The 56,416-nt window shown below is 71.2% G+C and carries 48 protein-coding genes (2 of these 48 cut by a window edge); 13 read left to right on the forward strand and 35 right to left on the reverse strand.

The annotated features are described in order from the left end of the window. The 8 genes from ACZ4UU_RS20435 to ACZ4UU_RS20470 all read right to left on the reverse strand — a co-directional run. Nucleotides 1-371, reverse strand: the start of a protein-coding gene (locus tag ACZ4UU_RS20435; RefSeq protein ID WP_471904814.1) for a GMC oxidoreductase. The gene continues 1,447 nt to the left of window position 1, outside the view; the window shows 371 of its 1,818 coding nt (coding positions 1-371); it begins with the start codon at nt 369-371; the stop codon falls past the left edge of the window. A gap of 48 nt (nt 372-419) precedes the next feature. Next, a complete protein-coding gene (locus ACZ4UU_RS20440; RefSeq protein ID WP_471904815.1) occupies nt 420-2,033 on the reverse strand; it encodes a succinic semialdehyde dehydrogenase in 1,614 nt (537 codons plus the stop codon). 132 nt (nt 2,034-2,165) lie between these two features. Beyond that, a complete protein-coding gene (locus tag ACZ4UU_RS20445) occupies nt 2,166-3,956 on the reverse strand; it encodes a serine/threonine-protein kinase (protein WP_471904816.1) in 1,791 nt (596 codons plus the stop codon). Nucleotides 3,957-3,994: 38 nt separating this feature from the next. Further along, on the reverse strand, nt 3,995-5,653 hold the full coding sequence (locus ACZ4UU_RS20450; protein WP_471904817.1) for a serine/threonine-protein kinase: 1,659 nt from the start codon (nt 5,651-5,653) through the stop codon (nt 3,995-3,997). A 92-nt stretch (nt 5,654-5,745) separates the two neighbouring features. Then, entirely contained in the window at nt 5,746-6,882 is a 1,137-nt protein-coding gene (locus ACZ4UU_RS20455) for a serine/threonine-protein kinase (protein WP_471905088.1), read from the reverse strand. A 97-nt stretch (nt 6,883-6,979) separates the two neighbouring features. Continuing rightward, entirely contained in the window at nt 6,980-8,704 is a 1,725-nt protein-coding gene (locus ACZ4UU_RS20460; protein WP_471904818.1) for a serine/threonine-protein kinase, read from the reverse strand. Between the two features lie 162 nt (nt 8,705-8,866). Next, nucleotides 8,867-11,494, reverse strand: a complete 2,628-nt coding sequence (locus tag ACZ4UU_RS20465) for a protein kinase (RefSeq protein WP_471904819.1) — start codon at nt 11,492-11,494, stop codon at nt 8,867-8,869. Nucleotides 11,495-11,679: 185 nt separating this feature from the next. Next, nucleotides 11,680-13,821 (reverse strand): serine/threonine-protein kinase, encoded by a 2,142-nt coding sequence (locus tag ACZ4UU_RS20470; RefSeq protein ID WP_471904820.1) that lies wholly within the window; start codon nt 13,819-13,821, stop codon nt 11,680-11,682. 210 nt (nt 13,822-14,031) lie between these two features. Here ACZ4UU_RS20470 and ACZ4UU_RS20475 point away from each other — a divergent pair, with 210 nt between their 5' ends. Then, a complete protein-coding gene (locus ACZ4UU_RS20475; protein ID WP_471905089.1) occupies nt 14,032-15,117 on the forward strand; it encodes a serine hydrolase domain-containing protein in 1,086 nt (361 codons plus the stop codon). Nucleotides 15,118-15,184: 67 nt separating this feature from the next. On the opposite strand, the gene ACZ4UU_RS20480 is transcribed toward ACZ4UU_RS20475, so the two are convergent. Further along, nucleotides 15,185-16,891 carry a glycerol-3-phosphate dehydrogenase/oxidase gene (locus ACZ4UU_RS20480; protein WP_471904821.1) on the reverse strand — a complete coding sequence of 569 codons (1,707 nt, stop codon included), beginning with the start codon at nt 16,889-16,891 and terminating at the stop codon, nt 15,185-15,187. Between the two features lie 263 nt (nt 16,892-17,154). Here ACZ4UU_RS20480 and ACZ4UU_RS20485 point away from each other — a divergent pair, with 263 nt between their 5' ends. Next, a complete protein-coding gene (locus ACZ4UU_RS20485) occupies nt 17,155-18,363 on the forward strand; it encodes a nucleotide sugar dehydrogenase (protein WP_471904822.1) in 1,209 nt (402 codons plus the stop codon). Nucleotides 18,364-19,084: 721 nt separating this feature from the next. Here ACZ4UU_RS20485 and ACZ4UU_RS20490 read toward each other — a convergent pair. The 4 genes from ACZ4UU_RS20490 to ACZ4UU_RS20505 form a co-directional block, all read right to left on the reverse strand. Then, nucleotides 19,085-20,209, reverse strand: a complete 1,125-nt coding sequence (locus tag ACZ4UU_RS20490; RefSeq protein ID WP_471904823.1) for a GuaB3 family IMP dehydrogenase-related protein — start codon at nt 20,207-20,209, stop codon at nt 19,085-19,087. Nucleotides 20,210-20,327: 118 nt separating this feature from the next. Beyond that, nucleotides 20,328-21,830 (reverse strand): IMP dehydrogenase, encoded by a 1,503-nt coding sequence (gene guaB / locus ACZ4UU_RS20495; RefSeq protein WP_471904824.1) that lies wholly within the window; start codon nt 21,828-21,830, stop codon nt 20,328-20,330. Nucleotides 21,831-21,970: 140 nt separating this feature from the next. Then, a complete protein-coding gene (locus ACZ4UU_RS20500) occupies nt 21,971-22,558 on the reverse strand; it encodes a sigma-70 family RNA polymerase sigma factor (protein WP_115906402.1) in 588 nt (195 codons plus the stop codon). Between the two features lie 331 nt (nt 22,559-22,889). Then, nucleotides 22,890-23,501 carry a response regulator transcription factor gene (locus ACZ4UU_RS20505; protein WP_003948568.1) on the reverse strand — a complete coding sequence of 204 codons (612 nt, stop codon included), beginning with the start codon at nt 23,499-23,501 and terminating at the stop codon, nt 22,890-22,892. 381 nt (nt 23,502-23,882) lie between these two features. On the opposite strand from ACZ4UU_RS20505, the gene ACZ4UU_RS20510 reads away from it, so the two are divergent. Beyond that, the gene (locus tag ACZ4UU_RS20510) at nt 23,883-24,215 is read left to right on the forward strand and encodes a WhiB family transcriptional regulator (RefSeq protein WP_471904825.1); all 333 of its coding nucleotides are present in this window, start codon (nt 23,883-23,885) and stop codon (nt 24,213-24,215) included. 104 nt (nt 24,216-24,319) lie between these two features. Here ACZ4UU_RS20510 and ACZ4UU_RS20515 read toward each other — a convergent pair whose 3' ends face one another. Then, nucleotides 24,320-25,225, reverse strand: a complete 906-nt coding sequence (locus ACZ4UU_RS20515) for a LysR family transcriptional regulator (RefSeq protein ID WP_471904826.1) — start codon at nt 25,223-25,225, stop codon at nt 24,320-24,322. Nucleotides 25,226-25,305: 80 nt separating this feature from the next. On the opposite strand from ACZ4UU_RS20515, the gene ACZ4UU_RS20520 reads away from it, so the two are divergent. The 4 genes from ACZ4UU_RS20520 (at nt 25,306) to ACZ4UU_RS20535 (ending at nt 29,443) form a co-directional block, all read left to right on the forward strand. Then, nucleotides 25,306-25,965 carry an MOSC domain-containing protein gene (locus ACZ4UU_RS20520; protein WP_471904827.1) on the forward strand — a complete coding sequence of 220 codons (660 nt, stop codon included), beginning with the start codon at nt 25,306-25,308 and terminating at the stop codon, nt 25,963-25,965. A 208-nt stretch (nt 25,966-26,173) separates the two neighbouring features. Beyond that, a complete protein-coding gene (locus tag ACZ4UU_RS20525; RefSeq protein WP_471904828.1) occupies nt 26,174-27,736 on the forward strand; it encodes a multicopper oxidase family protein in 1,563 nt (520 codons plus the stop codon). A gap of 9 nt (nt 27,737-27,745) precedes the next feature. Then, complete coding sequence (locus tag ACZ4UU_RS20530) at nt 27,746-28,519, forward strand: SDR family NAD(P)-dependent oxidoreductase (RefSeq protein WP_471904829.1); 774 nt, start codon at nt 27,746-27,748, stop codon at nt 28,517-28,519. Between the two features lie 231 nt (nt 28,520-28,750). Next, entirely contained in the window at nt 28,751-29,443 is a 693-nt protein-coding gene (locus tag ACZ4UU_RS20535; protein ID WP_471904830.1) for an ester cyclase, read from the forward strand. Between the two features lie 69 nt (nt 29,444-29,512). Here ACZ4UU_RS20535 and groL read toward each other — a convergent pair whose 3' ends face one another. The 4 genes from groL to ACZ4UU_RS20555 all read right to left on the reverse strand — a co-directional run bounded on the left by groL (nt 29,513) and on the right by ACZ4UU_RS20555 (nt 33,869). After that, entirely contained in the window at nt 29,513-31,141 is a 1,629-nt protein-coding gene (groL, locus tag ACZ4UU_RS20540) for a chaperonin GroEL (RefSeq protein WP_471904831.1), read from the reverse strand. Between the two features lie 132 nt (nt 31,142-31,273). Next, nucleotides 31,274-31,582, reverse strand: a complete 309-nt coding sequence (groES, locus tag ACZ4UU_RS20545) for a co-chaperone GroES (protein ID WP_003998759.1) — start codon at nt 31,580-31,582, stop codon at nt 31,274-31,276. Nucleotides 31,583-32,013: 431 nt separating this feature from the next. Continuing rightward, a complete protein-coding gene (locus tag ACZ4UU_RS20550) occupies nt 32,014-32,847 on the reverse strand; it encodes a polysaccharide deacetylase family protein (protein ID WP_471904832.1) in 834 nt (277 codons plus the stop codon). After that, entirely contained in the window at nt 32,844-33,869 is a 1,026-nt protein-coding gene (locus ACZ4UU_RS20555) for a polysaccharide deacetylase family protein (RefSeq protein ID WP_471904833.1), read from the reverse strand. The genes ACZ4UU_RS20550 and ACZ4UU_RS20555 overlap by 4 nt, the downstream gene beginning before the upstream one ends. 90 nt (nt 33,870-33,959) lie before the next feature. On the opposite strand from ACZ4UU_RS20555, the gene ACZ4UU_RS20560 reads away from it, so the two are divergent. Next, on the forward strand, nt 33,960-35,147 hold the full coding sequence (locus ACZ4UU_RS20560) for a THUMP-like domain-containing protein (protein WP_471904834.1): 1,188 nt from the start codon (nt 33,960-33,962) through the stop codon (nt 35,145-35,147). 45 nt (nt 35,148-35,192) lie between these two features. On the opposite strand, the gene ACZ4UU_RS20565 is transcribed toward ACZ4UU_RS20560, so the two are convergent. From ACZ4UU_RS20565 to ACZ4UU_RS20585, 5 genes are all read right to left on the reverse strand, one after another. Next, nucleotides 35,193-36,455 carry an RNA polymerase sigma factor gene (locus ACZ4UU_RS20565; RefSeq protein WP_471904835.1) on the reverse strand — a complete coding sequence of 421 codons (1,263 nt, stop codon included), beginning with the start codon at nt 36,453-36,455 and terminating at the stop codon, nt 35,193-35,195. A 47-nt stretch (nt 36,456-36,502) separates the two neighbouring features. After that, nucleotides 36,503-36,859 (reverse strand): YciI family protein, encoded by a 357-nt coding sequence (locus ACZ4UU_RS20570; RefSeq protein WP_471904836.1) that lies wholly within the window; start codon nt 36,857-36,859, stop codon nt 36,503-36,505. Nucleotides 36,860-36,970: 111 nt separating this feature from the next. Further along, nucleotides 36,971-38,044: an LCP family protein gene (locus tag ACZ4UU_RS20575; protein WP_471905090.1), complete on the reverse strand. Its 1,074-nt coding sequence runs from the start codon at nt 38,042-38,044 to the stop codon at nt 36,971-36,973. Nucleotides 38,045-38,121: 77 nt separating this feature from the next. Next, nucleotides 38,122-39,492 carry a glycoside hydrolase family 10 protein gene (locus ACZ4UU_RS20580; protein ID WP_471904837.1) on the reverse strand — a complete coding sequence of 457 codons (1,371 nt, stop codon included), beginning with the start codon at nt 39,490-39,492 and terminating at the stop codon, nt 38,122-38,124. An 81-nt stretch (nt 39,493-39,573) separates the two neighbouring features. Beyond that, nucleotides 39,574-40,662, reverse strand: coding sequence for a LacI family DNA-binding transcriptional regulator (locus tag ACZ4UU_RS20585; protein ID WP_471904838.1), 1,089 nt, complete (start codon nt 40,660-40,662; stop codon nt 39,574-39,576). Between the two features lie 122 nt (nt 40,663-40,784). Between ACZ4UU_RS20585 and ACZ4UU_RS20590 the strand changes: the two genes are divergently transcribed. Next, the gene (locus ACZ4UU_RS20590; protein ID WP_471904839.1) at nt 40,785-43,103 is read left to right on the forward strand and encodes a beta-xylosidase/alpha-l-arabinosidase; all 2,319 of its coding nucleotides are present in this window, start codon (nt 40,785-40,787) and stop codon (nt 43,101-43,103) included. A 25-nt stretch (nt 43,104-43,128) separates the two neighbouring features. On the opposite strand, the gene ACZ4UU_RS20595 is transcribed toward ACZ4UU_RS20590, so the two are convergent. The 4 genes from ACZ4UU_RS20595 to tsaB form a co-directional block, all read right to left on the reverse strand. Continuing rightward, the gene (locus tag ACZ4UU_RS20595; RefSeq protein ID WP_471904840.1) at nt 43,129-43,407 is read right to left on the reverse strand and encodes a hypothetical protein; all 279 of its coding nucleotides are present in this window, start codon (nt 43,405-43,407) and stop codon (nt 43,129-43,131) included. After that, the gene (gene tsaD / locus ACZ4UU_RS20600; protein ID WP_471904841.1) at nt 43,404-44,510 is read right to left on the reverse strand and encodes a tRNA (adenosine(37)-N6)-threonylcarbamoyltransferase complex transferase subunit TsaD; all 1,107 of its coding nucleotides are present in this window, start codon (nt 44,508-44,510) and stop codon (nt 43,404-43,406) included. Before tsaD ends, ACZ4UU_RS20595 begins: the two co-directional genes overlap by 4 nt. After that, nucleotides 44,503-45,000 (reverse strand): ribosomal protein S18-alanine N-acetyltransferase, encoded by a 498-nt coding sequence (gene rimI, locus ACZ4UU_RS20605; protein ID WP_471905091.1) that lies wholly within the window; start codon nt 44,998-45,000, stop codon nt 44,503-44,505. Before rimI ends, tsaD begins: the two co-directional genes overlap by 8 nt. Before the next feature lie 68 nt (nt 45,001-45,068). Beyond that, the gene (gene tsaB / locus ACZ4UU_RS20610) at nt 45,069-45,725 is read right to left on the reverse strand and encodes a tRNA (adenosine(37)-N6)-threonylcarbamoyltransferase complex dimerization subunit type 1 TsaB (RefSeq protein ID WP_471904842.1); all 657 of its coding nucleotides are present in this window, start codon (nt 45,723-45,725) and stop codon (nt 45,069-45,071) included. Nucleotides 45,726-45,837: 112 nt separating this feature from the next. Between tsaB and ACZ4UU_RS20615 the strand changes: the two genes are divergently transcribed. Continuing rightward, nucleotides 45,838-46,389 (forward strand): hypothetical protein, encoded by a 552-nt coding sequence (locus tag ACZ4UU_RS20615; protein WP_471905092.1) that lies wholly within the window; start codon nt 45,838-45,840, stop codon nt 46,387-46,389. A 400-nt stretch (nt 46,390-46,789) separates the two neighbouring features. On the opposite strand, the gene tsaE is transcribed toward ACZ4UU_RS20615, so the two are convergent. The 4 genes from tsaE to ACZ4UU_RS20635 form a co-directional block, all read right to left on the reverse strand. Beyond that, nucleotides 46,790-47,302: a tRNA (adenosine(37)-N6)-threonylcarbamoyltransferase complex ATPase subunit type 1 TsaE gene (gene tsaE / locus ACZ4UU_RS20620; RefSeq protein WP_471904843.1), complete on the reverse strand. Its 513-nt coding sequence runs from the start codon at nt 47,300-47,302 to the stop codon at nt 46,790-46,792. Beyond that, nucleotides 47,268-48,509, reverse strand: a complete 1,242-nt coding sequence (locus tag ACZ4UU_RS20625; RefSeq protein ID WP_471904844.1) for an alpha/beta fold hydrolase — start codon at nt 48,507-48,509, stop codon at nt 47,268-47,270. Before ACZ4UU_RS20625 ends, tsaE begins: the two co-directional genes overlap by 35 nt. 186 nt (nt 48,510-48,695) lie before the next feature. After that, complete coding sequence (gene alr / locus ACZ4UU_RS20630) at nt 48,696-49,862, reverse strand: alanine racemase (protein WP_471904845.1); 1,167 nt, start codon at nt 49,860-49,862, stop codon at nt 48,696-48,698. A 69-nt stretch (nt 49,863-49,931) separates the two neighbouring features. Then, the gene (locus ACZ4UU_RS20635; protein ID WP_471904846.1) at nt 49,932-50,822 is read right to left on the reverse strand and encodes a L,D-transpeptidase family protein; all 891 of its coding nucleotides are present in this window, start codon (nt 50,820-50,822) and stop codon (nt 49,932-49,934) included. 97 nt (nt 50,823-50,919) lie between these two features. Between ACZ4UU_RS20635 and ACZ4UU_RS20640 the strand changes: the two genes are divergently transcribed. Further along, on the forward strand, nt 50,920-51,291 hold the full coding sequence (locus tag ACZ4UU_RS20640) for a holo-ACP synthase (RefSeq protein ID WP_062721780.1): 372 nt from the start codon (nt 50,920-50,922) through the stop codon (nt 51,289-51,291). Nucleotides 51,292-51,316: 25 nt separating this feature from the next. On the opposite strand, the gene ACZ4UU_RS20645 is transcribed toward ACZ4UU_RS20640, so the two are convergent. Then, nucleotides 51,317-52,465 carry a hypothetical protein gene (locus ACZ4UU_RS20645; protein WP_471904847.1) on the reverse strand — a complete coding sequence of 383 codons (1,149 nt, stop codon included), beginning with the start codon at nt 52,463-52,465 and terminating at the stop codon, nt 51,317-51,319. Between the two features lie 190 nt (nt 52,466-52,655). Between ACZ4UU_RS20645 and ACZ4UU_RS20650 the strand changes: the two genes are divergently transcribed. Next, nucleotides 52,656-54,092, forward strand: coding sequence for an NAD(P)H-hydrate dehydratase (locus ACZ4UU_RS20650; protein ID WP_471904848.1), 1,437 nt, complete (start codon nt 52,656-52,658; stop codon nt 54,090-54,092). 47 nt (nt 54,093-54,139) lie between these two features. Here ACZ4UU_RS20650 and ACZ4UU_RS20655 read toward each other — a convergent pair whose 3' ends face one another. The 3 genes from ACZ4UU_RS20655 to ACZ4UU_RS20665 all read right to left on the reverse strand — a co-directional run bounded on the left by ACZ4UU_RS20655 (nt 54,140) and on the right by ACZ4UU_RS20665 (nt 56,018). After that, a complete protein-coding gene (locus ACZ4UU_RS20655) occupies nt 54,140-54,595 on the reverse strand; it encodes a hypothetical protein (RefSeq protein ID WP_471904849.1) in 456 nt (151 codons plus the stop codon). Nucleotides 54,596-54,597: 2 nt separating this feature from the next. Continuing rightward, nucleotides 54,598-55,503: a hypothetical protein gene (locus ACZ4UU_RS20660; protein ID WP_471905093.1), complete on the reverse strand. Its 906-nt coding sequence runs from the start codon at nt 55,501-55,503 to the stop codon at nt 54,598-54,600. A 104-nt stretch (nt 55,504-55,607) separates the two neighbouring features. Further along, complete coding sequence (locus ACZ4UU_RS20665) at nt 55,608-56,018, reverse strand: ATP-binding protein (RefSeq protein ID WP_471904850.1); 411 nt, start codon at nt 56,016-56,018, stop codon at nt 55,608-55,610. Nucleotides 56,019-56,219: 201 nt separating this feature from the next. Here ACZ4UU_RS20665 and ACZ4UU_RS20670 point away from each other — a divergent pair, with 201 nt between their 5' ends. Then, nucleotides 56,220-56,416, forward strand: partial view of a helix-turn-helix domain-containing protein gene (locus ACZ4UU_RS20670; protein WP_471904851.1) — the beginning only. It continues 658 nt past the right edge of the window; the window shows 197 of its 855 coding nt (coding positions 1-197); it begins with the start codon at nt 56,220-56,222; its stop codon lies off the right edge, out of view.

Here is a 56,416-nt window from a genome sequence, read left to right on the forward strand (position 1 = left end):
TCGGTGATGTCCCGCCACTGGGGGTCGTCGAAGAAGGCCTTCGGCGGTACGTAGAGGGTGTTGGCGTAGTTGAGGGAGCCGCCGCCGACGCCGGCGCCCGCGAGGACCATGACGTTGCCGAGCAGGTGGATGCGCTGGATGCCGTACATGCCGAACTTGGGGGCCCAGAGGTAGTTCTTGAGGTCCCAGGAGTTCTTGGGGAGGGTCTCGCGGGTCCAGCGGCGGCCTGCCTCCAGGACGCCGACCCGGTAGCCCTTCTCGGTCAGGCGGAGCGCCGTGACGGATCCGCCGAACCCCGACCCGACGACGATGACGTCATAGTCGTATCCGGAGCCGTCGTCCTGATTCTGGGCAGAGTTCTCCTGTGACACGTGCTCTCCTCGTCGAAAGCGGTGGTGCGGCGGCTCGAAAGCCGGGCTCTAGCGGAAACGGAACGCCTTCATCAGCCGGAGGCTGCGGCTCATGAACTGCGCGTACTTCTCGTCGTCCATCCCCAGCGACGGCGCCATCGGCAGCAGCCGCTGCTGGGCGACCGTCTGGGCCTCCGTGTACTTGAGGATGCCCTCGGAGCCGTGGCGGCGGCCGAGGCCGGAGTCCTTCATGCCGCCCATCGGCGACTGGACGCTGCCGTACGCGGGGGCGTAGCCCTCGTTGACGTTCACCGTGCCGGTGCGCAGGCGGGCGGCGACCGCGCGGCCGCGGCTGCCGTTCTTCGTCCAGACCGACGAGTTGAGGCCGTACGGCGTGGAGTTGGCGTGCTCGATCGCCTCGTCCTCGGTCTTGAAACGGTAGATGGAGACGACCGGGCCGAAGGTCTCCTCGGCGCAGACGCTCATCTCCGGCCCGACGCCGTCGAGAATGGTCGGCTCGAAGAAGTACGGGCCGATGTCGGGGCGGGCCACACCGCCCGCGACGAGCTTCGCGCCCTTCGCGACGGCCTCCTCCACATGCCGGGTCACCGTTTCCAGCTGGCGCTCGCCCACCAGGGAGCCCATGTCGGCGCCGTAGGCGAGGGACTTGCCGAGCCGCATCGCCTTGGTGCGGGCGGCGAAGCGCTCGACGAAGGCGTCCGCGATCGACTCGTGGACGTAGAGCCGCTCGATGGAGATGCAGAGCTGGCCGGCGGAGGAGAAGCAGGCGCGGACGGCGCCCGCGGCGGCCTTCTCGACGTCGGCGTCCGCCAGGACCAGCATGGCGTTCTTGCCGCCGAGTTCCAGGGAGACGCCGACCAGGCGGGCGGCGGCGCCCTGGGCGACCTGGCGGCCGGTGCGGGTGGAGCCGGTGAAGGAGACGTAGTCGGCGTGCTGGACGACCTCGGGGCCGACGACGGGGCCCTCACCGAGGACGACCTGGAAGACGTCGGCGGGCAGACCGGCCTCTATGAGCAGGTCACGGGCCCAGAGAGCGGTCAGGCAGGTCTCCGTGTCCGGCTTCATGACGACCGCGTTGCCCGTGACGAACGCCGGAAGCGCGTCGCCGACGGAGAGCTCCAGGGGGTAGTTCCAGGGGGCGATCTGGCCGACGACGCCGCGCGGGTGGCGCAGTTCGGTGACGCGGGTGAGCGTGGGCATGGCGCCCGCGTGCCGCTTGGCCTTGAGGTAGGCGGGGGCCTTACGGCCGTAGTGGCGGGCGGCGACGGCTACGGCCTGCACCTCCTCGTGGGCGTGCAGCCGGGCCTTGCCGGTCTCCAGCTGGATGAGGTCGAGGACCTCGGCCTGGCGTTCGAGCAGCAGGTCGTGGAAGCGGAGCAGGACGGCGGCACGCTGCCGTACCGGAACCTGCGCCCAGACGGCCTGGGCCAGGCGGGCCGCCTCGAAGGCCTGCCGCACGTCCTCGGGCGTCGATTCGGGCAGGTCGGCCAGCTTCTCGCCGGTGAACGGCGTGTGGTTGGCGGTGCGACCGGAGCCGACCACGCCCTTGGTGAGCTGGGCCACCAACTCGGGGGTGACCACGTCGGCTGCGGTACGGGCGCCCTCCGGAGCGGGGGCGAGGGGGTTCGTGCCGGTCTTGGCCGGGGCCTGCGCGTCCGTCATGAGGCGCAGGGTATGCCGGAGGCCGGACTTTGTGTACCCGTCGGTAATGGGGATTCACCGAGTGCTCACATGCCGCCAGTGTCCACTGGCAACAAACGCGCTGATCAGGGCGTTGCCTGGCATGCTGCCGGGTCACTCGATCTCGAGTCGGTCACGGGCGCCCTTGAAGACGGCGGTGCCCTTCTTCTCCGAGGGCGTGCCCTTGGGCATGTCGACACGCAGCTCGAACATGCGATCGTCACCGGTGACCACGATCAGCTGCATGACCCGGGTCGGGGACACCTCCTTGTCGTAGGTGGTGTCGACGAGGACGGCGTCGTAGCCCTTGAAGGTCGTACGTGTGTACTGGCCGCTCGCGTCGTGGTTGTAGCTGTCCCAGGTCTCCTGCGCCTCCTGTGCCTGGTCCAGCAGCGGTCGCGGTGACTTGTCCCACTGGGTGAGGCGGACCTGGACGAGGCCCGCCTCGTTCTCGTGGACGACGAGGCGGGGCTGGTCGGCGGCATCGCCCTCCCGCGCGAACTCCTTGTACTCGGAGGGGAGGAAGAGGACGGCGTCCATGTCCTTCTCCCGATGCTCGGTCCAGGCGCCGGCGGAGGCGGTAGGGCTGGGGGTGGGTGTGGTGGCGGGGGTCAGGGGAGCCGAGGTGTGGACGGGGTTCATCTCCTTGGGGTCGTCGCGCTTGTCGACGAAGAAGGAGGAGGTCGCGAACCAGGTGCCGCCGACAAGAAGGGCACCCAGGACCGCCACGGGAAGGGGACGCAGGAGGGAGCGGCGCCCCTTGCCGGTCGGGATCGAGGCGGTGCTGGATGCGGGATCGGGGGTGGGGGTGGGGCGGCCGGACGTGGAGTCGGATGGCGGGCCGAGTGGGGAGCCGGACGTCGCCGTGGTGGTCGGCTCGGCTGTCGGCTCCGGCGCCTCCTCGGCTGTCGGCTCCCGCATCGGCTTCGGCGTCGGCTCGTCCGCCGACCCGCCCGCCGCGGCGCCTCCCAGCCGTACGGTCCCCGAGTCCTCGGCGAACTCCCGCAGTCCCGAGGCGTCCTGTGGCCCCGTTCCGGCCGCACCGCCGGAGGGCACCGGCACCGGCCACCCCTCCGTCAGCGCCTCCAGCACCGCCTCGACCTCGTCCGTGCCGGGCCGCTGCCCGGGGTCCTTCGCCAGCAGTCGCACGATCAGCGTGCCCAGCGGTCCCGCCTGCTTCAGCTCGGGCGGATCGGCGGCGAGGATCGCGGCCAGCGTGGACTCCAGGGTCGTACGGCGGAAGGGGGACCAGCCTTCCACCGCGGCGTACAGGAGAACGCCCAGCGACCACAGGTCGGAGGCGGGGCCGGCGCCGCGGCCGGACATCCGCTCGGGGGCGATGAACTCCAGGGAGCCGACGAACTCGCCGCTGACGGTGAGGGACTCCTCGCCCTGGATGTGGGCGATGCCGAAGTCGGTGAGGACGACACGGTCGTGCGCGCCGAGCAGCACGTTGGCCGGCTTGACGTCGCGGTGGACGATGCCGACGGCGTGCGCGGCGCGCAGGGCGCCGAGGACGGCGAGGCCGATGCGGGCGGCCTCGGTCGCCTCCACCGGGCCGCGCCGCAGGACCTCGTGCAGGGATTCGCCGCGGACCAGTTCCATGACGATCCAGGGCAGTCCGTCCTCGTCCACGACCACGTCGTGGATGGAGACGGCGGCCGGATGCTCGACGCGGGCGGCGGCGCGGGCCTCACGGTGGAGCCGGTGCGCGGCGCGCTGATGGGCGGCGTCCTCCGGATCTCCGGGCAACCTCGGCTGTTTGACGGCGACTTCGCGGCCCACGAGTTCGTCGTACGCCCGCCAGACGGTGCCCATGCCCCCGGAGCCGATGCGCTCGATCAGGCGGTAACGCCCGCCGATCACACGCCCGTTGGGTCCGGCGCCGCCCCCGTCGTTGCTCATGTCCCATGCCTACCTTGCGGGACCGGCCCTTGGCCAGTTCAGAGCGTGCCGATGTCCAGGTTCGCGATGGCCGTCCGCGCCACCTCACGACCGCGGTCGGTGAAGTCGCCCTTGCCGGGGTAGTTGATGCTGAGCTTGTACATGTCTCCCGCGGAGGTCTTGTAGTAGAAGATCCTCATCTCGCGCGGGCGCGGGTTCTGGCTGTCGTTGGTGGTGTAGGTGACGGTGTTCTCGGCGGCCGGCTTGCCCTGGTACGTGGTCTCGCCGTCGGTCTTGGTCTTCGCGCCCTCGGCCATGCCGAGGTCGTAGACCCTGCCTTCCTTGAAGTCGCTGTTGTCGTCGTACATCTCGGCGGCGGCGGAGTCGGCGATGTCGCTGCTGGTGTCCTCCGCCTTCTTGTCCAGTCTCAGGCCGACCCAGATGGCGCCGCTCTCGTCGGTGTACGTGACCCAGTCGTCGTCGTCCGTCTTCTCTGGCACGGCCCGCTTGTAGCCGTCCGGCACCGCGAGGGAGGCGCCGAGAGACTTCTCCTCACGGACATTCCAGCCGTCCGGCAACGGCCCCGCGAACGGATCGGCGACCACCAGATACGCCGCCACCGCCCCGGCGACCACCGCCGCACCGATGCCGAGCAGCGTCCTGGGCCCCAGCACGATGCCCTTCTTGACGCTCTCGGGTATCCGTACGACCTGGGTGGCGGCCTGCACCGGCGGATTGGCGGCCTGTTCCAGCAGCGCACGCGTCTGCGCGGCGTTGGGGCGGCGCGCCGGGTCCTTCTGGAGGAGGCCGTTGATGGCCTCGGCGAGCGGGCCCTGCGCGGCGGCGGGCGCCGCGGGCGTGGCGTTCAGGACGGACTGGAGGGTCGCAGGGGTGTTGCTGCGGCGGAACGGCGAGACGCCCTCCGACGCCGCGTACAGGACGACGCCGAGGGACCACAGGTCGCTGGCCGGGCCGGGCCGCTGGCCCAGCACACGCTCCGGCGCGATGTACTCGGGCGAGCCGACGAAGCCGCCGGTGTCGGTCAGGTTGGTCTCGCCCTCGATCTGGGCGATACCGAAGTCGGTGAGGACCACACGGTCGTGGCGGCCGAGCATGACGTTGTCCGGCTTCACGTCGCGGTGCAGGATGCCCGCCGCGTGCGCCGCCTCCAGCGCGCCGAGCACTTCGAGGCCGATTCTCGCCGTGTCCCGGGCCCCGAGGGTGCCCTCCTGGAGGGCGTCGCCCAGCGAGCGGCCCTGGACCAGTTCCATCACGATCCACGGCCGGCCGTCCACGACGGCGACGTCATGCACGTTCACGACCGCGGGATGGTCGAGCCGGGCCGCGGCGCGCGCCTCCCGACGCATGCGCTCGAACGCGTTGGCACGTTCGCGTTCGGGAAGGTGATCCGGTACGCGAGGCTCCTTGACGGCGACCTCGCGGTCCACCGTCTCGTCCTTGGCCCGCCAGACGGTGCCCATGCCGCCGTGCCCGAGCTTGGCGAGCAGCCGGTATCGACCAGCTATGAGGCGTCCGGTGCCGGGGTCCGGGGTGGGCGCGGCGGACGGGACGGACGGGGTGGACGGGGGGGACGGGGTGGGCGTCGCGTACGGGTTGTCCGGGTGGGGGGCGGCCGGGGGCAGGTTCGGCTGCGGAGGTTGCAGTTCGAAACTCGTCGGCTCGCCGGATCGGTAAGGGACTCCCCCGTTGTTGCTCATGCGTCCATCAATATCGCGGCAAGCGGTTCGACATCCAGCACGAATGGTTTCCAGTCACAGAGCCGTGACTCGGATCGCCGCTTATCTACCGTTTATTCAGAGTTGGCGGGGGCGGGGCTCGAGAAGGCGGACGAGGGCGACGCGCTGGGCGTGCCCGGTGTGCTGGAGGGGGTCGGGGTGGCGGGTTTCGTCGAGGGGCTCGGGGTGCCGGGACTCGCGGTACCGGGACTCGTCGGCACCACACCCCCGTCGCCGCCCCCGTTCACCAGCAGCGCCGCCGCCGACACCCCCGCCACAGCCATCGCGGCGACCAGCAGTACGGTGGCCAGAGCGCTGCGCGGCGAGTAGGAGCGTCCCGCACTGCTGAACCGTTTCACCACGGGCGCACTCCCCGTCGCCAGGAACTCCCGCAGCATCCGCTCGGCCCCCGCCGCGTCCAGTCGCCGCCCGGGGTCCCGTTCCAGCAACCCCGCCACGACGGCCAGAATCGGCGCGGCCTGCGCGGGCGGACGTATCTCGTCGGACACCACCGCGAGCACGGTGCCGCTCAACGAGTCGCGCCGGAACGGCGATTCGCCGCTCAGGGCCGCGCAGAGCAACGCGCCCACGGACCACAGGTCGGCGGCGGGACCGGTCCTGGACCCGGACATCCGCTCCGGCGCGGTGTACTCGGGCGAGCCCACGAAGGCCCCGGACTCGGTGAGCGTCGACGTGCCCGGCACCTGGGCGATACCGAAGTCGGTGAGGACGACACGGTCGGTGCCGTCCTCGATGAGCACGTTGGCCGGTGTGATGTCCCGGTGCAGGACCCCGGCGGCGTGGGCCGTGCGCAGCGCGCTCAGCAGGTCGACGCCGATCCGGGCGGCCTCGTGCGCGTCGACCGGCCCGTGCGCCGCGATCCGGTCGGCCAGGGAGTCCCCGTCGACCAACTCCATGACGATGTACGGGCGTTCGTCGTCCTCCAGGATGTCGTGGACGACGATGACGTGCGGGTGGCTCAGCTGCGCCACCGCCTGGGCCTCGCGCAGTGTACGGGCGCGCTGGCGCCGGGCCTCGGCCGCGGAGAGGGTCTCGTCAAGGGGGAGCTCCTTGACGGCCACCTGCCGTCCGAGCAACTGGTCGGTCGCCCGCCACACGACGCCCATGCCGCCGCGACCGAGCTGCGCCTCAAGGCGGTAACGCCCCGCGATCACACGGAAGTTGGCACCCTCGGTCCCCATGCGCCCCATCATGCAGCACCGGATGGATCGACTCCGGGGCGCCGATCGGCCAACTCTGCAAAGGAGCAAAGGGTTTCAAAAGCCGCTCGACGGTCCGTGCGGACCCTCAGGATCCGCTCGTCCGCCAGCGCTGGAGGACCGACGTGAACTGCTTGCGCGTGACCGCCCAGTCCGACTCGGGCGCGGACATGTAGATCGCGTACTCCGTGCCGTCCCGGTCGATGTACGCCTGGTCGATGGCCCGGCGCGGCCCGGGGAAGGGTGTGTCCTTGGCCAGCGCGGTCCAGGTGTACTCCCACAGGGAGCCCTCGCGGTCGCGGTAGAGGTCCGTCTTCAGGTACTCGGTCCTGTAGTCGACCAGCTTCCCGCTCAACTGCTGTTCCAGATCCCGCTGGTGGTCGTAGGCGTTCGCGAAGTCGGGCGAGGTGTCGACGGCGATACGGACGAAGTGCTCACCGCCGTCGGGCGTGTAGTCGACCTGCTGGAGGCCGTCGAACTCCTTGCCGACCACTTCCCGCTTCCAGCCCTTGGGCAGGTAGAGGGTGAAGCCCAGCGGATCCTTGTAGGGGACCCAGGACGCGGGGGCGTCGGCATCCGGGCTCGGTGACTCGCTCGCCGTGGGGTCGGGCGTGGTCGAGGCGGACGTGTCGTCGCTCTGTGGCCCCCATTTCTGCAGCACTACCGCGCTACCCCCGCCGACGATCGCGGCGAGCGCGACGACCAGGGCGAGCGTGCGCAGCCGGCGACGGCGCCTGGGCGGCCGACCGGGCGCGCCGCCGGTGCCACCACCGCCGGTGGCCGGGCCGGCACCAGTGCCGGGACCAGTGCCCCGGGTGCCGTACGGTCCGCTGATCACAGTCGAGCCCGCCATCGGCGGATACGGCGTCCCGGTCGCGGCGGTCGCTCCAGTCGCGGCCCCGGTGAGCGCGGTTTCCCCGGCGTACGTGGGCCCTGTGCGCGGCTCCGGCTGGTAGCGGGTGTGCTGGGTCGGCACGTAGGCCTGCGCCTCGTTCGGCCGTCGTCCCTCGGCCGCCTCGGCCAGCATCTGCTCGGCCTCGGCGGCGTCGGGCCGGGTGGCCGGATCCTTGCGCAGCAGGGCGCTGATCACGGGCGTGAGCGGGCCGGCGTGCCGCGGCTCGGCCGCCTCCTCCTCGACGACGGCCTGCATGGTGCCCAGCGGCGAGGTGCGGCGGAAGGGCGAGCGCCCCTCGACGGCCGTGTAGAGCGTCGCGCCGAGTGCCCACAGGTCGGAGGCGGGGCCGGGGTCGTGGCCGCGGACGCGCTCGGGGGCCAGGTAGTCGACCGAGCCGACGACCTCGCCGGTGCGGGTGATGGTGGTGTCGCCCTCGATCTGGGCGATGCCGAAGTCGGTGAGGAGGACGCGGCGGTCCTCGGAGAGCAGGACGTTGCCGGGTTTGATGTCGCGGTGCAGGACGCCGGCGGAGTGGGCGGCGCGCAGCGCCCGCAGCACCCACAGGCCGATCCGGGCGGCCTCGGCCGGCTCGACACGTCCCTGCTCCTTGACCGCGTCGGCCAGCGAGTGGCCTTCGACCAGCTCCATCACGATCCACGGCCGGCCGTCGTGCTCCAGCACGTCGTGCACGGTGACCACGGCGGAGTGGTTGATGCGCGCGGCGGCGCGGGCCTCGGCGCGGGTGCGGGCGAGCAGCCGCTCCTGGTCGCTCTCGGAGACGTAGAGGGCCGCGGTCAGCTCCTTGATCGCGACGGCCCGATGCAGCACCTCATCGTGCGCACGCCACACCCGGCCCATACCGCCGCTGCCGATCGCGTCGGCGAGCCGGTAGCGGCCCGAGACGAGCTGGCCCTGCATCTGATTCACGTTGCCCCGCAATGCTCTTGACAGGGTCAGGTTAAGGACCTGCCGACGCGACCGGAACCACGGGGGTGCCAAGGAGACCGCACTGTGATGGTTGTCGCTTTCGGCGCCGGGAAGCAACCTGGAGCGGCTGTCACCCAGTGTTCACGGACGCAATCAACCGGTGACCTGATACGTCGCCGACGCCTGCTCGAACAGCCGTGTCACCTCGTCCCGCTCGGCATCCGGGCCGCGCACCTGCACCACGTGGTACCGCCCGTCGATCAGGATCGCGACATTGCGCACGAACAGCTCGCGCCCCTGGTCGTCGGTCCAGGTGAACTGCCCCTCGGCCATGACCCGCTCACCGACCTGAATGGTCTTCAGCCCGCCGGAGGAGGCCCAGCTGGAGTCGCGGTACGGCTGCAACTCCCGCTCGTGCTCCCGCTGGTAGACCATCGGGTCGCTGCCGTACTGGTCCGCGGTGTCCCGGCCCGCCACGACGATGAGGTCGAAGTCGCCGTGCGAGTACACGACCTGCCCGCGCCCGTTCTCCGGGGTGCGGTTCCATCCGTTGGCGACGGCGATCTGGAATCCGGCCGTGTCCTTGCGCAGGGTGAATCCGTCCGGGACGTCGGGGTCGTCGGGGCTGTTGGTCTGCGTCTCGGTCGAACCGGCCGACTCCGAGGGGTCGTTGCCGGACCCCGGTGACGTCTGCTCGGGCCGCGGCTCGCTGCTCGCCTCGGCGGACTGCTCGGGTTCCGCCCCGCCGGCCTGGCCCGCGGCGCCGGTGCGGCCGGGGTCGGCCGTGGCGCCGTCGCCCTGGTCGGTCTTCGGCATGAACAGCATGGCGTACGCGATGGCCGCGGCCATCCCGAGCAGCACCAGCACCAGCAACGTGCGCCCGAGCCTGCGGGGCGAATGCTCCGTCTCCCGTCTGGCCCGCTTGTGCCGCCCGTGATGCGCGGGCAGCCCGGCCCGCCGCCTGCGCACCAGCTCGCCCCGGCGCCGCACGATCGGCAGCCGGTTGGGGTCGACCGGCGGGGCAGGGACGACATGCGTGCCGGCCTCCGGCTCGGGCGCGGACCGTACGAGCGAGCGCAGCCAGCCCCGCAGCTCCTCGAAGTCGAGTCGCTCGGTGGGGTCCTGACGCAGCAGCGACTCCACGACCGGCCTGAGCGGCCCGCACTCCTCGGCGAAGGCGGGCGGCTCCGCGCACACCATCTGCACGAGCTCGGCCGTCGACTCCTCCGGATACGGCGCATGCCCCTGCACGGCCCGGAAGAGCAGCGCGCCGAGAGCCCACAGGTCGGTCGCGGGCCCGATCGGCGCGGCGAGCTGCCAGTTCTCATGCACGGGTCCGGCCTGCTCCGGCGCCCACCGCTCGGTCACCGGCCCGACGACAGCCATCCGCGCCTGCCGCGCCCGCTCCGCGGCGAGCGCGGTGGTGGGGCCACGGTGAGCGGGGGCACCGGTCACGAGGTCGTCCCAGCGGGCCGGGGGACGGGGGGCGGGGCCGTCGACGGGGACGCCCTGCGCGGGGGTGCCCGCAGGGGCGCCGAGGCCACCGGGGTGGGCGCCCGGGACGGCCGGGGGAAGGGCCGTACGGCCGCGTCCGTCGTCCGTCGGTGCGCCGGGTGCCCCGCTTCGGGGTGCGGCGCCGGGCCAGGAGGGGGGCTGTACGCCGTACGGGTCGGCGATCCGGCCCGGGGGCGTGGCGGTGCCGTTGCCGGAGCCGTACGGCTGTTGCGCCGCGCCGTTGGCCAGGGCGGCGGGGCCGTCCTCGGGGGCCGGGCGGGAGCCGGGCAAAGCGGCGCGTGCGTTCTGTGTCTCCTGCACCCGGGCCGCGGCTCGGGCACCAGCCCGGTACGCGGCGATGGCACCGGCCCGCGCGGCCCTGATGTCCCCGCCGGTTTCCGGGGCGCCGCGCGGGGCTGCCCCACCCGGCGCCTCGGTTCCGGTACCCGCTTCGGCCGCGGGCACCGGCAGCGCTCCGGCCGCACGTGCCTCGATGGCGGCACGCCGGGCGGCCTCGGGGTCGGCGCCGGCCGCTCCGGGTCCGCCGATCGCCGGCTCACCCGCGCGCGGACCGGGAGGCACGGCTGCCCCCGCACCGCCAGGGCCGCCACCGAACGTCCTCGACGCGTCGCCCTCGCTCCCGTCCGAGTCACCGTCCTCGGCCGGCACCGGGTCATACCCGCACAGCGCCTCCTCCGCGGCCCCCACCGCGAGCCCGGTGAGCATCACCCGGCCGTCGTCGCAGACGAGCACCGTGCGGGCGGTGATGTTCCGGTGGACCCAGCCGTGCGCGTGCAGCACCCGCAGCGCCATGAGGACGTCGGAGGCGACCTCGGCCGCGCGATACGGCGTCAGCGGTTTCTCGGCGAGCAGTGCGGCCAGCGGGCGCGCGGCCACGAACTCACTCACTATCCACAAGGAACCGCCCTCGGCGAAGACGTCGAAGACCTGGTCCAGCCGTGGATGGTCGGGGATCCGCGCCGCGGCCTGCGCCGCCTCGACCGCCCGCCGCACGGCGGGGTCGCTGGGCCGGCGCGTACTCGCCCGGGACGAGGAACGCCGCCCCGCCCCGCGCTCCCGCGTCTCCCGTGCCATGAACCCGTCGGGCAGCCCCTCGGCGTCCAGCACCTCCGCCTCGACGACCTCCGGCAACGGCACCTGCCGGACCAGGACTTCCTGCCCGCTGTAGGTGTCGAAGGCGCGGGTCTCGGTGAGTTCGTACTCGTCGGAGGGCGGCAGCGGCAGGCGGTAGCGGTCGGCGAGCACCCGACCCGCATAGTCGTCCACGTTGCCTCCCCCGGCCGCCCGGTTGGTCAATTCCGTTCGCCTTGCGTCCCGTTCCGGACGCACGACCAAATGCGTACGGTCCGCAAGCATTCACGATACGTGCCGGAGGCAACTCGCAAAGCGGGGTTGCCGGATCTCACGGCCCGATCCCGGCCCTCGCGAGCCCAAACCGAATTCCGCTCACTTCACGACTTCGGCTTGAACGATTCCGTCAGCGTCTTCCAGGTGTCCTTGCGCAGCCCACTGTCCCAATTCGAAGCTTTCGCCGTGTACATCAGCGCATGCCCGAGATGGTCGTTCACCACGAACCCACGGTCGATCGTGCGGTACTTCGTGCCGCCCTCGACATAGGTGAACTCCCAGTCGGCCGTGTTCCAACCGCGATAGTCCACCTCCTCTATACGGATCCGCTTGTACTGCGAGCGGACCATGCCCCGCTCCTGGTTCTTCCAGTCCGTCACCGGGTCACCCTTCGGCGTGGACGTCCAGGCGACGAGCAGCCTCTGCCCGTCGGGCCCGGTGAACCGGTCGCCCGCCGACCCCGAGGACTGGAACTCCCACCCCTCGGGCAGCCCGATCGAGTACCCCTGGTCCCCCTCGTGGGTCGACGCGACCTTGCTGTCGCCCCCGGACCCGGCCTCGGCACCGCTCCCGCCGGTCGCGCTCGCGTCGGCGCTCGGCGTCTTCCCGGTCTCCGCCGCGCCGGATCCCGACCCGGTCGTCGCGGACGCCGATTTCTCTCCGTCCGCCCGCGTGCCGCCGTTCTCGTCCGTTTTGGTGTCGGCACTGGCGCTCGCCTTGGCGGACGCCTTGCCCCCGCCGTTCGCCGATGAATTCGAGTCGCCGTCGTCGCCGAGCGTGAGGGCAAGCACCACGCCGAGCACGACCAGCGCCACGGCCACCGCGATGACCACCAGCGTCCGCTTCGGCACCACATCGGTGAGCGGCGCCCTCGGCACCGGCCGCGGCGGCAGATCCGGTGGCGTCATCACGGGCCACCCGGAACTCCGGCCCCCGCTCTGCCCCTTCACCGACTCCGTATCCCGCTCCCCGGCCCCGCCACCAGTACCGGCCCCGGACCCGGAAGAGTCGCCAGTACTGGCACCGGCACCTGAACCGCCAGCAGCCCCCGCCGCCGCGGCCCCGGTAGCCCGACCCGAAGCCGAACCCCCGGCCTTCGACGACGCCCCGGCCCCGCCCACTCCCGTGGACGCCGCACCGGACTCCGAAACGGCCGTCTCACCCTCGGACTTGGTACGAGGTGCGGCCACCCCGGCCCCGGCACCCGCCGCGGCCTTCCGCACGGAACGCAGCGCCCCGCGCAACCGCTCCCCGGCCTCCTCGCCCCGCTTTCTCTCGGACCCGGAACTCGAACGGCCCTTGCCCTCGGGTGTGCCGGGCTGCGGCGGCAACGGCACGACCTTCGTCGCGTCCGCCGGCTCCGGCTCGGCCTTGGGCGCGGGCGCGTGGATGACGGCGTTGAGCATCGCCCGCGCACCGGCGTCGTCGAGCCGCTTCTCGGGGTCCTTGGTGAGCAGCCCGTAGATGACGTCCTTCAGCGGTCCCGCGTTCTTCGGTTCCTCCAACGGCTCGGTCATCACCGCGGTGAGCGTGGCGATGGCGGATCCCTTGTCGTACGGCGGGGTGCCCTCGACCGACGCGTACAACAACCCGCCCAGCGACCACAGGTCGGCTGCGGGGCCCGGCTTGTGACCGCGGGCCCGCTCCGGGGAGATGTAGGAGGGCGCGCCGACGAGCATGCCGGTCGAGGTGATGGAGGGGTCGCCCTCGACCTGGGCGATACCGAAGTCGGTGAGCACGACCCGGTCGGTGTCGGACTCCAGCAGGACGTTCGACGGCTTCACATCACGGTGCAGGATGCCCTCGCGGTGCGCGGACCGCAGCACGTCGAGCACGGCGAGGCCCACCTCGGCCGCCCGCTTGGGTTCCAGGAGGCCGTCCTCGCGGATGACCTCGGCGAGCGACTTGCCCTCGACGAGTTCCATCACGATCCACGGCCGGTCGTCCTCGTCGACCACGTCGAACACCGTCACGGCACTGTTGTTGCGGATCCGCGCGATCGCCTTCGCCTCACGCAGGGTGCGCGTGATCAGCCGCCGCTTCTCCTCCTCGTCGATGTTCGATGGGAACCGCAGCTCCTTGACGGCGACGGTCCGTCCGAGAGTCTCGTCGACGGCACGCCACACCGTGCCCATGCCGCCCCTGCCGAGCACTCCGCCCAGCCGGTACCGCCCCGCGAGGAGACGCTCGCGGTCGTCCTGACGAGTGTCCTGACGAGATGTCCCCGCCCGCTCCGCCTCCGACATGCGTCCCCTCATACAACCCGCCCTGACAGAGCCTCCATTGTCTCTCACCCGACAAGTGCCCGACGCCCAGGGTGCCCATGGCCCCGCCACCCGGCCGCACGGCGCACGCCCTCATGGCAGGACGCACCCGAGGGCCGGTGAATCGCGCGTTCCGCTTGACCGGCATGATGAGCCGCGACAAGGGAAGGAACCCGCATGGCACGACCGGCGATGCCCCTGCTCCGGACACTGGTGGCCCTGCCCGTGGCCCTGACGCTTCTCGGCCTGGTGGCCCCGGCACTCCTCGGTCTGTCCTCCACCCCCTCCTCGACCCGCACCGCCTCGTCGTCCGCCACGGCACAGGCGACGGACTCCCTGCTGCCACGGCTGCTCACCCGGGGCAAGGCCCCCGCCGCGGCCCTGCTGGCCCGCGAGCCGACCGGTACCCATTACGCCGACGCAGGCCAGGGCATCGCCCGCGCCGACCACTTCCGCGCCGGCAGCATCACCAAGTCCTTCATCGCGACGGTCGTCCTGCAACTGGCCGCCGAGCGACGGCTGTCGCTCTCCGACCCGGTGGAGCGGTACCTGCCGGGCCTGGTGCGCGGGGCGGGCGACGACGGGCGCGCGCTGACCCTTCGTGCCCTGCTGACCCACACCAGCGGCCTGTACGACTACACCGCCGCGACCGGGGGCGCCGTCCCCCTCACACCGCTTCAGGCCGTGCGCATCGCGCTCACCCACCCCTCTGCCGAACCCGGCACCTTCTCCTACTCGAACACCAACTACGTCCTGCTCGGCCTGGTCGTCGAGCACGTCACCGGCCGCTCCTACGCCACCGAGACCGAGCGCCGCGTCATCGCTCCGCTGGGTCTGACCGGCACCTCCTTCCCCGGCTCCCGCACCTCTCTGCCCGCTCCGCACGGCCGCGCCTACGCCACCGACGGGACCGATGTCACCGAACTCGACCCGCGGGTGGCCGGCGCCTCGGGCGAGCTGGTGACCACGCTCGCCGACCTCGACCGCTTCTACGCCGCGCTGCTCGGCGGCCGACTGCTGCCCCCGCGCTGGCTGCGCGAGATGCTCGACACCCGTGCCGCACATGGCTCGTACGGCATGGGGCTCTTTCCCCTGAAACTGCCCTGCGGCACCGTCGTCTGGGGGCACAACGGGCGCATCTCCGGCAGCTACGTGCGCTCCGCGGCCACCGTCGGCGGTCGTCGTGTCCTGACCTTCCGGGTGAACACGACGGCGATAGCGGATCCCGGTCTCGAACCCCGGCTGCTCGCTGCCGAGTTCTGCCCTCGCACCATGTAGAACGGCCGGGGTTCGAGCGGAGATCCCAACTTCCGCCACCCGTTCGAGTGACGTTCCCGTGGGAGCCCTACAGCGGCACGATGTCCGGCGCCCCCAACCGCGCCGCGTCCGCCGTCAGGTCGTCCGGCTGCCGCTGCGACTCCCGCTCGGCCTCCACCCGCTTCTCGTAGTGCTGGATCTCGCGCTCGATGTGGTCCTTGTCCCAGCCCAGCACCGGCGCCATCAGCTCGGCCGCCTCACGCGCGCACCGCGTCCCCCGGTCGAACGTCTCGATGGAGATGCGCGTACGCCGCGTCAGCACGTCGTCCAGGTGCCGTGCCCCCTCGTGCGAGGCGGCGTAGACGATCTCGGCGCGCAGATAGTCGTCGGCGGACTGCAGGGGCTCGCCCAGCGTGGGGTCGGCGGCGATGAGTTCGAGCAGCTCCTCGGCGAGCGAGCCGTACCGGTTCAACAGGTGCTCCACGCGCACCACATGAATGCCCGTCCGCGCCGCGATCCGCGCACGCGCGTTCCACAGCGCCCGATATCCCTCCGCGCCCAGCAGCGGAATGTCTTCCGTGACGCACTCGGCCACACGCATGTCGAGCCCGTGCACCGCCGCGTCCACCGCGTCCTTGGCCATCACCCGGTACGTCGTGTACTTGCCCCCCGCCACGACGACGAGCCCGGGCACGGGGTGGGCCACGGTGTGCTCGCGCGACAGCTTGCTGGTGGCGTCCGACTCGCCGGCGAGCAGTGGCCGCAGGCCCGCGTACACGCCCTCCACGTCGTCGCGGGTCAGCGGCACCGCGAGCACCGAGTTCACGTGTTCCAGCAGGTAGTCGATGTCCGCGCTGGACGCGGCCGGGTGCGCCTTGTCGAGGTCCCAGTCGGTGTCGGTGGTGCCGACGATCCAGTGCCGGCCCCAGGGGATGACGAACAGCACCGACTTCTCGGTGCGCAGGATCAGCCCTGTCGTGGAGTGGATGCGGTCCTTGGGTACGACCAGGTGAATGCCCTTGGAGGCGCGCACATGGAACTGTCCGCGCTCCCCCACCATCGACTGGGTGTCGTCGGTCCACACACCGGTGGCGTTGACGATCTGCTTGGCGCGGATCTCGTACTCCCCGCCCGCCTCGACGTCCTGCACCCGGGCGCCGACGACCCGCTCGCCCTCGCGCAGGAACCCGGTCACGCGCGCGCGGTTGGCGACCTTCGCCCCGTAGGCCGCCGCCGTGCGCACGAGGGTGGCCACATAGCGGGCGTCGTCCATCTGGGCGTCGTAGTACTGAAGCGCGCCGACCAGTGCGTCCTTCTTCAGTGCGGGGGCGATGCGCAGCGCGTGACGGCGGCTCAGGTGCCGGTGCAGGGGCATGCCCCTGCCGTGGCCGCGGGCCATCGACATGACGTCGTAGAGCAGGACGCCGGAGCCGGCGTACAGGCGCTCCCAGCCCTTGTACTGGAGCGGGTAGAGGAAGGGGACCGGTTTCACCAGGTGCGGGGCCAGCCGCGAGACCAGCAGTCCGCGTTCCTTCAACGCCTCGCGCACGAGGGCGAAATCGAGCATCTCCAGATAGCGCAGGCCGCCGTGGATCAGCTTGCTGGACCTGCTGGAGGTGCCCGACGCCCAGTCACGGGCCTCGACCAGGCCGGTGGACAGTCCCCGGGTCGCCGCGTCGAGGGCGGTGCCCGCGCCCACGACGCCGGCGCCCACGACCAGTAGGTCCAGCTCGCGCTCGGCCATTGCTGCGAGTGACTCGGCGCGCTCCGCCGGCCCCAGTGTCGCTGTCCTCACCGCTGCCTCCCGCTCATCGGTCGCGTAGGCCGCACCCGTCGGGCGAAGCCCGCTTCGTACCCCCCATGCCCAAAATTCTGACCGGGTTGCCCGAGTTCAGCCACCACGCGCCCCCAGCCTGTGGACAACACTCCTGGAAACGCGATCATTCAATGCAGCAAATCGGTCATATTTACTCCTAGTCTGACATTGCGCTCCCTCGATCTGTCCACAGGGCTTGCGCACCTGCTCCACTTCGGTTACTGGGAAGGACGGCCAACGCCATGCCCGCAGATCTCGCCGTCATCGGACTCGGCCCGTACGGCCTGCCGCTGGCCAAGGCCGCCGTCGCGGCCGGCATCCCCACGCTCGGTTACCGGACCGGGCCCGAGGCCGCCTCCCTCAGCCCCGCGGAACTGCGCCGGATGCTCTCGGGGGGCTTCCGGCACGCCACCAGCCCCGCCGAGCTCGGCCGCGTACGCACCGCCGTCATCTGCGCGCCCACCCCGCCCGGCGCGGACGGCGGGCTCGACCTCAGCCAGGTGGAGGCGGCCGCCCGCACGCTGGCCGAACGGATGCGGCCGCACACCACCGTGATCCTGGAGTCCCCCGTCCCCCCGGGCACCACTGAGAACGTTCTGCGTCCACTCCTCGAAGAGGGCTCGGGCATGCGCGCCGGCCGCGACTTCCACCTGGCCTACTCCCCCAGCCGCGTCGACCCCGGCAACCACCACTTCACCCCCGCCAACACCCCCAAGGTGATCGGCGGCCTCACGTCCGCGTGCACCGAGTCGGCCGCCGCCTTCTACGGCCGTCTCACCGACAAGGTGGTACGCGCGCGTGGCCCGCGCGAGGCGGAGACCGTGCAGGTCCTGGAGACCAACTTCCGGCACGTCAACATCGCCCTCGTCAACGAAATGGCCGTCCTCTGCCACGACTTGGGCGTCGACCTGTGGGACGTCATCCGCTGCGCCGAGACCAAGCCGTTCGGCTTCCAGGCCTTCCGCCCCGGCCCCGGCGTCGGCGGCCACGCCGTCCCGCAGGACCTCACCGCCCACGCGGGCCGCACCCTGCGCATGGTCGAACTGGCCCAGCAGGTCAACAGCCAGATGCCCCAGTACGTCGTCCAGCGCGCCGCCGCCCTCCTCAACGAACACGGCAAGTCCGTGCGCGCCGCCCGCATCCTCCTCCTCGGCGTCACCTACAAGCCCGACCTCGCCGACCAGCAGTCCACCCCCGCCGAGGAGGTCGCGGTCCGCCTGATGCGGCTCGGCGCCTCCATCAGCTACCACGACCCGCACATCCCGTCGTGGAACGTCCTCGACCGCCCGGTCCCCCGCGCGGACTCCCTCTATGAGGCCGCCGCCGACGCCGACCTGACGATCCTGCTCCAGCAGCATCGCCGGTACGACCTTCAGGGGCTGTCCGTGAAGGCACAGCTGCTGCTGGACACACGGGGGGCTACGCCCACGGGGGCGGCGCATCGGTTGTGACGGGGGCGCGTGGGGGCGGCTGTGCCTCCGAGGCTGGTGGCGTACGATCCGCCGGCTTCGGTACCGTACAAAAGGTGGAGCCCACCGCAGCGAGCACTGCGGCAGGCTCCAGGATGGTTCACGGAGTGCCCGCCCCTAGTGTCTGTAGGGGCGGTCGCTCACCGGTACTGTGCCGCCGGACAGCGGATCCAGTACCGTACAAAAAGGTGGAGCCCACCGCAGAGGGCGTCTGCGGCAGGCTCCAGGATGGTTCACGGAGTGCCCGCCCCTAATGTCCATAGGGGCGGTCGCTCACCATCCGAAAATCCGCAAGATCCACCTCCTCCGGCACTTCACCATCCGCAGACGGATCCGGTCCCAGCGAGTGGGCTTGCGGTGACGTCCCATGGACGCCCCCTTCCATGACGCCACCCAGAGGCCCGGTGGGCGGTTCATTGGAGTTCGGGCCGGGCCCCGAGGGCGGGGTCCGGAACGATGTCCTTGGAAGGGGGCGCCCCAGACAACTGGGTCGCCGACCTGGACAGTACCGACTCCCCACGCCCGTTCAGCCCACATTCGCCCCAAACGCAACCACGCGCCCCCTCCCCCACAACACGCCCCCACCCAGCCCCACTTGGGCACTCCCGGCTACGCCCGGGCACGCGAAAGGGCCGGTCACCCCGCCCGGGGCGACCGGCCCTTCCTGACGTATCGGCCGTAGCCGTACCAGCTTCCGTACCGGCTACCGCATGTGCTGCGAGTCCGCCACCGTCACCTCGACGCGCTGGAACTCCTTGAGCTCGCTGTACCCGGTCGTGGCCATGGCCCGCCGCAGCGCGCCGAAGAAGTTCATCGAGCCGTCGGGGGTGTGCGACGGGCCCGTCAGCACCTCCTCGATGGTGCCGACCGTGCCCAGGCCGACCTTCTTGCCGCGCGGCAGCTCCTCGTTGACGGCCTCCATGCCCCAGTGGTGGCCCTTGCCCGGCGCGTCCGTGGCGCGGGCGAGCGGGGAGCCCATCATCACGGCGTCGGCGCCGCAGGCGATGGCCTTGGGCAGGTCGCCGGACCAGCCGACGCCGCCGTCCGCGATCACGTGGACGTACCGGCCGCCGGACTCGTCCATGTAGTCCCGGCGGGCCGCCGCGACGTCCGCGACCGCGGTGGCCATCGGGACGCGGATGCCGAGGACGTTGCGCGTGGTGTGCGCGGCGCCGCCGCCGAAGCCGACCAGGACGCCGGCCGCGCCGGTGCGCATCAGGTGCAGGGCCGCGGTGTACGTGGCACAGCCTCCGACGATCACCGGGACGTCGAGCTCGTAGATGAACTGCTTCAGGTTCAGCGGCTCGGCCGCACCGGAGACGTGCTCCGCCGAGACCGTCGTACCGCGGATGACGAAGATGTCCACGCCGGCGTCGACGACCGCCTTGGAGAACTGGGCCGTGCGCTGCGGGGAGAGCGCGGCGGCCGTGACCACGCCCGAGTCGCGCACCTCCTTGATGCGCTGCCCGATCAGCTCCTCCTTGATGGGAGCGGCGTAGATCTCCTGGAGGCGGCGGGTGGCGGCCTCGGTGGGCAGCTCCGCGATCTCGTCGAGGAGCGGCTGCGGGTCCTCGTAGCGCGTCCACAGGCCTTCGAGGTTCAGCACGCCGAGGCCGCCGAGCTCGCCGATGCGGATCGCGGTGGCCGGGGAGACGACCGAGTCCATGGGGGCGGCCAGGAAGGGCAGCTCGAAGCGGTAGGCGTCGATCTGCCAGGCGATCGAGACCTCCTTCGGGTCCCGCGTACGGCGGCTGGGGACGACGGCGATGTCGTCGAAGGCGTACGCCCGGCGGCCGCGCTTGCCGCGCCCGATCTCGATCTCAGTCACGATGTGTGGCCTTTCCCTGATGCGTTTCAGCGTCTTCCAGTATCGCCGACGGGCACGACAGGGGCGGCCCCGGTTCACCCGGGACCGCCCTCGATCAAGCCTCACGCGCGCGTAGGCGTCACTTACGGCTGTAGTTCGGCGCCTCGACCGTCATCTGGATGTCGTGCGGGTGGCTCTCCTTGAGGCCCGCGGAGGTGATCCGCACGAAGCGGCCCTTGGTCTCCATCTCCTCGATGGTCGCCGCGCCCACGTAGCCCATGGTCTGGCGCAGACCGCCGACGAGCTGGTGCAGCACGTTGGCCAGCGGGCCGCGGTAGGGAACCTGGCCCTCGATGCCCTCGGGCACGAGCTTGTCGTCGGAGGCGACCTCGGCCTGGAAGTAGCGGTCCTTGGAGTACGACCGGCCCTGGCCGCGGGACTGCATGGCGCCCAGGGAGCCCATGCCGCGGTACGACTTGAACTGCTTGCCGTTGATGAACAGCAGCTCGCCCGGCGACTCCTCGCAGCCCGCGAGCAGCGAGCCCAGCATCACGGTGTCGGCGCCGGCGGCGAGCGCCTTGCCGATGTCGCCGGAGTACTGCAGACCGCCGTCGCCGATCAGCGGGATGCCCGCGGGGCGGGCGGCGAGGGAGGCCTCGTAGATGGCGGTGACCTGCGGGACGCCGATGCCGGCGACCACGCGGGTCGTACAGATGGAGCCGGGGCCCACGCCCACCTTGATGCCGTCTACACCGGCGTCGATCAGCGCCTGGGCGCCGTCGCGGGTGGCGACGTTGCCGCCGATCACGTCCACGCCGACGCTGGACTTGATCTTCGACATCCAGCTGAGGGCGTTGCTGTTGTGGCCGTGCGAGGTGTCGACGACCAGGAAGTCCACACCGGCCTCGGCGAGCGCCTGGGCACGCTCCAGGGCCTCGGGGCTGGCGCCGACGGCGGCGCCGACGAGGAGGCGGCCCTCGGAGTCCTTGGCGGCGTTGGGGTACTTCTCCGCCTTGACGAAGTCCTTGACGGTGATCAGGCCCTTGAGGACACCGGCGTCGTCGACGAGCGGAAGCTTCTCGATCTTGTGCTTGCGCAGCAGGTCCATGGCGTCCGTGCCGGAGATGCCGACCTGGCCGGTGACCAGCGGCATCGGGGTCATGACCTCGCGCACCTGACGGCTGCGGTCCGACTCGAAGGCCATGTCACGGTTGGTGACGATGCCGAGGAGCTTGCCGGCCGGGTCGGTGACGGGGACGCCGCTGATGCGGAACTTGGCGCACAGGGCGTCGGCCTCGGCGAGGGTCGCCTCCGGGTGCACCGTGATGGGGTCGGTGACCATGCCGGACTCGGACCGCTTCACCAGGTCGACCTGGTTGACCTGGTCCTCGACGGACAGGTTGCGGTGCAGCACGCCGACACCGCCGAGGCGGGCCATCGCGATGGCCATGCGGGACTCGGTCACCTTGTCCATGGCCGCCGAGAGCAGCGGGATGTTCACCCGGACGTTGCGGGAGATGCGGGACGAGGTGTCGACCGCGTTGGGGAGCACCTCGGATGCACCCGGCAGCAGCAGCACGTCGTCGTAGGTCAGCCCGAGTGTCGCGAATTTACCGGGCACTCCGTCGACGTTCGCAGTCATGACACCTTCCCCAAATGGCCTTGATCGGTGCGGATGTCCATGCTAACGGGAAGCAGAGCTGGCAAATTCCATGGTTCGGGCCTGCTCCGGGCTTCGTATGTTCGTACGGAATCGGCGCGACGCCCGTTCAGGAGCGCCGCCTACTGCTCGGCCAGCGCCCGCAGCCTGCTCAAAGCGCGGTGCTGGGCCACCCGGACCGCGCCGGGTGACATTCCCAACATCTGACCCGTCTCCTCCGCGGTCAAGCCCACCGCGATCCTCAGCAGCAGCAGCTCCCGCTGGTTCTCGGGCAGGTTGGCCAGCAGTTTCTTGGCCCACTCGGCGTCGCTGCTGAGCAGCGCCCGCTCCTCCGGGCCCAGCGAGTCGTCCGGGCGCTCGGGCATCTCGTCCGAGGGAACCGCCGTGGACCCCGGGTGCCGCATCGCCGCCCGCTGGAGGTCGGCCACCTTGTGCGCGGCGATGGCGAAGACGAACGCCTCGAAAGGACGGCCGGTGTCCTTGTAGCGCGGCAGCGCGAGGAGCACGGCGACGCAGACCTCCTGGGCGAGGTCCTCGACGAAGTGGCGGGCGTCACCCGGCAGACGGGACAGCCGGGTGCGGCAGTAGCGCAGGGCCAGGGGGTGGACATGCGCGAGCAGATCATGCGTGGCCTGCTCGTCTCCGTCGACGGCGCGATGGACGAGTGCACCGATCGCCCCTGCGGCGTTGGCCGCCTCGTCGTCGCGCATCGGTCCATGGTGCCTTGTGGCCGTATGGTCCGTGGCATCGCGCCCGATGTTGTGCACCGAAGCGTTATGAGCAGGTGCGCCGGCACTCATCCCCTGCGCCCTCCCCTTCCGCTCGACCGACTCGTCCCCGAGAGACTCCACACCTCAAGGATGCGGCATCCGCCGCGAAACGAGCAGCGGGCGCCGACAGAGCTACTCGGCCGGCCTGGCGCCCGCGCCCCTTCAGGGGCGCGGGGCTGCATCGACATGCGGCTACCGCCGCGTGGGCGCGACCAGCCACGACGCACCCGCATCCGCCATACGACACAACGCGGCACCCTTGGTGAGGCGGTTAACGAACCAGACCCCACCGGAAGCCGAGAGCCACGGCATGCGCCCGGTCCGACGCACCCAGCTTCTTGAACAACCGCCGGGCATGCGTCTTCACGGTGTCCTCGGACAGGAACAGCTCGCGCCCGATCTCCGCGTTGGAACGACCGTGGCTCATCCCTTCGAGCACCTGGATCTCACGCGCGGTGAGCGTGGGCGCGGCGCCCATCTCCGCGGAGCGCAGCCGCCGCGGCGCGAGCCGCCACGTCGGGTCGGCCAGCGCCTGCGTCACCGTGGCCCGCAACTCCGCACGCGAGGCGTCCTTGTGCAGATAGCCGCGGGCACCGGCGGCGACCGCGAGGGCCACGCCGTCCAGGTCCTCGGCGACGGTGAGCATGATGATGCGCGCACCGGGGTCGGCGGACAGCAGCCGCCGCACAGTCTCGACGCCGCCCAGACCGGGCATGCGTACGTCCATCAGAATCAGGTCCGAGCGGTCGGCGCCCCAGCGGCGGAGGACTTCCTCGCCGTTGGCCGCCGTCGTCACGCGCTCGACGCCGGGCACGGTCGCGACCGCGCGGCGGAGCGCCTCTCGGGCAAGCGGGGAGTCGTCGCAGACGAGGACGGATGTCATGGCCGCCCTCCGCAGCTGATGCACGTCACCTTGAGCCTCCAGGCTGGTACGAAATCGTCACCTGTGCGGTCGACCGTCTCGGACGCCTGCCCGAGCCCTTGTTCCTTCAACCGCCTCCGCCCTCTCAACGACGGTCACTCGAAAGAGTTACGGGGGCATGTGCCGCCTTCGGCACTCTACGTGAGGGGGCGGACACGGGGCAGACATGCACGACGGACCCTCAATCTTTCATCACAACCCATGCCCCATTCAGCCCTTTTTCTTCCTGTTTACAGGCGTTTGGGGCTAGATTCGCAATGAGTCATATTTTCATCTTCTTAGATCGTAGATGTACGGTCGTAGACACCGTATCCGCCCAGAACGGCTACAAGGGGTCACGCAATGGCAGATTTCTCCCGCCTTCCCGGACCGAACGCGGACCTGTGGGACTGGCAGCTGCTGGCTGCTTGTCGCGGGGTGGACAGCTCGCTCTTCTTCCATCCGGAGGGCGAGCGCGGTGCGGCCCGGAGCGCTCGAGAGAACTCGGCCAAGGAGGTCTGCATGAGGTGCCCGGTCCGCGCGCAGTGTGCGGCGCATGCGCTGGCGGTGCGCGAACCGTACGGCGTCTGGGGCGGCTTGACCGAGGACGAGCGCGAGGAGCTCATGGGGCGGGCGCGCAACCGGCTGGTGTCGGCAGCGTCGACGGCCAGCGGGGAGGCTGGCCCGCACACCTGAAGGAACGTTTCTGCACACAAGGGCACGCGTACGCGTGCCCTTCTCTCTGCGCAGAGGGCTCCCTCTCTTCGCCGAGGGCTCCCTCTCTCTTCGCCCGGGCCCCGCTAGCGGGCGGCGGCCCGCGCCAGCTGGTCGAGCGTCGCCGCGACGGCCGGCACCTGCGCCAGGTCGGGCAGCGTGAGCGCCACGATCTCCCGCCGGACCGCCGGTTCCAGCGTCACCATGCGCACCCCTCGCGGCCGTACGGACTCGACGGCGAGCTGGGGCAGGACGGCCACGCCCAGGCCGGCGCCCACCAGGCCCACCACCGCCGGGTAGTCGTCGGTGGCGAAGTCGATGCGGGGCGTGAAGCCGGCGCTCGCGCACACCTCGATCAACTGTCCCCGGCAGCGCGGGCATCCGGCGATCCACGGCTCGGCGGCGAGCTCGCCGATGGCGACGGGCCCGGTGGAGGCGGTGCGCGCGAGGCGGTGCCGTTCGGGGACGAGCCCTACGAGACGGTCCGTCAGCAGGGGGCGTACGACCAGGTCGTCCCACTCCTCGGCACCCGCGGCACCCTCGTACCGGAAGGCGAGGGCCACGTCGCAGTCGCCCTCGCGCAGCAGCTCGACGGAGTTCGGCGGCTCGGCCTCCTCCAGGGAGACCCTGGTGCCGGGGTGGGCGGCGCGCAGGGCGGCCAGGGCGGTCGGGACGAGAGTGGAGCTGCCGCTGGGGAAGGAGACGAGGCGGACGCGGCCGGCGCGCAGTCCGGCGATGGCGGCGACCTCCTCCTCGGCGGCGGTGAGTCCGGCCAGGATCCCGGCGGCGTGCCGCACCAGGGCCTCTCCGGCCTGGGTCAGCCGCATCTCGCGTCCGCTGCGGATCAGCAGCGGTGTGCCGACGGACGTCTCCAGGGCCTTCATCTGCTGACTGACGGCGGGCTGGGTGCAGCCCAGTTCGCGTCCGGCCGCGGAGAAGGAACCGGTGGCGGCGACGGCACGCAGGACGCGGAGGTGACGGGCTTCGAGCACGGACCGAGCATAAGTGAGCCTTGGGGAGATCACCGAATAATGCGTCGACACTTTGGCCACCCCTCGCCTACCTTGCCCTCATGAAGCTTCTCTCTGTGAACCTGGGCCGCGCGAAGCCCGTGCCGGGCGCGGATGACACCGAGGCCGTGACCGGCATCGACAAGCGGCCGGTGGCCGGGCCGGTGCGGGTCGCGGCGCCAGGGCCCAAGGGCATCGGAGGCAGCGGGCTGGCCGGGGACGCGGTGTGCAAGAGGGAGCACCACGGCGGCGACGACCAGGCCGTGTACGCGGTGGCGCGTGAGGACCTCGACGCGTGGGAGCGCGAGCTGGGTCGGTCGCTGGCGAACGGCGGCTTCGGCGAGAACCTCACGACGTCCGGCCTGGACGTGTCGGGTGCGCTGATCGGCGAGCGCTGGCGGATCGGATCCGGGGTGGTGCTGGAGGTGACGTGCGGGCGGATTCCCTGCCTGACCTTCCAGGGCCATATGGGTGAGAAGCAGTGGGTGAAGCGGTTCACCGCGAAGGCGGCGCCGGGTGCGTATCTGCGGGTGATCGAGCCGGGCGAGATCCGGGCGGGTGACGCGATGGAGATCATCCACCGCCCGGACCACGACGTGACGGTGGCGCTCCAGTTCCGGGCGGTCACGACCGAGCGGAAGCTGCTGCCGAGGCTGCTGGCGGCCGGGGAGGCGCTGCATCCGGAGTTGCTGGAGCAGGCGCGGAAGTACGTGGCGAAGTAAAGGTCCTGACGGAGCCCCGGCCGGGGCAGGTCTCTCTCCCCCCGCGGCCGCCCGCCGGCCTCGCGCAAAGGGCGGTTGTGGGATGCCGGTCGGGCAGGTGCCGCACGGCTCCTAGGGGGAAACCCCGTACGAACGGCCCGGGTTGACTCCGGGGTGGCCGGGGGACGACCCGGATGTTCGGTGGGCGGCGATCAAGGACGCTCGAAGCATGTCTCGCTTCAAGCGCGTCCTCATCGTCGTGGGTTCCGTCGTCACGGTCGCCGCGATGGCGGTCGGCGGCCTGTTCGCCTGGCTGTGGACCGGCGCCGACGTCAGCACGGTGGGCAAGGCCTCGTTCGACAACCCACTGGCGATACCGCCCCTGGCCGAGTCCACCGTCGACAAGGACGGCACCCGCGTCTTCGACCTGCGCATGCGCGCGGGCGAGACGGAGTTCAAGGCCGGGCAGAAGACCGCGACATGGGGATTCAACGGCTCCTATCTCGGCCCGACCCTGCGCGCGGCCCGCGGTGAGCAGATCCGCGTGCGCATAGCGAACGAGCTCGACGAGGCGTCCAGCGTGCACTGGCACGGCATGCACCTGCCCGCGCGGATGGACGGCGGCCCGCACCAGATGATCGCCCCGGGCGACACCTGGACTCCGCACTGGAAAGTGGACCAGCCCGCCGCGACCCTCTGGTACCACCCGCACCCGCACGGCGCGACAGAACGCCATGTGCGGCGTGGCCTGGCCGGCCTGTTCATCCTCGACGACGACAAGTCCCGGGACCTCGCCCTGCCCAAGCGGTACGGCGTGGACGACCTGCCGGTCATCGTGCAGGACGTGCGCTTCGACGGCGCGAAGCTCGCGGGCGGCCACAAGATCATGCAGAACGTGGGCTTCCTCGGCGACCAGACCATGGTCAACGGCACGCTGCGGCCGTACAAAGAGGTCGGTGACGAGCTCATACGGCTGCGGCTGCTGAACGCCTCGACGGCACGGACGTACGCCTTCGGATTCCCGGACGGCCGCGCCTTCTCGCTCATAGCGACGGACGGGGGTCTGCTGGAGCGGCCCGAGTCCATGGACCGGGTCCAGCTGTCATCGGGTGAGCGCGCCGAGATCGTCGTACGGATGCGGGCGGGTGAGCGGGTGATGCTGCGCAGCTTCCCGCAGGACAACTACGGGGACGCCTGGAACCGGCGGTTCGGCGGGGGCGACGACTCCTTCGACGTACTGGAGCTGCGTGCGGCCGGACAGCTCCGGCCCTCGCCCGCGATACCGGCCGCGCTGGGCGAGTTGGAGACGCCCGACGGCAAGGGCGCGGTGCGGGGGCGGTACTTCGACCTGAAGCGGTCCGGCATCAACGGGCGGTCCATGGTGATGGGCCGGGTGGACGAGACGGTCACGCGGGGGACGACGGAGGTGTGGACGGTCCGCAACAGCAACGGCATGCCGCACAACTTCCATGTGCACGATGTGCAGTTCCGGGTGCTGGAGGTGAACGGTGAGTCGCCGCCGGCGGCGCTGCGTGGGCCGAAGGACACGGTGTTCCTGCCGAACGGGACGACCATGAAGCTGGCGCTGCGCTTCACCGGACCGGCGGATCCGGACACGCCGTACATGTACCACTGTCATCTGCTGTACCACGAGGACCAGGGGATGATGGGTCAGTTCGTGGTGGTGGACAAGGGGCAGCGGGCGCACGCGCCGTCGCAGCACGCGGGCCGGTCCGGGCACAGCACGAGCACGGCTGAGAGGGGAGCGGAAGCGCGCAGTCCGGGGCCCTAACCTTGCGCCATGACAACGGCATTGATTACGGGTTCGACCGCGGGGATCGGCGCCGCGTTCGCGCGGCGGCTGGCAGCCGACGGGCATGACCTCGTCCTGGTGGCCCGGGACACCAAGCGGCTGCGGGAACAGGCGACCGAACTGCACGACCGGCACGGCATCGAGGCGGAGGTACTGACGGCCGACCTCGCCGAGGACTCCGGCATCGAGACGGTCGCCGCCCGCCTCGGCGACCGCAGGAACCCCGTCGACCTGCTGATCAACAACGCCGGCTTCGGCAACAAGGGCCGCTATCTCGACGTCCCCATGGCCGACGAGCTGAAGATGCTCAAGGTGCACTGCGAGGCGGTACTGCGCCTGACGTCGGCGGCGACCGAGGCGATGCGGGAACGGGGACGGGGCGGCGTCGTGAACGTCGCGTCCGTCGCCGCCTTCGTACCGCGCGGGACGTACGGCGCGTCCAAGGCGTGGGTCGTGCAGTTCACGCAGGGGGCGGCGCGGGATCTGGCCGGGAGCGGGGTGCGGTTGATGGCGCTGTGCCCCGGGTTCGTGCGCACCGAGTTCCACGAGCGGGCGGGGATGGGGACGGACAACATCCCGGGCTGGATGTGGCTGGACGCGGACAAACTGGTGGAGGTAGCTCTGAGCGATCTCGCGCGGGGGAAGTCGGTGTCGATTCCGGATCCCCGGTACAAGGTGCTGATGGGGGCGGCGAAGTTGGTGCCTCGGGGGGTGCTCGGGGGGATCAGTTCGAGGACGGGGAGGAAGTACGGGCCGCAGTAACCACCTGGCGTCCGGCGAGGCGGGCCGCCCGCAGAACGAGTCGTTCATCGCGTGCGGCGCATACGCGGGCCGCCGCCCGCCCACGCTCCCGCACGCCACCAGGTGTACGGACTGTCTCCCCCGCGCGTGCATGCCGTCATGATGCCAAAACGCCGAGAGGCGCACCGTCACGCCGATGGGGACAATGGTCATGTCCAGGCCCGCCCAGAAGGATCGGGAGGCGACGACGGCATGACCTTCGTACAGCTCATCGACTGCAAGACCAGCCGTTTCGACGAGATGAACCGGCTGATGGACAGGTGGGTCGAGCAGACCAAGGGGAAGCGGACGGCGACGCACGACATCATCGGGAAGGACCGGTCCGACCCGGCGCACTTCATCGAGATCGTGGAGTTCGCCTCGTACGAGGAGGCGATGCGGAACTCCAACCTGCCCGAGACCGACCGGATCTTCCAGGAGATGGTGGCGCTCTGTGACGAGGAGCCCACGTTCACCGATCTGGACGTGGTGCGCGACGAGCAGCTGAACGTCCTGGCCGCGCGGGCCTTCTTCGAGGGCATGGGCAGGATGGAGGCGGGGCGGATCGGTGACCATCTCACCCGTGACTACGTGGACCACGATCCGTCGTACCCGCAGCCCGTGCGGGGCATCGAAGGGATCCGCGAGCAGTACGAGGGATGGCGGTCCGCCTTCGACTTCACCTTCCGGATCGACGACCAGATGGCCCAGGGCGACCAGGTGTGCACCCGGTGGACCTGGGTCGCGCACCACAAGGGCGAGTTCCTGGGGATCCCTGCGACCGAGCAGGACGTGAGCATGCGGGGCATGACCTGGCAGCGGTTCCGGGAGGGCAGGATCTGCGAGAGCCACTGGATCTACGACCGGGCGGGGCTGCTGGAGCAACTGGGGGTACTCGGTCAGTGAAGCCCGCGAAGGGGAAGGCCCCGGTCCCGCGCACACGCGCAGGAGCGGGGCCTTCTTCGAGCGCTGGGCTCAGTGGGCGTGCCCGTGGCCGTGGCCACCGGCGGCGGCCGGCTCTTCCTCTTCCTTCTTCTCGACGACCAGGGTCTCGGTCGTCAGGAGGAGGGAGGCGATGGAAGCGGCGTTCTCCAGGGCGGAGCGGGTGACCTTGACCGGGTCGATGACGCCGGCCTTGACCAGGTCGCCGTACTCGCCGGTGGCGGCGTTGAAGCCCTGGCCCTTGTCGAGCTCGGCGACCTTGGAGGTGATGACGTAGCCCTCCAGACCGGCGTTCTCGGCGATCCAGCGCAGCGGCTCGACGGCGGCCTTGCGGACCACGGCGACACCGGTGGCCTCGTCGCCGGTCTTGCCGAGGTTGCCCTCGAGGACCTTGACGGCGTGGACCAGCGCGGAGCCACCACCGGAGACGATGCCCTCCTCGACCGCGGCGCGGGTCGCGGAGATGGCGTCCTCCAGACGGTGCTTCTTCTCCTTCAGCTCCACCTCGGTGGCGGCGCCGACCTTGATCACGCACACGCCGCCGGCCAGCTTCGCGAGGCGCTCCTGGAGCTTCTCGCGGTCCCAGTCGGAGTCGGTGTTCTCGATCTCGGCCTTGATCTGGGCGACGCGGCCCTGGACGGCGTCGGACTTGCCGGCGCCGTCGACGATCGTGGTGTCGTCCTTGGTGACCGTGATGCGGCGGGCGGAGCCCAGCACCTCGAGGCCGACCTGGTCGAGCTTGAGGCCGACCTCCTCGGAGATGACCTCGGCGCCGGTCAGCGTCGCCATGTCCTGGAGCATCGCCTTGCGGCGGTCACCGAAGCCGGGGGCCTTGACGGCGACCGCGTTGAAGGTGCCGCGGATCTTGTTGACGACCAGGGTCGACAGGGCCTCGCCCTCGACGTCCTCGGCGATGATCAGCAGCGGCTTGGAGGCACCGGCCTGGATGACCTTCTCCAGCAGCGGCAGCAGGTCCTGGATGGAGGAGATCTTGCCCTGGTTGATGAGGATGTACGGGTCCTCCAGGACGGCCTCCATGCGCTCCTGGTCCGTCACGAAGTACGGCGACAGGTAGCCCTTGTCGAAGGCCATGCCCTCGGTGAAGTCCAGCTCCAGGCCGAAGGTGTTGGACTCCTCGACGGTGATGACACCGTCCTTGCCGACCTTGTCCATCGCCTCGGCGATGAGCTCACCGACCTGCTGGTCCTGGGCGGACAGACCGGCGACGGCGGCGATGTCGGACTTCTCGTCGATCGGGCGGGCCGTCGCGAGGAGCTCCTCGGAGACCGCGGCGACGGCGGCGTCGATGCCCTTCTTCAGGGCGGCCGGGGAGGCACCGGCGGCGACGTTCTTCAGGCCCTCGCGGACCAGCGCCTGGGCCAGCACGGTGGCGGTGGTCGTACCGTCACCCGCGATGTCGTTGGTCTTGGTCGCCACCTCCTTCACCAGCTGGGCACCGAGGTTCTCGTACGGGTCCTCGACCTCGACCTCGCGGGCGATGGTGACGCCGTCGTTGGTGATGGTGGGGGCGCCGAACTTCTTGTCGATGACGACGTTGCGGCCCTTGGGGCCGATCGTCACCTTGACCGTGTCGGCCAGCTTGTTGACGCCGCGCTCGAGGGCGCGACGGGCGTCCTCGTCGAACTTCAGGATCTTCGCCATGACAGCGGGAGCCCTCTCGAAATCTGTGGGTTAAAAAGACACTGCGCCCCGGGCGCCCGGCTTCTTGTGTGGTCGCGGGGGCCAGGGGCGCAGCTGGAAGCAAAAGGTGCTTCAGAAGGTGCTTCGGGTGAACTACTTCTCGATGATCGCGAGCACGTCGCGAGCCGAGAGGACGAGGTACTCCTCGCCGTTGTACTTCACCTCGGTGCCGCCGTACTTGCTGTACAGCACGATGTCGCCGGTCTTGACGTCGAGCGGCAGACGCTCGCCGTTCTCGAAGCGGCCCGGGCCCACGGCCAGGACGACGCCCTCCTGGGGCTTCTCCTTGGCGGTGTCCGGGATGACCAGGCCAGAGGCGGTGGTCTGCTCGGCGTCGAGCGGCTGGACCACGATGCGGTCCTCGAGCGGCTTGATGGCAACCTTGGAGCTGGTGGTCGTCACGATCCGACCTCCCCCTTCGGAGATCTCACGGGGTTAACTGTCTGAGGTGGCGACCAGGTGGATCCGTCGTCGCGGGTGCCGGACCTGCCCGTCGCGTAGTTGGCACTCTCATCTGCCGAGTGCCAGAGCCGAGACTATGGCGGCGGTTAGCACTCGGTCAAGCGGACTGCTAATTCGCTGCGCTGGCCGAGCCGCGATTCGGGTGACCGGAGTCGCGGTGACCGCCCTGGGGGCTGCGCCCCCAGCCCCCCCCTTATCGGCCTGAACGGCCTCGTCCTCAAACGCCGGACGGGCTGGAGGGCCGGGCCGGCGCCGATCGGCGCCGCATGTTGACCTCGTCCTCGAACGGCCCACAGAAGGCCGGACCGACAGGTCCTTGCCCTCAAGCACCGGACGGGCTGGAGGGGCTGGGCCCGCCTCGGGAGGTTTCTTCAGATGTAGTCCTCCAAGCGGCCTACCGTCAGGCCTCTGCGCTGGATCTCGCGCAGCAGCCTTGTCGTGCGGTCTCTCAGGGAGAGGCCGGTCGGTTCGCCTGAGGGGACGGAGATGATGTCGCCTGGGTGGAGGCGGGTGGGGCCGTGGGCGTAGGTGAGTTCGCCGTCGGCTTCCATCGCGGCCCGCCACAGGGTGATCGCCGCGATGCCGCAGTCCCTCGCCGCGCGGAGGGTGGTGGTGTCGTACGTGCCGTAGGGCGGCCGGAAGAGGCGGGGGCGGATGCCGAAGCGGGCGCGGAGTTTGTTCTGCTGGCCGCAGATCTCGGCGCGCTGGCCGGCGTACGGCAGGCCACGCAGGGCGGCGTGGTCGAGGGTGTGGTTCTGGATGGACGCGCCCACCGAGCGCAGGCGCGCGAAGTGGCCGTAGCCCGGGCCGACGACACTGTCCGTGAGGAACATGCTGACGGGCAGCCGTAGTTCACGGACCAGGTCGACGAAGCGGGGGTCCTTCTCGGCGCCGTCGTCGTAGGTGAGGAAGACGACCTTGTCCCGGGTCGGGACGCGGTGCACGACGGGCAGCGGATCGTGGGCGGGGAGCCGTAGCCGGTGGGCGGGCGGGGACGGCGGTGCGGGGAGCGGGGCGGTCAGGCCCCAGTGGCGGTAGGGCTGTGCGGTGTGGGTCGGGCCCTTCGCCGAGCGGGCGCTGTGTGACCTCTCGGTGGGCGGACCTGCCTCCGGAGCCACGGCCGTCGTCGGCCGGGCGCAGCCGGCGAGCAGCGTGGACGCCAGGGCCACGGCTGCCAGCACGCGCGGCCCCGGCGTCGGCCTCACAGGTAGTCCTCCAGCCGGGCCACCGCGTACCCCTCGGCCGTGACCTTGTTCAGGAACCGGCGGATCATGTCCGGCATTGTGCCCTTCCAGTCGTCCCGGCCCCGGAAGTGCGTGAGGACGATGTCACCCGGTCGGATCCTGCGGTCCCACTCCCGGTAGTCCCAGTGGTCGACGAAGACCTCCTCGTTCCACAGCGGGACGTACTTGACGCCGCACGACTTCGCGGCGCGCAGGCTGTCCCGGTTGTAGTTCCCGAAGGGCGGGCGAAAGAGCAGCGGGCGCTTGCCGTAGCGCTCCTCGATCACGTCCTGCATGGCGCAGATCTCGTACTGCTGACGGCGGTAGGAGAGTCCGGGGAGGTAGGGGTGGTGGAGGGTGTGGTTGTTCAGGGAGACCCCGTCACGCTGCATGCGCTTGAAGTAGCCGTAGTCGTCCTTGATCAGGTAGTTGCTGAGGAAGGCGGTGTACGGCACCTGCAGGTCGTTCATCATCCGCAGGAACGCCGGGTCCTTCTCGGCGCCGTCGTCGATCGTGAGGAAGACGACCCGTTGCTTGGTGGGGATGGTGGTGAAGACCGGCGGGAGGCCGAGTTCCTCGTGCCCGTCGACCTCGAAGCCCTCGCGGGTGGTGATCTTCGGCTTGGTGAGGGGCGGGGGCGGGGGCGTGAGGGGGATTCTCGCCAGGCCCCAGCGTCTCGCCGCGGCGGCCCGGGCGGCGAGGGACTTTCCCGAACGGTACTTCCGGGCGGGCGGGGTCTGGGTGGGCGAGTTCCGGGCCGGTGGGTTCTGGGCGGTGGCCGGGGGCGGCGCCTTCAAGGGCTCTCGGCTGGACGTGGGTCGTGCCGTGCCTGTGCCGCCCTGGCCGCCCGGGGCGGAGGCCGGTGCGCAGGCCGAGGCGATGGCCGCCGCGGCCAGTGCGGCGACTCCGCCGCGGAACCCGGCACGCCCGGGTCTCCGGCGGCGGCGGTGCCTCATGGCTGCCCCATTGCGGTGACTTTTGTCATTTTGTACTACTAGTCGCATGGTGCCGGATCTTCGCAGGCACTCACCCCGAAGCCCGGCCGACACCGCCGCGGGCCGCGGACCATCCACCGACTGGCCGACAATGGCCCGGTGAACGACCTCGCCTCCTTCTCCGCGCTCCTCGCCCCAGAGGGCCGCGCCCTCCTCGACGCCGTACGCGACACCGACCCCGCCGACGAACTCGCCGTCGCCACCCGTCTGCGCCGCGAGCACCCCGCCGAACTGGTGTCGGCGGCGCTCGGGCAGGCGCGGCTGCGGCAGCGGGCGGTGGCGAAGTTCGGGGCGTCTGACGCGGGGCTGATGTTCTTCACGCCGAACGGGGTCGAACAGTCGACGCGGGCGAGAGTGGCGACGCATCGTGCCGAGTCCTTCGAGGCGCTCGGGGTGCGGTCCGTCGCCGACCTGTGCTGCGGGATCGGCGGCGACGCGATCGCCTTCGCCCGCGCCGGGATCCGGGTACTGGCCGTGGACCGGGATCCGCTGACCTGTGCGGTGGTCCGCGCCAACGCCGACGCGCTCGGGCTCGCCGACCTGATCGAGGTGCGCGAGGCGGACGTGACGGAGGTCGACACGGCCGGGTACGACGCCGTGTTCGTCGACCCGGCCCGGCGTTCCTCCAAGCGCGGCCGGATCTTCGATCCGGAGGCCTACTCCCCGCCCCTGTCCTGGGCCGTGTCCGCCGCGCGCACCGCGCCGCTCGGCGTACTGAAGATCGCGCCGGGCATTCCGCACGAGGCGATCCCCGCGGAGGCGACGGCCGAGTGGGTCTCGGACGGCGGGGACGTGAAGGAGGCCATGCTGTGGTTCGGCCCGAACGAGACGCCGGGCGCACGGCGGGCGACGCTGCTGCCCGCCGAGGCCGGCATCTACGTCACCCCCGCCACCATGCTCCCGGACCCCGAGGTCAGGCCGGTCGGACGGTACTTGTACGAGCCGGACGGCGCCGTCATCCGCGCCCACCTGGTCGCCCAGGTCGCCGAGGACCTGGAGGGCGGGCTGATCGACCCGACCATCGCCTACGTCACCGCCGACGAACCGCACAACACCCCCTACGCCACCGCCTACGAGATCACCGATCAGCTCCCGTTCAACGTCAAGAAGTTGAAGGCGCTGCTGCGGGAGCGCGAGGTGGGCGTCCTCACCGTCAAGAAGCGCGGCTCCGCCGTCGAGCCGGAGGAACTGCGCAAGAAGGTCAAGCCGCAGGGGCCGAACGCGGCGACGGTGTTCCTGACCCGGGTGGCGGGGGCGCCGACGATGTTGGTGGGACGGCCGGTGTAGTGCCGGGCGCCACGGTGTAGTGCCGGGTTCTCACCTCACCCCCGGTCACTGCCCGGCGGTCGCCGCCCGCTTCAGCAGCATCTCCCGCTCCCGCTCGTTGCGGGTGAGAGCGGCCGCCCGCTCGAACTCCGCCCGCGCCTCCGCAGTACGGCCAAGGCGCAGCAGCAGGTCGCCGCGCACGCTCGGCAGCAGGTGGTACTCCCGCAGGGCCGGTTCGGCGGCGATCGTGTCGACGATCCTCAGGGCGGGTTCCGGTCCGTCCGCCATCGACACGGCGACCGCGCGGTTCAACTCCACCACGGGTGAAGGGGACCGCGCGGACAGCAGGCCGTAGAGGGTGGCGATGGTCTTCCAGTCGGTCTCCTCGTACGTGTACGCGTGCGCGTGGCAGGCGGCGATGGCGGCCTGGAGGGCGTACGGGCCGGGGGCGCCGGTGGCCGTGGCGTCCGCGCGGGAGAGGGCCGTGATGCCGCGGGCGATGAGCATGCGGTTCCAGCGGCGGCGGTTCTGGTCCTTGAGCAGGACCGGCTCGCCCAAGGGGCCGGTGCGGGCAGCCGTGCGGGACGCCTGGAACTCCAGGAGGGCGGTCAGGCCGTGCACCTCCGGCTCCTTCGGCATGAGACCGGACAGCACGCGGGCCAGGCGCAACGCGTCCTCGCACAGCGCCGGGCGCAGCCAGTCGTCGCCCGCCGTGGCGGCGTAACCCTCGTTGAAGATCAGGTAGATGACGTCGAGGACCGAGCCGAGACGGGCCTCGCGGTCGGGGCCGTACGGGACCTCGAAGGCGACGTTCCTGGTCGCGAGCGTGCGCTTGGCCCGGACGATGCGCTGGGCCACGGTCGGCTCCGGGACCAGGAAGGCCCGGGCGATCTCCGGGGTGGTCAGGCCGCCGAGGAGGCGCAGGGTGAGGGCGATACGGGCCTGAGGCGACAGCACCGGGTGGCAGGTGGTGAAGACCAGGCGGAGCAGGTCGTCGTCGATGTCCTCGGGGTCGGACGGCTCCTCGGGCGGTGCCGTCGTCTCCAGGTCGCGGCCGATCTCCGCGAGCTTGCGGGCGTAGTTCTCGCGCCGCCGGATCAGGTCGACGGCGCGGTGCCTGGCGGCGGCCATGAGCCAGGCGCCGGGGTTGTCGGGGACGCCGTCCCGCGGCCACTGCTCCAGCGCGGCGACCAGCGCGTCCTGCGCGAGCTCCTCGGCGATGCCGATGTCGCGGACGATGCGGGCGACGGCGGCGATGACGCGGGGTGACTCGATACGGAAGACGGTCTCGATGGTGCCGTACGGGTCGGCGGTGGGCTGCGAGGTCACAGCCCACCATGCAACACCCGAACGGCACTGGATCCAAGGAGGGGAGATCAGCCCTCTGCGATTTCCCGGACCTCGCAGGTGACCTGCCATTCCGGGCCGTGGACCTTCACGAAGCGCGAGGCCCACTCCAGCGCCTCGGCCCGGTCCTTGCACTGCATGATGGCGTAGCCGCCGATGACCTCCTTGGACTCGGTGAAGGGACCGTCGGTGACGGAGACGTCCGCGCCGTCCCAGTGCACGCGGGTGCCCTGCGCCGAGGGGGTGAGCCCGGCGGTGTCCAGCATCACGCCGGCCTTGGTGATCTCCTCCAGCAGCTCCCCCATGCGCTGCATCATCTCGGGGCTCGGGCCCTCGGCGGGCGCGGTGGACTCGTCGATCCGGACGAGGGAGAGGTAGCGCGGCATGGTGACTCCTGGATTCGGCGACCGGGTCCTTCCCGGCCTCTCACCCGTGCGTCGAACGGGAGACCCCCGGATCGACACGCCGCCCAGGTTTTCTTCCAAGATCTTTCTCTCTCACCGCAACGACTCCCACAGCTCCCCCGCCTCCGGCTCCCGCGCCACCACCCGGTTGCGGTCGGACGGCGCCGGCACCACCGGCATCGTCACCGTCCGCACCGTGTCCGAGGTCAGGCCCCGCAGGCTCCGGCCGAGGTCCATCAGTTCGTTCAGGGAGTCCAGGCCGGTGTCGGTGGTGAGGCCGGCCGTCGCGGCGTCGGCGACGCGGTAGAGCTTGGCGAGGTCGGTGAGGAGGGAAGTGGCGGAGATCTGGTCCAGGAGTGCCTTCACCAGGTTCTGCTGGAGGCCTATGCGGCCGAGGTCGCTGCCGTCGCCTATGCCGTGCCGGGTGCGGGCGAGGGCCAGGGCCTGCTCGCCGTCCAGGTGGTGGGTGCCCGCCGCGAGGGTGAGGTGGCTGTCCTCGTCGTCGATGTCCTCGTCCGTGGTGACCGTGACGCCGCCCAGCGCGTCCACCAGCTTCGCGAAACCCGAGAAGTCGATCTCCAGGTAGTGGTCCATGCGGACGCCGGTGAGCGACTCGACCGTCTTCACCGCGCAGACGGGGCCGCCGACGGCGTAGGCGCTGTTGAACATGGTGTTGTACGCCTCCTGCGTGGTGCCGCCCGACGGGAGGGGGCAGGAGGGGCGGGTGACCAGGGTGTCGCGGGGGATGCTGACGACCGTCGCCGCCGCGCGGCCGGCGTCGATGTGGACCACCATCGCCGTGTCCGAGCGGGCACCGCTGGTGCCGCTGCCGCCGCCGAGTTCCTGGTTCTCGGCGCCGCTGCGCGAGTCCGAGCCCAGGACCAGGATGTTCAGGGAGCCGGTGGGCAGGGGGGACGCCGAGGCCGAGGGGGGCGGGGTCGTCAGCGCCCTGGGTGGGCGGTTGTCGCCGAGGGCGCTGTTGATGTCGACGCTCTTGATGTTGTCGTTCAGGTGCCAGTAGGCCCAGCCTGCCGCGCCCACGCCCAGCAGCAGGGTGCCCGCGAGGAGGAGGCCGGCGGTCTTCAGCACCCTCGACCGCCGGCCCACGTGTCTGCCGTCGTCCCCGTTCGTGTCCCGCCCGTTCGCCCCAAGTCCCGTCACAGGCAGGAACGTACGTCCGAATTATTACGGGCAGGGATGCCAGGGCCGGTTTTCTTCGGAAATTCTCAGACTTCCCCCCTGTCTCAGCCCAGGGTCACGGTAGGCACCGGATTGCTCCCGCTCCACGACCCGTTGAAGCCGAAGGTGACCGAACCGCCGTCGGGAACCGTCCCGTTGTACGAGGCGTTGGAACAGGTGACCGTCGCCCCCGACTGCGTACAACTCGCGTTCCAGGCCTGGGTGAGCCGCTGGCCCACGCCGAAGGTCCAGCTCGCCTTCCAGGACGACAGCGCCGCCCCCGAGCAGGCGATCCGGACCTGCCCGGTGAAGCCGGTGTCCCACTGGCTGGTGACGCTGTAGGCCGCCGTGCACGCGTCCGTGGGCGGCGGGGTGGTCGTGCCGCCGCCCAGCGACTCGGCGATGGCGTGATAGGCCGGTTTCGGCGCGTAGTTCTCGTCGTACGGCGTCGCCGCGCCCTGCCCGGGGAAGGTGGACGGGATCCAGGAGTCGGAGTCGGTGAAGCCCCACACCGTGACGCCGACGCACCGGGACACCGCGAGGCAGGCGCTCATGACCGCCTTGTAGTCGGCGGCCTGCTGGGTCAGCTTGGCGCTGTCCGAGGGCAGTTGCATACGGATGTCCAGCTCGGTGATCGCCACGTCGACGCCGAGATCGGCGAACCGCTGGATGTTCTGCTGCATGGTGGACGGCACCTGGCCGAGGATCAGGTGGGCCTGGAGGCCGACCCCGTCGATCGGTACGCCGCGCTCCTTCAGTGACTTGACCAGGTTGTACATCGCCGTGCTCTTCGCGTTGACGCCCTCGACGTTGTAGTCGTTGATGTACAGCTTGGCGCTCGGGTCGGCGGCGCGGGCCGCGGTCAGGGCCTGGGCGATGTAGTCGGCGCCGAGGCCGTTGTACCAGAGGGTCTGCCGGTAGGTGCCGTCCTCGTTGAACGGCTCGTTCACCACGTCCCAGGTGGCCAGCCGGCCCTTGTAGCGGCCGACTTCCAGCGCGATGTGGTCGTTCATCAACTGGCTCAGCTCGGCCGACGTCCAGCTGCCGTTCGTCAGCCAGCTGGGGTTCTGGCTGTGCCAGACCAGAGTGTGGCCGCGCACCTGCTGGCCGTGCGCCTCGGCGAAGTCGACGATCTGGTCAGCCTCGGCCCAGTTGAAGGAACCGCGCGTTGGCTCGACCGAGCCCCACTTCATGGCGTTGCCGGGGGTCAGCGCGTTGAACTCACGGCCCGCGATGTCGCCGTAGGTACCGGTGAGCTTGGAGCCGGTGACGGCGGTGCCCATGACCTTGCCCTTGGCGGCGGCCAGGTCGCGCAGCGGTGTCTCGGCGGCTTGGGCGGGGGTGGCGCCGAGCGTCAGCAGGACGGTGGCCGCCGCGGTCGTGACCGCGGTGCCGAGGGCGGCAAGACGTGCACGGAACGCTCTGGAGGTTCTCAAAGCGGGGCCTCCGAAAGTTTCGGTCGTGCATCCGATTGACTTCGGAGGAGTGTGGAGGTGCTTGCCCCACCCGTCAATACATCAACTTCCGGCCACAGGCGCCCCCGTACTACTACGCACCACGAGGCTGGTCGCCAGCTCCACCCGCGTCGCCGCCGGTGTCCCCTCCTCCCGCGCCAGGTCGAGGACCAGCTTCGCCGCGGCCTCCGCCATCTCCGTCAGGGGCTGCCGGACGGTCGTCAGCGGCGGCCCCACCCAGCGCGCGATCGGCAGATCGTCGAAGCCGACCACGCTGAGGTCCTCCGGGATCCGCAGCCCCAGCTCGCGCGCGGCCTCGTACAGCCCGAGCGCCTGGAGGTCGTTCCCGGCGAAGACGGCGGTCGGCCGGTCCGGGCGGCGCAGCAGCTCCAGGCCCTGCCGGTAGCCGGTCTCGTGGTGGAAGTCGCCGGGCCGGATCAGGTCTGGGTCGACCCGGAGCCCGGCCGTCTCCAGGGCCGCGCGGTAGCCGTCGACGCGGGCGCGGCTGCACATCATCCGGGACGGCCCGGTGATCGCGCCGATCCTGCGGTGCCCGAGATCGACCAGGTGCCGGGTGGCGGCCAGTCCGCCCTGCCAGTTGGTCGCCCCGATGGACGGTACGTCGGCGCCCGGGTCGCCCGCCGGGTCCATCACCACGAACGGGATGGACCGGCTGGTCAGCAGGGCGCGCTGGGACTCGTCGAGGCCGGACAGCACCAGGATCACGCCGTGCGGGCGGCGGGCGGCGACCTGGTCGGCCCAGGTGCGCCCCGGGGTCAGCCGCCCGGCGCTCTCGCTGAGCACGACACTCAGGCCGGCGTCCCGGGCGACGTTCTCCACGCCCCGGATGACCTCCATCGCCCACGCGCTCTCCAGCTCGTGGAAGACCAGGTCGATGAGGGGTGACCGGCTGGCCTCGGCCCGCCGTCGACGGTAGCCGTGGGCACGCAGCAGCTCCTCGACCCGGCTGCGGGTGGCCGGGGCGACATCGGCACGTCCGTTGAGGACCTTCGAAACAGTCGGCGCGGAGACGCCGGCCTCGCGGGCGATCTCGGCGAGCGTCGCGGTCTGCGTGGACCGGCCGGAGGACGGGGATGTCGTCCGGGTTTCACGCGTTGTCGTCCGGGTTTCGGCGGGCTCCGAGGGTGTCATGGCGGCGATCGTATCCCTGCGCGCCCCCTTGACGAACCCTTCTCACCGCGCCTAGGTTCCCGGAACATTCGAGGTGAACAACGAAACATTCGCGAGTGGGCCATCGCCCCGACAGGAGTTTCATGACCACCGCCCCCTGGCGCGACCCCGCCCTGCCCGCCGCCGCCCGCGTCGACGACCTCCTCTCCCGGATGACCCTCCAGGAGAAGACCGCCCAGCTGTACGGCGTGTGGGTGGGCGCCGCCACGGACGGCGAGGGCGTCGCCCCGCACCAGCACGACATGACCGCCGACCGCTCCGACGACGAATGGGCCGAGCTGATCACCCACGGCCTCGGCCAGCTCACCCGCTCCTTCGGCACCGCCCCCGTGGACCCGTCGCTGGGCGCGCGGGCGCTGGCCCGCGCACAGCGCCGGATCGCCGCGGCGGGCCGCTTCGGCATCCCGGCCGTGGCCCACGAGGAGTGCCTGGCGGGGTTCACGGCCTGGCAGGCCACCGCCTATCCGGTCCCGCTGGCGTGGGGGGCCACCTTCGACCCCCCGCTCGTCGAGGAGATGGCCCACCGCATCGGCGAGGACCTGCGCTCGGTGGGCGTCCACCAGGGTCTCGCGCCGGTCCTGGACGTCGTACGCGATCCGCGCTGGGGCCGGGTCGAGGAGACCGTCGGCGAGGACCCGTACCTGGTCGGCACGATCGGCACGGCGTACGTCCGGGGCCTTGAGTCGGCCGGGGTGGTCGCGACGCTGAAGCACTTCGCCGGGTACGCGGCCTCCGCGGGCGCCCGTAATCTCGCGCCCGTGCGGGCGGGCGTCCGGGAGCTCGCGGACGTGACCCTGCCCCCGTTCGAGATGGCCCTGCGCGAGGGCGGGGCGCGGTCGGTGATGGCGGCGTACAACGAGACGGACGGGGTGCCGGCGTCGGCGGACCCGGAGCTGCTGACGGGGCTCCTGCGGGAGCGGTGGGGCTTCACGGGCACGGTGGTCGCCGACTACTTCGGCATCGGCTTCCTGCAGACGCTGCACCGAGTGGCGGGCGGCCCCGGCGAGGCGGCGCACGTGGCGCTGGCGGCCGGGGTCGACGTGGAGCTGCCGACGGTGAAGTGCTACGGGAAGCCGCTGGTGGAGGCGGTGCGGGCGGGGGACGTACCGGAGGAACTGGTGGACCGGGCGGCGCGCCGGGTTCTGCTCCAGAAGTGCGAGCTGGGCCTCCTGGACGAGGACTGGGCCCCGGAGCCCACCGCGTCGCGCATCGACCTGGACTCCCCCGCGAACCGGGCGCTGGCCCGGCGCGTGGCCGAGGAGTCGGTGGTGCTGCTGGACAACCCGGACGGCGTACTGCCGCTCCCGCCCGACGCCCGCGTCGCCGTCGTCGGGCCCCGGGCTGCCGACGCCCTGGCGATGCTGGGCTGCTACTCCTTCCCCTCCCACGTCCTCACGCACCACCCCGAGGTGCCGACGGGCGTCGAGATCCCGACGGTCCTGGAGGCACTGCGCGCCGAACTCCCCGACGCCAAGGTGACGTTCGCGGAGGGGTGCGGCGTCTTGGACCCGGACACGGCGGGCTTCGAGGAGGCGGTGACGCGGGCCTCCGAGGCGGACGTGTGCCTGGCGGTGCTGGGCGACCGGGCCGGGCTGTTCGGGCGGGGCACGTCGGGTGAGGGCTGCGACGTGACGGACCTGCGGCTGCCGGGCGTACAGGCCGATCTGCTGGACGCCCTGGTGGCGACCGGCGTCCCGGTCGTCCTGGTCCTGCTCACCGGCCGCCCGTACGCGCTGGGCCGCTGGCAGGGGCGGCTGGCGGCGGTCGTGCAGGCGTTCTTCCCCGGCGAGGAGGGCGGGCCGGCGGTGGCGGGGGTGCTGTCGGGCCGGGTGAACCCGTCGGGCCGGCTGCCGGTGAGCGTGCCTCGGGTGCCGGGCGGTCAGCCGTGGACGTATCTCCAGCCGCCGCTGGGGCTGGCGGGCGAGGTCAGCAACCTGGATCCGACGCCGCTGTACGCGTTCGGGCACGGCCGGTCGTACACGGACTTCACCTGGGGCGAGTTCCAGGGAACGGCCTCGCGGATCACCACGGACGGCACATACGACCTCTCCCTCACCGTCCGCAACAGCGGCGACCGCGCCGGGGCGGAGGTGGTCCAGCTGTACCTCCACGACCCGGTGGCCTCCGTGACCCGGCCGGACGTCCGGCTGATCGGCTACCGACGCGTGGAACTGGCCCCCGGCGAGGCGAGCAGGATCACCTTCCAGTTCCACGCGGACCTGTCCTCGTTCAGCGACCGCGCGGGACGCAGGGTGGTCGAACCGGGGGTGCTGGAGCTGCGGCTGGCAGCGTCCAGCACGGAGGCTCGGCATACGGCGCGGCTGGAACTCAGCGGTCCGGTGCGGGAGTTGGGTCCGGACCGGCGGTTGCGCTGTGGGACGGCCGTGTCCGCGGTGAGGTGATGCCCACAGAACATGAGCTCAAGCCTCACCGGACAACGTGGGTACCCGTACTGACGTCGACCGACTCGAACCGCCACCGATGCACCGCCCGAGTCACCAATTCGCCGTCCGGCTCCGGCAGTTCGGGCAGCTCGGCGTCGATCCCCGCGTCCCACCAGGTGATGACGAGCACCCGGTCCTGCGGCGCCCGCAGGGTCTCCCGGCGCAGGGGCCGTACGGCCAAGCTCTGTGCCCGCGCCCAGGCCAGCAACTCCTCCCCTCGCCCGGGAAGCGCCCGCGCCTCCCACATCAGCGCGACCGTCACGAGTACAGGTTCTCCTTGCTGACCTCGTGCACATGGTCGTGGGCGTGGCTGTTCCCGGGCACATGAGGATCCGTCACCGGCAGCGAGGAGTCCGCCGACAGGTCCCAGCTGGACGCGGGCCGGTCGCGGGCGACCATCTCCGCGCCCAGCGCCGCCACCATCGCCCCGTTGTCCGTGCACAGCTTCGGCCGGGGCACCCGCAGCCGGATGCCGGCCGCCTCGCAGCGCTCCTGGGCCAGGGCCCGCAGCCGGGAGTTGGCCGCCACGCCGCCGCCGATCATCAGGTGGTCGACGCCCTCGTCCTTGCAGGCACGGACGGCCTTGCGGGTCAGCACGTCCACGACCGCCTCCTGGAAGGAAGCGGACACGTCCCGCACCGGCACCTCCTCGCCCGCCGCCCGCTTGGCCTCGATCCAGCGGGCGACCGCCGTCTTCAGACCGGAGAAGGAGAAGTCGTACGCCGGGTCGCGCGGGCCGGTCAGCCCGCGCGGGAAGGCGATGGCCTCCGGGTCGCCCTCGCGCGCGTACCGGTCGATGACCGGGCCGCCCGGGAAGCCCAGGTTCAGCACCCGGGCGATCTTGTCGAAGGCCTCGCCGGCCGCGTCGTCGATGGTGGCGCCCATCGGGCGGACGTCGGAGGTGATGTCCGTCGACAGCAGCAGCGAGCTGTGCCCGCCGGACACCAGCAGCGCCATCGTCGGCTCCGGCAGCGCCCCGTGCTCCAACTGGTCCACGCAGATGTGGGAGGCGAGGTGGTTGACGCCGTAGAGCGGCTTGCCCAGCGCGTAGGCATACGCCTTCGCAGCCGAGACGCCGACCAGCAGCGCACCCGCGAGCCCCGGACCGGCGGTCACCGCGATGCCGTCCAGGTCGCGGGCGGAGACACCCGCCTCCTTCAGCGCGCGGTCGATCGTCGGGACCATGGCCTCCAGGTGCGCCCGGGAGGCGACCTCCGGCACTACGCCGCCGAAGCGGGCGTGCTCGTCGACGCTGGAGGCGATGGCGTCGGCGAGCAGGGTGGTGCCGCGGACGATGCCGACGCCGGTCTCGTCGCAGGAGGTCTCGATGCCGAGGACGAGCGGCTCGTCGCGTGAGTCAGTCATTGATCTCGGTTCCTTGTACGGAAGGTGAACCCGCGGCGGAGCCGCTGCCGGATTTCGTGTTCAGTCGCATCACCAGGGCGTCCACGTTCCCCGGCTGGTAGTAGCCGCGCCGGAAGCCGATGGCCTCGAAGCCGAAGCGCTCGTACAGCTTCTGCGCGCGGACGTTGTCCACCCGGCACTCCAGCATCACCTCGGCGCACTCGAAGGCGGTGGCGGCCCGCAGCAGTTCGGTGAGGAGCCGACCGCCGAGGCCGGTGCCCCACTGGTCGCGGGTGACGGCGATGGTCTGGACGTCGGCCAGGTCCCCCGAGGAGGCGAGCCCGGCGTATCCGACGAGCCGTTCACCGTCCTCGGCGACGACGTAGTGCCGGGTCGCGCCGGGCCCCCGCGAGTGGGCCAGCTCGGACCAGAACATCCCCCGGGACCAGGCGTCCTCGGGGAAGAGGTCCTTCTCGAGCCCCAGCACGGCGTCGATGTCCCACCAGCGCATCTCGCGCAGCACAGGGGTCACCGGCGGCCCGGTCTCCGGCCCGGACTCCGGTCCGGTCGGCTGTCCTGTCACTTGGGGGTGACCACCTTGTAGTTCTTGGGGACCTGGGCGTCGGGTCGGCGCAGGTACAGCGGCCGGGGCGCGGGGAGTTCCTCGCCCGCCGCCAGTCTCTCGGCGGCCAGCGCCGCGAGGGCCGCCGCCGACACGTGCTCGGGCTCGTGGGCGCCGGGGAAGGTGTCGGGGTACAGCAGCGCGCCCGCGCCGACCGCGGGCAGCCCCGCGACCTGGTCGGCGATGTCGGCGGGCCGGTCGACGGCCGGGTCGGTCAACCGGGTACGGGAGTCGGCGTAGCGCGCCCAGTAGACCTCCTTGCGCCGGGCGTCGGTCGCCACGACGAAGGGGCCCGTCTCGATGTCGGCGGCGTACGCCAGACCGTCCAGCGTGCACACACCGTGCACGGGGACGCCGAGGGCGAGCCCGAAGGTGTCGGCGGTCATGAGTCCGACGCGCAGCCCGGTGTACGGGCCGGGGCCGATGCCCACGACGATGCCGGTGACGGCGGCGAGTTCGAGTCCGGCCTCGGCGAGGACGCGGTCGACGGCCGGCAGCAGCAGCTCGCCGTGCCGGCGCGCGTCCACCTGACTCGACGAGGCGATGACGTCCGTACCGTCGTGCAGCGCGACGGTGACGGCGGGGGTGGCGGTATCCAGAGCGAGCAAGAGCACGCAAACAGCCTACGGCGCCCGCGCCCCCGGAAGCGCCGCCCCGGTCGGCCGCTTGACGGCTGCTACGGTCGGCTCGAACCCGACGTACGACCCGAACGCTGAGGTGGTGACGGTGGCAGGCAGCAGTTCCTCGATCGTCGCGGGGCTCACCGTGGCGGCCCTGGCGACCGTCGGCTTCCTCGCCTTCCAGGCCTCGGCGACCGTCCCGGCCGGCCTGCGGGCGCCGCACGCCGCCCGCTCACCCGAGGTGAGCACCTCCAAGGCACCCGACAGGAAGCCGGGCGCGCTGCCCGCCCGTTCCGGTGCCGGTCAGCGTGTCGTGTACTCCATGGGCCGCGACCGGGTCTGGCTGGTCGACCCGGGCGAGAGGGTCAAGCGCACGTTCCGCGTCACCCCCGGAACGGTCGACCCGGCACCGGGCACCTACACCGTCACGTCCCGCTCCAACGCGGTCACCGGCACCGACGGCCTCCCCGTCGAGCACGTGGTCCGCTTCGCCACCGCGGAGAACACCACCGTCGGCTTCAGCGCCCCGGCGGACGGTTCGGCTCCCCAGCCCAACAAACCGACGGTGAAGACGGGCGGCATCCGCGAATCCCGGGAGGACGGCAACGCCATGTGGGACTTCGCGACGATCGGCCGAACGGTCGTGGTGATCCCTTAGTGACAGCCGATCAGCTGGGCGGCCGTGGCGACGTCGATGGCGGTGCGGCAGCGTCCCCAGGGGCGCGGGCTGTATCGATATGCGGCTCCGCCGCGTGGGCGCGACCAGCCACAGCGGACCCGCAGACAACGGACGGCCGCACGGCGCCCCCAGCGGAGCGCCGCGGCGGCGTCGAGATCACGTTCGCCGCCACCCCCGCCGCCAACAGATCCCGCATGGACACCCCGGCGACCACCTGGGACCCCTGTGGAACCTTGTTCTCCGAAGCCGACATGGACGCCTCCTGGGAGCCGGGGGCGGAAGTAGTTAGGCACACCTAACTACGAGCTGGATACCATGTGACCACGCACGCGACCGCAAACGCAATATTTTGCCGACGTCTTGTCGGAACCCGTCCGGTTCAGGCAGACAGCACGCTCAGATCCACGTCCGCCCACCGCTCCCCGAGCCCCGTCACGGTCACATGCCGCACCTCGTCGGTGGTGTCGCCCACGGCCCGATGGATCACGAGCTGCAACCGCTCCTCCGTCAGCTCCTCGACCTTCCCCTCGCCCCACTCCACGACGATCACCGACTCCGGCAACGAGACGTCGAGATCGAGGTCCTCCATCTCGTCCAGCCCGCCGGCCAGGCGATACGCGTCGACGTGGACGAGCGGCGGACCGTCGCCGAGGGACGGGTGGACCCGGGCGATCACGAAGGTCGGCGAGGTGACCGCGCCCCGGACCCCCAGCCCCTCGCCGAGCCCGCGCGTCAGCGTCGTCTTGCCCGCGCCGAGCTCCCCGCTGAGCATCACGAGGTCGCCGGCGCGCAGCAGCTTGGCGAGTCGGCGGCCCAGCTCCCGCATCTGGTCGGGAGAGGTGACGGTGAGCTCTAGATCACCCGCGTTGTGCGGTGCTGCTGGTGCTTCCATAGCCAATTACGGTAGCCCCTGCCGGCACGGCACCCGCCCGGGTGAGGAGGTCGGCGAGACGGTCGGTGACGACCTCCGGGTGCTCCAGCATCACGAGGTGCCCGGCGTCCGGCACCAGGACCAGCTCGGCGTCCGGCAACAGATCGGCGATGGCCTCACTGTGCTCGCTGGGCGTGACGAGGTCCCCCACACCGGCCAGGACGAGCACCGGCATGTCCGTGAAGAGGGCGAGGGCCTCGGTCTTGTCGTGGTCGGAGAAGGCCGGGTAGAACTCCGCGACCACGTCGATCGGCGTCCCCTCGATCATCCGCTCGGCGAACCGGGCGACCGCCGGGTCGACGTCCCGGGACGAGAACGAGTACCGCTTGATGATCCCGGCGAACAGGTCGGCCGTGGCCCGGCGCCCCTTCTCCACCAGCTCGGCCCGCTGCCCCAGCGCCCTGAGCACACCGGGCAGCACCCGCCGCACCGCGTTCACTCCCGCGACGGGCAGCCCGAAGTTGACCTCGCCGAGCTTCCCGGACGACGTACCGACGAAGGCGGTGGCGACGACCCGGTCACGGATCAGCTCCGGGTACTGGTCGGCCAGCGCCATGACGGTCATGCCGCCCATGGAGTGCCCGACCAGCACGAGCGGCCCCTCGGGCGCGGCCGCGTCGATGACGGCCTTCAGGTCGCGTCCGAGCTGCTCGATGTCGACGTGCGTGCCCTGCTCCATCTGGGCGACGCCCCGGCCGGACCGGCCGTGGCTGCGCTGGTCCCAGTGCACGGTGCGCACGACGCCCCGCAGCGCGGCGCGCTGGAAGTGCCAGGAGTCCTGGCTGAGGCAGTAGCCGTGGCTGAAGACGACGGTGACGGGGGCGGGAGCCTTGCGGCCGAAGAGCCGGCGCCGGCGCGGTGTGAGGGCGGGCGCGGCCTCGGGGTCGATGTCGTCGACCTCGTAGTACAGCTCGGTGCCGTCGTCGCCGGAGGCCTTGCCGGGCATGCCGCGCAGCGAGCCGTACGGTCCCGCAGAGTCCAGGGCGAGGCGGGCCTTGGCCCGCATGCCCCGGCCGACGGTCATCCGCTCTATGGCGACGCCGGCGGCCGCGCCGGCCGCGATCACGCCTATCGCCGCACCGGCGAATCCGGTCGCCCTGCGCCAGTTCGCGGCCGCCCCCGTGGCGGAGGCGACGGCCGCGACGGCCTCCGCGCTGCTCTCGCTCACGTACCGCTCCTCTTCGCTGGGTCGGGTGGTGCTGGTGTGACGTAGGTGGTGGATGGTGCCTGTGTTTTGTTGCGGTGCTCCGCTACGGGTTACCCGTCTCGTTCCTCATTCACATAGCCGCATGCCCACGAACGCGTCACATGGACGCGTCCATCGGCCGCAGCCTGTGCCCGTCCGCCGGCCGCGTCACAGGGACGCGTTCCTATAGACGCGTGGAACGCGCGTTCCGATCCGGGTGACGATTTCGTACGCGATGGTCCCCGCGGCCTGCGCCCAGTCCTCGGCGGTGGGCTCACCGTGTTCGCCGGGCCCGAACAGCACGGCTTGCGCCCCGGGCTCGGGCTCGTCCCCGCCCAGGTCGACCACGAACTGGTCCATCGCGATCCGCCCCGCGACGGTCCGCCACTTGCCGCCGACCAGGACGGGCCCGGCACCGGAGGCGTGCCGCGGGATGCCGTCGGCGTAGCCGAGGGGGATCAGGCCGAGGGTGGTCTCGCCCGGGGTGACGTAGCGATGGCCGTAGCTGACGCCGTGGCCGCCCGGGACGTGTTTCACCAGTGCGAGGGACGCCGAGAGGGTCATCACGGGCCGCAGTCCGAAGTCGGCGGAGCTGCCGAGCTCGGGGCTGGGCGAGATGCCGTAGGTCGCGATGCCGGTGCGCACCAGGTCGAAGTGGCTGTCCGGGACGGTGAGGGTGGCGGGCGAGTTGGCGATGTGCCGCACCTCGGGCCGCGCGCCCTGCGCCTCGGCGTACGCGACCATCTCGCAAAAGCGGGAGAGCTGGGCGGCGATGGACGGATGTCCGGGCTCGTCGGCGCAGGCGAAGTGCGACCAGAGCCCGGTGACGCGCAGCAGCCCCTCGGCCTCGGCGCTCAGGGCCTCGCGGACCAGCTCGGCCCAGTCGTCACCCGGTTGGCACCCGTTGCGCCCCAGCCCGGTGTCGGCCTTGAGCTGCACGCGCGCGGGGACACCGGCCTGCCGGGCGGCCGCGGTGACCTCGCGCAGGGCCCACATCCCGCTGACCGAGACGTCCAGGTCGGCCTCGATGGCCTCCCGCCAGGGCCCGCCCGGCGTCCACAGCCAGCACATGATGCGTACGCCGTCCAGCCCGCCGGCCCGCAGCACGAGGGCCTCCTCCGGCGTGGCCGTACCCAGCCACTCGGCGCCGCCCTCGATCGCGGCGCGGGCACACGGGAGCGCCCCGTGGCCGTACGCGTCCGATTTCACGACGGCCATCAGGGCCGCGCCCGGCGCATGGGCGCGCAGGGTCCGCACATTGGCCCGCAGGGCGGCCAGATCGATCTCGGCGCGGGCCCGCAGGGGCGCGGTCCGCAAGGCTGCTGTTTCTGTCATGGCGCCCCCAGTGTCTCAGAGGGCACCGCCGACGCCGCCGAGCCGGGACCCCGGCCGTGGCTGCCGGGTCTACGGCTCCGACCGGTGGCCCCACACGTACACCCGGTCGTTCTGCTTCAGCACGCGCCACAGTTTCCGGGCGTCCTCCAGGCGCATATTGACGCAGCCCATGGAGCCGACGGGGGTGAAGAGAGTGGCGTAGACACCGTGGAAGGCCTGGCCGCCGCTGAAGAACTGGGAGTAGGGCATGGGGCTGTTGTAGAGCGACGACACGTGGTTCTTGTGCCGCCAGTAGACGCGGTGCCAGCCGGTCCGGGTGCCGTATCCCTTGCGACCGCTGCGGATGTGCACGGGCCCGTACACGACCTTCTTGCCCTGCTGCACCCAGGCCAGCTGCCGGTCGAGGTCGACGCAGGCGACGCGGTACGCCCGCACCGGGCACTTCCCGGCGGCGTTGGGGTTCTTGCGGGCGGCGTCGAGCTGCATGGTGGCCCAGGTCACGGGACCGGCGAAGCCGATGGCGGGTTTGATCTTGTGCTTGGTCTGGAAGGCCCGGATGGCCCGGCAGTCGGCGGCCGACTGCTTCCCGTCCGACTCCCGTTTCAGCCACGCCTCGACCTGGCGCTGGTGGGGGCCCGTCTGCTCGCTGCACTTGGGCTCGTCGAGGACGTCCCAGGGGTCGACGTACTCCACGAGTTCGTCCGTACCCTTCTTCGCCTTCGGTGGCTCGACGGCGTCCTCCTCGGCGCTGGGCTCGTACACCTCCGGCGGCAGCGCCTGGTCGGGCGTGTCGGTCGCCCAGAGCGGGAGTGTGCTCAGGGGGACGCCGGGCACGAGTTCGGCCTGCGGTCCGGAAGCCGAGGGTTCGGGGTCGTCGGCCGAGGCGCTGCCGATGGGCAGCACGGCGGCGCCGGCGAGCAGCAAGGCGATGCTCCGGCTTGCGATACGTCCGCTGATCATGCGGACAGGGAAGCGTGCGGACCCGCCGTGCGGGAGGCGCCGCGCGGCGGGGTCACTCTTTAGGGAGCGTTTTCGAGCGCGCCATAGGGTGCTCGGCATGAGCATCATCGGGGTCGGTATCGACGTGGCGGAGATCGACAGGTTCGAGGCGGCGCTGAAGCGCACACCCGGGCTGGCCGAACGCCTGTTCCTGCAGAGTGAGTTGCTGCTGCCCACGGGCGAACGCCGGGGCAGTGCCTCGCTGGCCGCCCGTTTCGCCGCGAAGGAGGCCCTCGCGAAGGCGCTGGGCGCGCCGGCGGGCCTGCTCTGGACGGACGCCGAGGTCTTCGTCGAGGACAGCGGCCGGCCCCGGCTGCGGGTGACGGGGACGGTGGCGGCGAAGGCGGCCGAACTGGGCGTACGGTCCTGGCACGTGTCGTTGAGCCATGACGCCGGGGTGGCTTCGGCGGTGGTGGTGGCGGAGGGCTGAGCCTCCGCCACCGGGCACGCGGCGGTCAGCAGATGGACTGGCTGCTGTTCACCCGGGTGATGTTCCGGAAGGTCGTGTTCTCACCGCACGGGCTCTCCCTGATCGCCGAGTTGGTCACGGTCAGGTTCTGGACGGTGATGTCCCGGTTGTTCGGGAACTCCGACCGCGCCGCCAGCCGCAGTTCGCCGCCGCCGGTGATGCTGCCGCTCCGGGCGGCGAGGTTGACGTTGTAGCAGTTCTCGATCAGCACCGAGTTGTTCCCGGTGTTGTTGAGGGTCACCCGGTCGATGACGGCCCCACCGCTCTCGGACACGCAGAACACCCCGCGCCCGCCGCCGCGCGCGATGACCTCGCCCACCCGGATGTTGGTCGGGTAGGAACTCCCCACCCGCCCGTTCCGGTTGGCCATGCGGAAGGCGGCGTACCCGGTGCCGGTGCCCGCGTTCTCGGCGTCGACCTTGCCGACGGTGGCGTTGACGGTCTGGTTGAGCAGCAGCCCCGACTCACCGACGTTCCGCGCGGTCACCGTGCCGATGGTGATGCCGTCGACGCCGTACGTCTCCACGGCGTGACTCGACGCCCCTGAGACGTACACGTTGTCGATCCGGACGTTCCGCGTCCACTGGCTGGTGTCCCCGCGGTTGTCGATCCGCACGCCCAGCCCCGCGGACAGCCGCATGTCGATCTGCCCGAGGACGACGTTCTGCACGTTCCGCAGGAAGATCCCGTACAACGGGCTGCCGGTGAGGTTCAGATGCTGCACCTCGACGTCCCGGGTCCCGCGCGAGTAGACGGGCGCCTGGTCGCCGGACCCGCTGCCGGTGACGTTGATGGTGCCGCAGACGTCGAGCGCGGTGTAGCTGGGCAGGGATATCCGCGACCCGGCGGACATCGATCCCGAACCCCGCACCACCACCCGCTCCTTGGCGGTGCGCCCGGAGGTCAGGCTGTTCACGGCGGCCTGGACGGCGGCCCGCATGTCACCACCGGTGTAGACGGTGCTGCTGCCGCGCCGGGCGGTCCAGGTGCTGCCGTTGAGCACGGCCTCGGCCTGGTAGGAGCCTTCACCGCAGGCGGCGGCAGCGGCCTGCGGCGCGGGAAGGGTCAGGGTGCCGACGGCGGCGAGGAGAGCGGTGGCACCGACGGCGGCAAGGAGGGGGGCTCTGCGTCCCATGGGGGGGTCCTCTCGTCGGAACCGATGTCACCCGAACCGGAGCTCGTTGAAGTGGAAAGGGATCTCAGGGATCTCATCGAACCCATTCGACTGAATCGATTCACCATGTGGGGGCCGGTGAGTTTGGCAAAGGCGCGGCAAAGCGTCAATGGATGCGACGTGTTCGGGTCGGTGCGGGAGACTCGAACGCATGCGGACTGCGTACAGCGTGGAGACGGTAAGGGCGGCCGAACGGGAGCTGATGGCAAGGCTTCCCGACGGGACGCTGATGCAGCGGGCGGCGGCCGGACTCGCCGCGGCCTGCGCGGATCTGCTGGGCCGGGTGTACGGCCGCCGGATCGCCCTGCTGGTCGGCAGCGGCGACAACGGCGGCGACGCCCTCTACGCCGGGGCCCGACTGGCCAGGCGCGGCGCGGGAGTCACGGCGATCCTGCTGACGCCCGACCGGGCCCACGCCGGGGGCCTCGCGGCGCTGCGCCGGGCGGGCGGCCGGGCGGTGGGCACCTCCGGCGCCGAGGCCCTGATCGAGCGGGCCGACCTGGTGGTCGACGGCATCGTCGGCATCGGCGGCAAGGGCGGGCTGCGCCCGGCGGCGGCACCGCTGGCCGCGGCAGCCGAGCGGTCCCGTGCGGCCGTGGTCGCCGTCGACCTGCCGAGCGGCGTGGACGTCGAGACGGGCGAGGTGCACGGCACGGCGCTGCGGGCCGACCTCACCGTCACCTTCGGCACCCACAAGCCCGGCCTGCTGATCGATCCGGCGCGGGAGTACGCCGGTGTGGTGCGGTTGGTGGACATCGGACTGGCGCTGCCGGACGACGCGGTGGAGCTGGAGGCGCTGCAACACGCGGACGTGGCAAGGCTGTTGCCACTCCCTTCGACGGAGACGGACAAGTACCGGCGCGGCGTGGTTGGCATCGCGGCGGGCTCGGCCCGCTACCCGGGCGCGGCGGTACTGGCGGTCGCGGGGGCACTGCGGGGCGGGGCGGGGGCCGTACGGTACGTCGGTCCGGCCGGGGACGCGGTGATCGCCAGGTTCCCCGAGACGCTGGTGTCGGACGGGGGCCCGAAGAAGGCGGGGCGCGTGCAGGCCTGGGTGGTCGGCCCGGGCGCCGGGGACGACGCGGCGACGGTGGCGGAGGTGCTGGCGACGGACGTACCGGTGCTGCTGGACGCGGACGGGCTACGACTGGCGGACCCGGCGACGGTACGGGACCGCTCGGCACCGACCCTGATGACCCCGCACGCCGGGGAGGCGGCGGCGCTGCTCGGGGTCGCACGGGAGGAGGTCGAGGAGGCTCGGCTGGCTTCGGTACGGGAGTTGGCGGGGCGGTATGCGGCGACGGTGTTGCTGAAGGGGTCGACGACGCTGGTGGCGGAGGCGGGCGGAGCCGGCGCCGTGCGGGTGAACCCGACGGGCACCGGCTGGCTGGCCACGGCAGGCAGCGGTGACGTGCTGTCGGGTCTGGCGGGATCCCTGCTGGCAGCGGGCCTGACGACGATGGACGCCGCGAGCGTGGCGGCGTATCTGCACGGCCTGTCGGCGAGGTTCGCGGCGGACGGGGCGCCGGTGGGGGCGCATGATGTGGCGGAGGGGATTGCGGCGGCTTGGCGGGATGTGCGGGGGTGAGGGGACGGCGAGGCGGGGGCCTGGGGCCAGGGGGCCTGTGCCAGGACTCAGGCCTTTCCGGGTTCGGCTCGCGGAAGGCCCTTGTCCTCGGCGAACAGGTCCTCGACAGTGGCAGCTGTCAGAGAGCGGTCGAACCAGAGCATGAGGGTGTCGAGATCAGTGCACGAGGAGAGGCGCTCCCGCACGCCGTCCGGTACGAGGACGCCACGCACCTCAAGAACGGACAGGATCGCCTCAGCCTTGCCTATGGCCAGGCCTTCGGTATATCCGTAGGCCCACTCCTCGGCGTACCCCGGCGGCCAGCCCTCGATCTTGCTTCGCAGATACGCGATATCCCAAGGAGACAGTCCCTCCCGCTTGAGGATCTCCTTGTACCTTCCGTGGAGTTCGACCCTCGCCTTCTCGGGTGCCAGCCCCAAGGCGACACCCACCATGAGCGACGTGGTGATGCCTGAGATTTCCTCTTGCAGCTCCGGGGTCAAGCGCTGCTGCAGTTCTGTCACGCTCAGGCCTGTTCAGGACTGGCCTCATCGGCGAACAGGTCCTCGGCCCGCTCGACCGTACGGGAACGCTCCAGCCAGGCGTCCATGCGGTCGAGGTCGGTGCAGCTGGTGATGCGCTCGCGCACGCTGTCCGGTACCGGAATGCCACGCACCTCCAGCACGGACAGGATCCCCTTGGCCTCACCCTTGGCCTCACCCTTGGCTTCGCCGTCGGCCATGCCTTCCAGGTAGGCCGTCTCACGAACCGTCCCCCGGCCGGGGAAATAGCTGACGAACGTCGACATGATTGCCTTCCATTTCTCTCCGGCTGGAGTCTTACCCAGGGTGACTTCGAGGAAGTCGAAGAAGTACTTGGCGGTGGCAGGATCGGTTTCCAGGAGCTCCTGGAGGGCGATGCCGATGGCCTCCAGTATGGCGTTGCCTTCGCGGCTACGGGCGTGCGCCAGGGCGGAGAGCACCGCCAGTGGGAGGTTCTTCGCCACGGTCCGGACGTCGGTGATCACTGGCAGGTTGTCCGGCCCCGCGACCAACGGATACGTCCGTAGAGCCGTCCAGCCGCGCGTACCGCAGTCGAACGGGCCGGTCGCCCATTTGGCTGTGGCCCTGTCCTGGCAGACGACGAGAAGCAGCACAGGCAGCCCGTACTTCGCCTGGAGGTAGCCGATGTAATACGCCCAACTCCACTCCTTGCCTTCGACCTTGCCCGACTGTGCCTCGATGGCAAGCAGAAAGTCCTCGCCGTCAGACGGCCCGACGCGCAGCACGGTGTCCACACGCCGCTCCAGCGGCCGGGTCTCCGTCACGTCCGCGGTGACAGCATCCACCGTCGCCTTGGCCGATAACGGGACGCCCAGCACCCCGAACACGGGAGCCAGAATCTCGGGCCGCTCCTGAAAGATGCGGTGCATGCCCTCGTGAGCCGATGTGACCATGTGCGCAACCTTGATGCCGTGGTGGACCGAAGATCCAGATATTCGGGATGCGTTCACTCTTTCGAGCGGCGAGAAAACGTTCACGCCACCGAGGTCAGCTCGCACCACACGTACTTGCCCCGGTTGCCGTTCCTGGTCAGCGGCTGCCACCCCCACAGATCGGAACAGGCCCGGACCATCGCCAATCCCCGCCCCTCCTCGACCTCCCCGAGCGCGGCCAACTCGCATGGCGGCTCCGGCGGTTCAGGGTTCGCGTCCCACGCCCCGATCCGCAATACGCCGGCCGACCAGCGCACGCGCAGGGCCGCGGGCCCCTTGGTGTGGAGTACGGCGTTGGCGACCAGCTCGGTGGCGAGGAGTTCGGCGGTGTCGGCGAGGTTGATGAGGCCGTGCATGGTGAGGATGAGCCGGAGGGTGCGGCGGGAGACGGTGACGGCTCGGACGTCGTTCGGGATGTAGAGCGTGTACTCCCAAGGTTCGGTTTCGGGCATGGGTGAACTCCGTTCGGGGTGGGGTGGGAGTTGTGCGGTGTCATTGCCGCGGCCGTCATGACAGGACGGAGCGGTGCGCTTCCGCAGTGCTTACGGCACGTCACTGACGGTAGACCTTCATTTCCAGGTTCAGCAAGCCGATCGCGTAATCTGACGCCGAACGAGTCGCGCTCACAAGCGCGTTGAACCGAGGAGCAGCACATGGCGGGGTTGAGGCGCGAACCAACAGCACGTCAGGTGCGCCTGGGCGTCGAACTGCGCAGGCTTCGTGACGCAGCAGGCCTCACAGGCCGCGAGGCAGCGGCCCTGCTCGGGGTGAGCTCCACGCAGATCAATCAGATCGAGTCGGCCCTGACCGGCGTGAGCGAGAAGCGGCTGCGCCGACTCGCCTCCAACTA

The sequence above is a fragment of the Streptomyces sp. NPDC028907 genome (assembly GCF_055564995.1).

What these genes read in the sequence shown, in the direction of transcription:
- ACZ4UU_RS20440 (WP_471904815.1), bottom strand. Translation starts at nt 2,033, where the DNA reads ATGACGGACGCGCAGGCCCCGGCCAAGACCGGCACGAACCCCCTCGCC.
- ACZ4UU_RS20445 (WP_471904816.1), bottom strand. Translation starts at nt 3,956, where the DNA reads ATGAGCAACGACGGGGGCGGCGCCGGACCCAACGGGCGTGTGATCGGC.
- ACZ4UU_RS20450 (WP_471904817.1), bottom strand. Translation starts at nt 5,653, where the DNA reads ATGAGCAACAACGGGGGAGTCCCTTACCGATCCGGCGAGCCGACGAGT.
- ACZ4UU_RS20455 (WP_471905088.1), bottom strand. Translation starts at nt 6,882, where the DNA reads ATGGGGCGCATGGGGACCGAGGGTGCCAACTTCCGTGTGATCGCGGGG.
- ACZ4UU_RS20460 (WP_471904818.1), bottom strand. Translation starts at nt 8,704, where the DNA reads ATGCAGGGCCAGCTCGTCTCGGGCCGCTACCGGCTCGCCGACGCGATC.
- ACZ4UU_RS20470 (WP_471904820.1), bottom strand. Translation starts at nt 13,821, where the DNA reads ATGTCGGAGGCGGAGCGGGCGGGGACATCTCGTCAGGACACTCGTCAG.
- ACZ4UU_RS20475 (WP_471905089.1), top strand. Translation starts at nt 14,032, where the DNA reads ATGCCCCTGCTCCGGACACTGGTGGCCCTGCCCGTGGCCCTGACGCTT.
- ACZ4UU_RS20485 (WP_471904822.1), top strand. Translation starts at nt 17,155, where the DNA reads ATGCCCGCAGATCTCGCCGTCATCGGACTCGGCCCGTACGGCCTGCCG.
- guaB (WP_471904824.1), bottom strand. Translation starts at nt 21,830, where the DNA reads ATGACTGCGAACGTCGACGGAGTGCCCGGTAAATTCGCGACACTCGGG.
- ACZ4UU_RS20500 (WP_115906402.1), bottom strand. Translation starts at nt 22,558, where the DNA reads ATGCGCGACGACGAGGCGGCCAACGCCGCAGGGGCGATCGGTGCACTC.
- ACZ4UU_RS20505 (WP_003948568.1), bottom strand. Translation starts at nt 23,501, where the DNA reads ATGACATCCGTCCTCGTCTGCGACGACTCCCCGCTTGCCCGAGAGGCG.
- ACZ4UU_RS20510 (WP_471904825.1), top strand. Translation starts at nt 23,883, where the DNA reads ATGGCAGATTTCTCCCGCCTTCCCGGACCGAACGCGGACCTGTGGGAC.
- ACZ4UU_RS20520 (WP_471904827.1), top strand. Translation starts at nt 25,306, where the DNA reads ATGAAGCTTCTCTCTGTGAACCTGGGCCGCGCGAAGCCCGTGCCGGGC.
- ACZ4UU_RS20525 (WP_471904828.1), top strand. Translation starts at nt 26,174, where the DNA reads ATGTCTCGCTTCAAGCGCGTCCTCATCGTCGTGGGTTCCGTCGTCACG.
- ACZ4UU_RS20530 (WP_471904829.1), top strand. Translation starts at nt 27,746, where the DNA reads ATGACAACGGCATTGATTACGGGTTCGACCGCGGGGATCGGCGCCGCG.
- ACZ4UU_RS20535 (WP_471904830.1), top strand. Translation starts at nt 28,751, where the DNA reads ATGACCTTCGTACAGCTCATCGACTGCAAGACCAGCCGTTTCGACGAG.
- groL (WP_471904831.1), bottom strand. Translation starts at nt 31,141, where the DNA reads ATGGCGAAGATCCTGAAGTTCGACGAGGACGCCCGTCGCGCCCTCGAG.
- ACZ4UU_RS20555 (WP_471904833.1), bottom strand. Translation starts at nt 33,869, where the DNA reads ATGCGACTAGTAGTACAAAATGACAAAAGTCACCGCAATGGGGCAGCC.
- ACZ4UU_RS20570 (WP_471904836.1), bottom strand. Translation starts at nt 36,859, where the DNA reads ATGCCGCGCTACCTCTCCCTCGTCCGGATCGACGAGTCCACCGCGCCC.
- ACZ4UU_RS20585 (WP_471904838.1), bottom strand. Translation starts at nt 40,662, where the DNA reads ATGACACCCTCGGAGCCCGCCGAAACCCGGACGACAACGCGTGAAACC.
- ACZ4UU_RS20590 (WP_471904839.1), top strand. Translation starts at nt 40,785, where the DNA reads ATGACCACCGCCCCCTGGCGCGACCCCGCCCTGCCCGCCGCCGCCCGC.
- tsaD (WP_471904841.1), bottom strand. Translation starts at nt 44,510, where the DNA reads ATGACTGACTCACGCGACGAGCCGCTCGTCCTCGGCATCGAGACCTCC.
- rimI (WP_471905091.1), bottom strand. Translation starts at nt 45,000, where the DNA reads ATGCGCTGGTGGGACATCGACGCCGTGCTGGGGCTCGAGAAGGACCTC.
- tsaE (WP_471904843.1), bottom strand. Translation starts at nt 47,302, where the DNA reads ATGGAAGCACCAGCAGCACCGCACAACGCGGGTGATCTAGAGCTCACC.
- alr (WP_471904845.1), bottom strand. Translation starts at nt 49,862, where the DNA reads ATGACAGAAACAGCAGCCTTGCGGACCGCGCCCCTGCGGGCCCGCGCC.
- ACZ4UU_RS20635 (WP_471904846.1), bottom strand. Translation starts at nt 50,822, where the DNA reads ATGATCAGCGGACGTATCGCAAGCCGGAGCATCGCCTTGCTGCTCGCC.
- ACZ4UU_RS20640 (WP_062721780.1), top strand. Translation starts at nt 50,920, where the DNA reads ATGAGCATCATCGGGGTCGGTATCGACGTGGCGGAGATCGACAGGTTC.
- ACZ4UU_RS20645 (WP_471904847.1), bottom strand. Translation starts at nt 52,465, where the DNA reads ATGGGACGCAGAGCCCCCCTCCTTGCCGCCGTCGGTGCCACCGCTCTC.
- ACZ4UU_RS20650 (WP_471904848.1), top strand. Translation starts at nt 52,656, where the DNA reads ATGCGGACTGCGTACAGCGTGGAGACGGTAAGGGCGGCCGAACGGGAG.
- ACZ4UU_RS20660 (WP_471905093.1), bottom strand. Translation starts at nt 55,503, where the DNA reads ATGCACCGCATCTTTCAGGAGCGGCCCGAGATTCTGGCTCCCGTGTTC.
- ACZ4UU_RS20665 (WP_471904850.1), bottom strand. Translation starts at nt 56,018, where the DNA reads ATGCCCGAAACCGAACCTTGGGAGTACACGCTCTACATCCCGAACGAC.